Origin of the sequence: Microbacterium sp. RU33B (assembly GCF_900155915.1) — a bacterium.
In the GTDB taxonomy this organism is placed as follows: domain Bacteria; phylum Actinomycetota; class Actinomycetes; order Actinomycetales; family Microbacteriaceae; genus Microbacterium.
Genome location: NZ_FTPO01000001.1, coordinates 1,927,750 through 1,982,317 on the forward strand (window position 1 = coordinate 1,927,750; position 54,568 = coordinate 1,982,317).

The 54,568-nt window shown below is 69.5% G+C and carries 59 protein-coding genes (1 of these 59 cut by a window edge); 21 read left to right on the forward strand and 38 right to left on the reverse strand.

The genetic code is table 11. The annotated features are described in order from the left end of the window. From atpD to prmC, 11 genes are all read right to left on the reverse strand, one after another. Positions 1 to 263, reverse strand: the 5' end (the start) of a protein-coding gene (atpD, locus tag B0B14_RS09335) for a F0F1 ATP synthase subunit beta (protein ID WP_076681117.1). 1,189 nt of this gene lie to the left of the window's left edge; 263 of the gene's 1,452 nt are visible here — the first part of the coding sequence; the start codon lies at positions 261 to 263; its stop codon lies beyond the left edge, outside the window. A 22-nt stretch (positions 264 to 285) separates the two neighbouring features. After that, positions 286 to 1,182 carry a F0F1 ATP synthase subunit gamma gene (locus tag B0B14_RS09340; protein ID WP_076681118.1) on the reverse strand — a complete coding sequence of 299 codons (897 nt, stop codon included), beginning with the start codon at positions 1,180 to 1,182 and terminating at the stop codon, positions 286 to 288. A 26-nt stretch (positions 1,183 to 1,208) separates the two neighbouring features. Continuing rightward, the gene (gene atpA / locus B0B14_RS09345; RefSeq protein WP_076681119.1) at positions 1,209 to 2,846 is read right to left on the reverse strand and encodes a F0F1 ATP synthase subunit alpha; all 1,638 of its coding nucleotides are present in this window, start codon (positions 2,844 to 2,846) and stop codon (positions 1,209 to 1,211) included. Positions 2,847 to 2,910: 64 nt separating this feature from the next. Then, positions 2,911 to 3,699: a F0F1 ATP synthase subunit delta gene (locus tag B0B14_RS09350; protein WP_076681120.1), complete on the reverse strand. Its 789-nt coding sequence runs from the start codon at positions 3,697 to 3,699 to the stop codon at positions 2,911 to 2,913. Beyond that, positions 3,699 to 4,250: a F0F1 ATP synthase subunit B gene (locus B0B14_RS09355; RefSeq protein ID WP_076681121.1), complete on the reverse strand. Its 552-nt coding sequence runs from the start codon at positions 4,248 to 4,250 to the stop codon at positions 3,699 to 3,701. The genes B0B14_RS09350 and B0B14_RS09355 overlap by 1 nt, the downstream gene beginning before the upstream one ends. Positions 4,251 to 4,279: 29 nt before the next feature. Next, positions 4,280 to 4,513 (reverse strand): ATP synthase F0 subunit C, encoded by a 234-nt coding sequence (atpE, locus tag B0B14_RS09360; protein ID WP_060958893.1) that lies wholly within the window; start codon positions 4,511 to 4,513, stop codon positions 4,280 to 4,282. Between the two features lie 43 nt (positions 4,514 to 4,556). Beyond that, a complete protein-coding gene (gene atpB / locus B0B14_RS09365; RefSeq protein ID WP_256714344.1) occupies positions 4,557 to 5,378 on the reverse strand; it encodes a F0F1 ATP synthase subunit A in 822 nt (273 codons plus the stop codon). A 143-nt stretch (positions 5,379 to 5,521) separates the two neighbouring features. Then, positions 5,522 to 6,052: a Cg1360 family ATP-synthase-associated protein gene (locus B0B14_RS09370; protein WP_076681122.1), complete on the reverse strand. Its 531-nt coding sequence runs from the start codon at positions 6,050 to 6,052 to the stop codon at positions 5,522 to 5,524. Then, a complete protein-coding gene (locus B0B14_RS09375; RefSeq protein WP_076681123.1) occupies positions 6,049 to 7,209 on the reverse strand; it encodes an MraY family glycosyltransferase in 1,161 nt (386 codons plus the stop codon). The genes B0B14_RS09370 and B0B14_RS09375 overlap by 4 nt, the downstream gene beginning before the upstream one ends. Next, a complete protein-coding gene (locus B0B14_RS09380; protein ID WP_076681124.1) occupies positions 7,206 to 7,958 on the reverse strand; it encodes an L-threonylcarbamoyladenylate synthase in 753 nt (250 codons plus the stop codon). The genes B0B14_RS09375 and B0B14_RS09380 overlap by 4 nt, the downstream gene beginning before the upstream one ends. A gap of 48 nt (positions 7,959 to 8,006) precedes the next feature. Beyond that, positions 8,007 to 8,909: a peptide chain release factor N(5)-glutamine methyltransferase gene (prmC, locus tag B0B14_RS09385; RefSeq protein ID WP_076681125.1), complete on the reverse strand. Its 903-nt coding sequence runs from the start codon at positions 8,907 to 8,909 to the stop codon at positions 8,007 to 8,009. 117 nt (positions 8,910 to 9,026) lie between these two features. On the opposite strand from prmC, the gene cysK (B0B14_RS09390) reads away from it, so the two are divergent. The 3 genes from cysK (B0B14_RS09390) to epsC are packed head-to-tail and all read left to right on the forward strand — an operon-like array spanning position 9,027 to position 11,541. Beyond that, positions 9,027 to 9,962 (forward strand): cysteine synthase A, encoded by a 936-nt coding sequence (gene cysK, locus B0B14_RS09390; protein WP_076681126.1) that lies wholly within the window; start codon positions 9,027 to 9,029, stop codon positions 9,960 to 9,962. 50 nt (positions 9,963 to 10,012) lie between these two features. Further along, positions 10,013 to 10,972 (forward strand): cysteine synthase A, encoded by a 960-nt coding sequence (cysK, locus tag B0B14_RS09395; protein ID WP_076681127.1) that lies wholly within the window; start codon positions 10,013 to 10,015, stop codon positions 10,970 to 10,972. Further along, entirely contained in the window at positions 10,969 to 11,541 is a 573-nt protein-coding gene (gene epsC, locus B0B14_RS09400; RefSeq protein WP_076681128.1) for a serine O-acetyltransferase EpsC, read from the forward strand. The genes cysK (B0B14_RS09395) and epsC overlap by 4 nt, the downstream gene beginning before the upstream one ends. Before the next feature lie 34 nt (positions 11,542 to 11,575). Here the strand turns inward: epsC and B0B14_RS09405 are convergent, their stop codons facing one another. The 3 genes from B0B14_RS09405 to B0B14_RS09415 all read right to left on the reverse strand — a co-directional run bounded on the left by B0B14_RS09405 (position 11,576) and on the right by B0B14_RS09415 (position 13,467). Beyond that, positions 11,576 to 11,977, reverse strand: coding sequence for a hypothetical protein (locus B0B14_RS09405; protein WP_076681129.1), 402 nt, complete (start codon positions 11,975 to 11,977; stop codon positions 11,576 to 11,578). Positions 11,978 to 11,986: 9 nt separating this feature from the next. Beyond that, complete coding sequence (locus B0B14_RS09410; RefSeq protein ID WP_076681375.1) at positions 11,987 to 12,847, reverse strand: M23 family metallopeptidase; 861 nt, start codon at positions 12,845 to 12,847, stop codon at positions 11,987 to 11,989. A gap of 116 nt (positions 12,848 to 12,963) precedes the next feature. Continuing rightward, positions 12,964 to 13,467 carry a helix-turn-helix transcriptional regulator gene (locus tag B0B14_RS09415; protein WP_076681130.1) on the reverse strand — a complete coding sequence of 168 codons (504 nt, stop codon included), beginning with the start codon at positions 13,465 to 13,467 and terminating at the stop codon, positions 12,964 to 12,966. Positions 13,468 to 13,744: 277 nt separating this feature from the next. On the opposite strand from B0B14_RS09415, the gene B0B14_RS09420 reads away from it, so the two are divergent. From B0B14_RS09420 to B0B14_RS09435, 4 genes are all read left to right on the forward strand, one after another. Then, entirely contained in the window at positions 13,745 to 14,089 is a 345-nt protein-coding gene (locus B0B14_RS09420) for a hypothetical protein (RefSeq protein ID WP_076681131.1), read from the forward strand. 91 nt (positions 14,090 to 14,180) lie between these two features. Continuing rightward, positions 14,181 to 14,927, forward strand: a complete 747-nt coding sequence (locus tag B0B14_RS09425; protein ID WP_076681132.1) for a DUF5819 family protein — start codon at positions 14,181 to 14,183, stop codon at positions 14,925 to 14,927. After that, entirely contained in the window at positions 14,924 to 15,991 is a 1,068-nt protein-coding gene (locus B0B14_RS09430; RefSeq protein WP_076681133.1) for an HTTM domain-containing protein, read from the forward strand. The genes B0B14_RS09425 and B0B14_RS09430 overlap by 4 nt, the downstream gene beginning before the upstream one ends. Then, a complete protein-coding gene (locus B0B14_RS09435) occupies positions 15,988 to 17,439 on the forward strand; it encodes a phytoene desaturase family protein (protein WP_076681134.1) in 1,452 nt (483 codons plus the stop codon). Before B0B14_RS09430 ends, B0B14_RS09435 begins: the two co-directional genes overlap by 4 nt. 14 nt (positions 17,440 to 17,453) lie before the next feature. Here the strand turns inward: B0B14_RS09435 and prfA are convergent, their stop codons facing one another. The 9 genes from prfA to B0B14_RS09480 all read right to left on the reverse strand — a co-directional run bounded on the left by prfA (position 17,454) and on the right by B0B14_RS09480 (position 29,207). Then, positions 17,454 to 18,533 carry a peptide chain release factor 1 gene (gene prfA, locus B0B14_RS09440; RefSeq protein ID WP_076681135.1) on the reverse strand — a complete coding sequence of 360 codons (1,080 nt, stop codon included), beginning with the start codon at positions 18,531 to 18,533 and terminating at the stop codon, positions 17,454 to 17,456. Positions 18,534 to 18,556: 23 nt separating this feature from the next. Next, a complete protein-coding gene (gene rho, locus B0B14_RS09445) occupies positions 18,557 to 20,686 on the reverse strand; it encodes a transcription termination factor Rho (protein ID WP_179085282.1) in 2,130 nt (709 codons plus the stop codon). A gap of 177 nt (positions 20,687 to 20,863) precedes the next feature. After that, positions 20,864 to 21,802, reverse strand: a complete 939-nt coding sequence (gene thrB / locus B0B14_RS09450; RefSeq protein WP_076681136.1) for a homoserine kinase — start codon at positions 21,800 to 21,802, stop codon at positions 20,864 to 20,866. Then, positions 21,799 to 22,887 carry a threonine synthase gene (thrC, locus tag B0B14_RS09455; RefSeq protein WP_076681137.1) on the reverse strand — a complete coding sequence of 363 codons (1,089 nt, stop codon included), beginning with the start codon at positions 22,885 to 22,887 and terminating at the stop codon, positions 21,799 to 21,801. Before thrC ends, thrB begins: the two co-directional genes overlap by 4 nt. 2 nt (positions 22,888 to 22,889) lie before the next feature. Then, positions 22,890 to 24,212: a homoserine dehydrogenase gene (locus B0B14_RS09460; RefSeq protein ID WP_076681138.1), complete on the reverse strand. Its 1,323-nt coding sequence runs from the start codon at positions 24,210 to 24,212 to the stop codon at positions 22,890 to 22,892. Beyond that, positions 24,209 to 25,624, reverse strand: coding sequence for a diaminopimelate decarboxylase (gene lysA, locus B0B14_RS09465; RefSeq protein ID WP_076681139.1), 1,416 nt, complete (start codon positions 25,622 to 25,624; stop codon positions 24,209 to 24,211). Before lysA ends, B0B14_RS09460 begins: the two co-directional genes overlap by 4 nt. Positions 25,625 to 25,792: 168 nt before the next feature. Then, on the reverse strand, positions 25,793 to 26,626 hold the full coding sequence (locus B0B14_RS09470; RefSeq protein ID WP_076681140.1) for an LmeA family phospholipid-binding protein: 834 nt from the start codon (positions 26,624 to 26,626) through the stop codon (positions 25,793 to 25,795). 4 nt (positions 26,627 to 26,630) lie between these two features. Then, positions 26,631 to 28,295: an arginine--tRNA ligase gene (argS, locus tag B0B14_RS09475; protein WP_076681141.1), complete on the reverse strand. Its 1,665-nt coding sequence runs from the start codon at positions 28,293 to 28,295 to the stop codon at positions 26,631 to 26,633. Positions 28,296 to 28,367: 72 nt separating this feature from the next. Then, entirely contained in the window at positions 28,368 to 29,207 is an 840-nt protein-coding gene (locus tag B0B14_RS09480; RefSeq protein ID WP_076681142.1) for a transglutaminase-like domain-containing protein, read from the reverse strand. Between the two features lie 138 nt (positions 29,208 to 29,345). Between B0B14_RS09480 and B0B14_RS09485 the strand changes: the two genes are divergently transcribed. Further along, positions 29,346 to 30,158: an SGNH/GDSL hydrolase family protein gene (locus tag B0B14_RS09485; RefSeq protein WP_083710426.1), complete on the forward strand. Its 813-nt coding sequence runs from the start codon at positions 29,346 to 29,348 to the stop codon at positions 30,156 to 30,158. Positions 30,159 to 30,388: 230 nt separating this feature from the next. Here B0B14_RS09485 and B0B14_RS09490 read toward each other — a convergent pair whose 3' ends face one another. Beyond that, positions 30,389 to 32,920: a helix-turn-helix domain-containing protein gene (locus B0B14_RS09490; RefSeq protein WP_076681143.1), complete on the reverse strand. Its 2,532-nt coding sequence runs from the start codon at positions 32,918 to 32,920 to the stop codon at positions 30,389 to 30,391. Between the two features lie 196 nt (positions 32,921 to 33,116). Beyond that, positions 33,117 to 33,653, reverse strand: coding sequence for a MarR family transcriptional regulator (locus tag B0B14_RS09495; protein ID WP_076681144.1), 537 nt, complete (start codon positions 33,651 to 33,653; stop codon positions 33,117 to 33,119). Positions 33,654 to 33,735: 82 nt separating this feature from the next. Between B0B14_RS09495 and B0B14_RS09500 the strand changes: the two genes are divergently transcribed. Beyond that, positions 33,736 to 35,310 carry an MFS transporter gene (locus tag B0B14_RS09500; protein ID WP_076681145.1) on the forward strand — a complete coding sequence of 525 codons (1,575 nt, stop codon included), beginning with the start codon at positions 33,736 to 33,738 and terminating at the stop codon, positions 35,308 to 35,310. Here B0B14_RS09500 and B0B14_RS09505 read toward each other — a convergent pair. The 8 genes from B0B14_RS09505 to B0B14_RS09540 form a co-directional block, all read right to left on the reverse strand. Continuing rightward, a complete protein-coding gene (locus B0B14_RS09505; protein WP_076681146.1) occupies positions 35,291 to 36,511 on the reverse strand; it encodes an RNA polymerase sigma factor in 1,221 nt (406 codons plus the stop codon). The two genes, B0B14_RS09500 and B0B14_RS09505, sit on opposite strands and share 20 nt — an antisense overlap. Before the next feature lie 10 nt (positions 36,512 to 36,521). Beyond that, positions 36,522 to 36,878: a YciI family protein gene (locus B0B14_RS09510; protein WP_076681147.1), complete on the reverse strand. Its 357-nt coding sequence runs from the start codon at positions 36,876 to 36,878 to the stop codon at positions 36,522 to 36,524. A 49-nt stretch (positions 36,879 to 36,927) separates the two neighbouring features. Further along, positions 36,928 to 37,794, reverse strand: a complete 867-nt coding sequence (locus tag B0B14_RS09515; RefSeq protein WP_083710430.1) for an FAD:protein FMN transferase — start codon at positions 37,792 to 37,794, stop codon at positions 36,928 to 36,930. Further along, positions 37,791 to 38,318, reverse strand: a complete 528-nt coding sequence (locus tag B0B14_RS09520; protein ID WP_076681149.1) for an FMN-binding protein — start codon at positions 38,316 to 38,318, stop codon at positions 37,791 to 37,793. Before B0B14_RS09520 ends, B0B14_RS09515 begins: the two co-directional genes overlap by 4 nt. A 21-nt stretch (positions 38,319 to 38,339) precedes the next feature. After that, positions 38,340 to 39,827, reverse strand: coding sequence for a ferredoxin reductase family protein (locus B0B14_RS09525; protein ID WP_083710432.1), 1,488 nt, complete (start codon positions 39,825 to 39,827; stop codon positions 38,340 to 38,342). Between the two features lie 58 nt (positions 39,828 to 39,885). Then, positions 39,886 to 40,374, reverse strand: coding sequence for a hypothetical protein (locus tag B0B14_RS09530; RefSeq protein WP_076681150.1), 489 nt, complete (start codon positions 40,372 to 40,374; stop codon positions 39,886 to 39,888). Positions 40,375 to 40,470: 96 nt separating this feature from the next. Next, the gene (locus B0B14_RS09535) at positions 40,471 to 41,496 is read right to left on the reverse strand and encodes a sensor histidine kinase (RefSeq protein WP_076681151.1); all 1,026 of its coding nucleotides are present in this window, start codon (positions 41,494 to 41,496) and stop codon (positions 40,471 to 40,473) included. Beyond that, entirely contained in the window at positions 41,493 to 42,179 is a 687-nt protein-coding gene (locus B0B14_RS09540) for a response regulator transcription factor (protein ID WP_076681152.1), read from the reverse strand. The genes B0B14_RS09535 and B0B14_RS09540 overlap by 4 nt, the downstream gene beginning before the upstream one ends. 95 nt (positions 42,180 to 42,274) lie before the next feature. Here B0B14_RS09540 and B0B14_RS09545 point away from each other — a divergent pair, with 95 nt between their 5' ends. From B0B14_RS09545 to B0B14_RS09555, 3 genes are all read left to right on the forward strand, one after another. After that, on the forward strand, positions 42,275 to 43,006 hold the full coding sequence (locus B0B14_RS09545) for a VIT1/CCC1 transporter family protein (RefSeq protein WP_256714320.1): 732 nt from the start codon (positions 42,275 to 42,277) through the stop codon (positions 43,004 to 43,006). Between the two features lie 311 nt (positions 43,007 to 43,317). Beyond that, positions 43,318 to 43,827: a DUF4265 domain-containing protein gene (locus tag B0B14_RS09550; RefSeq protein ID WP_076681154.1), complete on the forward strand. Its 510-nt coding sequence runs from the start codon at positions 43,318 to 43,320 to the stop codon at positions 43,825 to 43,827. Positions 43,828 to 43,907: 80 nt separating this feature from the next. Further along, positions 43,908 to 44,282, forward strand: coding sequence for a hypothetical protein (locus B0B14_RS09555; protein ID WP_076681155.1), 375 nt, complete (start codon positions 43,908 to 43,910; stop codon positions 44,280 to 44,282). A 167-nt stretch (positions 44,283 to 44,449) separates the two neighbouring features. On the opposite strand, the gene B0B14_RS09560 is transcribed toward B0B14_RS09555, so the two are convergent. Next, positions 44,450 to 44,902, reverse strand: a complete 453-nt coding sequence (locus B0B14_RS09560; protein WP_143733659.1) for a hypothetical protein — start codon at positions 44,900 to 44,902, stop codon at positions 44,450 to 44,452. A 111-nt stretch (positions 44,903 to 45,013) separates the two neighbouring features. Continuing rightward, on the reverse strand, positions 45,014 to 45,541 hold the full coding sequence (locus B0B14_RS09565) for a hypothetical protein (RefSeq protein ID WP_143733660.1): 528 nt from the start codon (positions 45,539 to 45,541) through the stop codon (positions 45,014 to 45,016). 178 nt (positions 45,542 to 45,719) lie between these two features. Between B0B14_RS09565 and B0B14_RS16780 the strand changes: the two genes are divergently transcribed. Beyond that, positions 45,720 to 45,797, forward strand: coding sequence for a DUF1653 domain-containing protein (locus B0B14_RS16780; RefSeq protein ID WP_256714345.1), 78 nt, complete (start codon positions 45,720 to 45,722; stop codon positions 45,795 to 45,797). 144 nt (positions 45,798 to 45,941) lie between these two features. After that, complete coding sequence (locus B0B14_RS09575) at positions 45,942 to 46,574, forward strand: class I SAM-dependent methyltransferase (protein ID WP_076681158.1); 633 nt, start codon at positions 45,942 to 45,944, stop codon at positions 46,572 to 46,574. A gap of 502 nt (positions 46,575 to 47,076) precedes the next feature. On the opposite strand, the gene B0B14_RS09580 is transcribed toward B0B14_RS09575, so the two are convergent. Next, entirely contained in the window at positions 47,077 to 48,828 is a 1,752-nt protein-coding gene (locus B0B14_RS09580; protein WP_143733661.1) for a CocE/NonD family hydrolase, read from the reverse strand. A 175-nt stretch (positions 48,829 to 49,003) separates the two neighbouring features. On the opposite strand from B0B14_RS09580, the gene B0B14_RS09585 reads away from it, so the two are divergent. Genes B0B14_RS09585 through B0B14_RS09595 form a run of 3 tightly spaced genes read left to right on the forward strand, consistent with a single transcriptional unit; the run spans position 49,004 to position 50,764 of the window. Continuing rightward, positions 49,004 to 49,777, forward strand: coding sequence for a MerR family DNA-binding transcriptional regulator (locus B0B14_RS09585; protein WP_076681159.1), 774 nt, complete (start codon positions 49,004 to 49,006; stop codon positions 49,775 to 49,777). Further along, a complete protein-coding gene (locus B0B14_RS09590) occupies positions 49,774 to 50,460 on the forward strand; it encodes a GOLPH3/VPS74 family protein (protein ID WP_076681160.1) in 687 nt (228 codons plus the stop codon). Before B0B14_RS09585 ends, B0B14_RS09590 begins: the two co-directional genes overlap by 4 nt. 55 nt (positions 50,461 to 50,515) lie before the next feature. Continuing rightward, on the forward strand, positions 50,516 to 50,764 hold the full coding sequence (locus tag B0B14_RS09595; protein ID WP_083710435.1) for a Rid family hydrolase: 249 nt from the start codon (positions 50,516 to 50,518) through the stop codon (positions 50,762 to 50,764). Between the two features lie 110 nt (positions 50,765 to 50,874). Here the strand turns inward: B0B14_RS09595 and B0B14_RS09600 are convergent, their stop codons facing one another. Together B0B14_RS09600 and B0B14_RS09605 are read right to left on the reverse strand one after the other, a co-directional pair. After that, positions 50,875 to 51,324 carry a hypothetical protein gene (locus B0B14_RS09600; protein ID WP_218642064.1) on the reverse strand — a complete coding sequence of 150 codons (450 nt, stop codon included), beginning with the start codon at positions 51,322 to 51,324 and terminating at the stop codon, positions 50,875 to 50,877. A gap of 259 nt (positions 51,325 to 51,583) precedes the next feature. Further along, complete coding sequence (locus B0B14_RS09605) at positions 51,584 to 52,132, reverse strand: hypothetical protein (protein WP_256714321.1); 549 nt, start codon at positions 52,130 to 52,132, stop codon at positions 51,584 to 51,586. Between the two features lie 195 nt (positions 52,133 to 52,327). On the opposite strand from B0B14_RS09605, the gene B0B14_RS09610 reads away from it, so the two are divergent. The 4 genes from B0B14_RS09610 to B0B14_RS09620 all read left to right on the forward strand — a co-directional run bounded on the left by B0B14_RS09610 (position 52,328) and on the right by B0B14_RS09620 (position 54,269). After that, positions 52,328 to 52,975 carry a TetR/AcrR family transcriptional regulator gene (locus B0B14_RS09610; RefSeq protein ID WP_076681164.1) on the forward strand — a complete coding sequence of 216 codons (648 nt, stop codon included), beginning with the start codon at positions 52,328 to 52,330 and terminating at the stop codon, positions 52,973 to 52,975. Between the two features lie 151 nt (positions 52,976 to 53,126). Continuing rightward, complete coding sequence (locus B0B14_RS16785) at positions 53,127 to 53,258, forward strand: hypothetical protein (protein WP_256714322.1); 132 nt, start codon at positions 53,127 to 53,129, stop codon at positions 53,256 to 53,258. A 109-nt stretch (positions 53,259 to 53,367) separates the two neighbouring features. After that, complete coding sequence (locus B0B14_RS09615; RefSeq protein ID WP_076681165.1) at positions 53,368 to 53,757, forward strand: ArsR/SmtB family transcription factor; 390 nt, start codon at positions 53,368 to 53,370, stop codon at positions 53,755 to 53,757. Then, entirely contained in the window at positions 53,754 to 54,269 is a 516-nt protein-coding gene (locus B0B14_RS09620; protein WP_083710437.1) for an SRPBCC family protein, read from the forward strand. The genes B0B14_RS09615 and B0B14_RS09620 overlap by 4 nt, the downstream gene beginning before the upstream one ends. Positions 54,270 to 54,568 lie beyond the last annotated feature (299 nt).

A 54,568-nucleotide genomic window follows, 5' to 3' on the forward strand; every position in this document is an offset into this window, starting at 1 on the left:
CCCGTGTTGCGCACTTCCTGACCGCGGACCATGCCGTCGGTGGGCTTGAGCGAGATGGCGCGGACGAGGTCGTCGCCGAGGTGCTGTGCGACCTCGAGGGTGATCTCGGTCGACTCGCCGTCGATGGTGATCGTCGTCTTCAGCGCGTTGTACATCTCGGGGATCGAGTCGTGCGGGAACTCGATGTCGACGACGGGGCCGGTGACGCGCGCGACGCGGCCGACGGCGGCGGTGGCCGTGCCTGCGGGTGCGGTGAGAGTCATTGTCTTCTCTTTCGGTGGGATGTTACTTGCCGGATGCCAGGGCGTCGGCGCCGCCGACGATCTCGGCGATCTGCTGCGTGATCTCGGCCTGGCGCGCGTTGTTGCGCAGGCGCGTGTAGTCGGTGATGAGCTTGTCGGCGTTGTCGCTGGCCGACTTCATCGCCTTCTGCGTGGCGGCGTGCTTGGCAGCCGACGACTGCAGGAGTGCGTTGAAGACGCGGCTCTGGATGTACACCGGCAGGAGCGCGTCCAGGACGACGCCCGCGTCGGGCTCGAACTCGTAGAGCGGGTAGACCTGGGCCGACGCCTTCTCCTCCGCCTCGACGATCGCGAGGGGAAGCAGACGCACCGACTCGGGCGACTGCGTCATCATGCTGACGAAGCGGTTGTACACGAGGTGGATCTCGTCGACGCCGCCCTGCTCGCCGCCGCGCTCGTACGCCTCGATGAGCGTCCCCGCGATCTGCTCGGCCGTCGTGAAGTGCGGCGTGTCGGTGTCGCCCGTCCACTCCGCTGCACCCTGGATGCCGCGGAACTGGAAGTACCCCACGGCCTTGCGGCCGATGAGGTAGAACACCGGCTCCTTGCCCTGCGAGCGCAGCAGCTCTGCGACCTGCAGACCTTCGCGCAGGATCTGGGAGTTGAACGCGCCCGCGAGGCCACGGTCGGAGGCGAAGATCACGACGGCGGACCGACGGATGTTCTCGCGCTCCGACGTGAGCGGGTGGTCGATGTTGGAGTGCGTGGCAACGGCGGAGACGGCACGCGTCACGGCACGCGCGAAGGGCGCGGCGGCGCGGACGCGCGCCATCGCCTTCTGGATGCGCGAAGCCGCGATGAGTTCCATCGCCTTCGTGATCTTCTTGGTGGTCTGAGCAGAAGAGATCTTCTGCTTGTAGACCCTCAGCTGTGCGCCCATGGTGTCCGGTTCTCGTCGGCGCCGCTTTAGCGGCGGCCCTTGACGATCTGCTCCTGGTTCACGTCGTCGACGCCCGCCGCAGCGTGCTCCTCATGACCCGGGTTGTCGATCGCCTGGCCCTTGCCGGACTGGAACTCGAGCACGAACGAGTCGGTGACCTTCTCCAGCTCGGCGAGCGTGGTGTCGTCGAGGACGTTGGTGTCGCGCAGCGTGTCGAGGATCGACGTGTTGCGACGGATGTAGTCGAGCAGCTCGCGCTCGAACGACAGCACGTCTTCGACCGCGATCGTGTCGAGCTTGCCGTTGGTGCCGGCCCAGATCGAGACGACCTGCTCCTCGACGGGGTACGGGTCGTACTGGGGCTGCTTGAGCAGCTCCGTCAGACGCGCACCGCGGTCGAGCTGGCGCCGCGAGGCGGCATCCAGGTCGCTCGCGAACATCGCGAACGCCTCGAGCGAGCGGTACTGGGCGAGCTCGAGCTTGAGCGTGCCGGAGACCTTCTTGATCGACTTGACCTGTGCGTCACCGCCGACTCGCGAGACCGAGATGCCCACGTCGACCGCGGGACGCTGGTTGGCGTTGAACAGGTCGGACTGCAGGAAGATCTGGCCGTCGGTGATCGAGATCACGTTGGTCGGGATGTACGCCGAGACGTCGTTGGCCTTCGTCTCGATGATCGGCAGACCCGTCATCGAGCCCGCACCGAGGTCGTCCGAGAGCTTCGCGCAGCGCTCGAGCAGACGGGAGTGCAGGTAGAAGACGTCACCGGGGTACGCCTCGCGGCCCGGCGGACGACGCAGGAGGAGCGAGACGGCACGGTAGGCCTCGGCCTGCTTCGACAGGTCGTCGAAGATGATCAGGACGTGCTTGCCCTCGTACATCCAGTGCTGGCCGATGGCCGAACCGGTGTACGGCGCGAGGTACTTGAAGCCCGCGGGGTCGGATGCCGGAGCGGCGACGATCGTCGTGTACTCCATGGCGCCGGCGTCTTCGAGCGCGCCCTTGACGGAGGCGATCGTCGAGCCTTTCTGGCCGATGGCGACGTAGATGCAGCGGACCTGCTTGTTGACGTCGCCCGACGCCCAGTTGTCCTTCTGGTTGATGATCGTGTCGATCGCGATCGCGGTCTTGCCCGTCTGGCGGTCGCCGATGATGAGCTGACGCTGGCCGCGGCCGACGGGGATCATGGCGTCGATCGCCTTGATGCCGGTCTGCATCGGCTCGTGCACGCTCTTGCGCTGCATGACGCCGGGCGCCTGCAGCTCGAGGGCGCGACGACCCGTCGTGGCGACCTCGCCGAGGCCGTCGATCGGGTTGCCGAGCGGGTCGACGACGCGACCGAGGTAGCCGTCGCCGACGGCGACCGACAGGACCTCACCCGTGCGCGTGACCTGCTGGCCGGCCTCGATGCCGGAGAAGTCGCCCAGGACGACGACACCGATCTGGTGCTCGTCGAGGTTGAGGGCCAGACCCTCGATGCCGTTCGCGAAGCGCACGAGCTCGTTGGCCATGACACCGGGCAGGCCCTCGACGTGGGCGATTCCATCGCCGGCATCGATGACGGTGCCGACCTCGGTCGCCGCAGCTCCCGAGGGCTCGTAGGCTGCGACGAAGTCCTTCAGCGCGTCACGGATGACGTCGGGGCTGATAGAGAGTTCTGCCATTGTCTTCCTTCGTTCGTGGGGCCTCGGCCCCGAAGTGTCGCCGCCCGTGCAGGGCGGGAAAGTCTTAGCCCGCCAGGCGCTGGCGGAGGTCGTGCAGGCGCGTCGAGACGCTCGCGTCGATGACGTCGTCGCCGATCTGCACGCGCAGACCGCCCACGACCGTCGGGTCGACGAGGGTGTTGATCGACACCTGGGCGCCGTAGCGCTTCGACAGTGCCGTCGTGAGGCGTTCGAGCTGGGTGTCGCTGAGCGGCGCGGCCGAGACGACGGTGGCGACGGAGCGCCCCCGCTGGTCGGACACGACCGCCATGGCGCGGTCGAGCACCTGGCGGACCCGCCGCTCGCGCGGCTGCTGCACCAGGGACGACACGATGAGCGTCGTCGGCGCACTCGCCCGACCCGCGAGGAGCGTCTCGACGAGCGCGCCCTTCGCGGAGTCGTCGCCGAGACGGCTGCCGAGTGCGAGCTCGAGCTCGGGGTTCTCGGCCACCGTCCGCGAGAAGCGGAACAGTTCGCCCTCGACGTCGACCGCAGCATCGGAGATGCTCGCGGCGCGGACCGCGAGCTCCTCGATGCCGGTCACGAGGTCGGCGGAAGAGGACCAGCGCTGGGCCACAGCCGTCGTCAGCAGCGACACGGTCGTCGGCTGGAAGCCGCCGAACACGTCGGTGACGACCTTGGTGCGGGCAGCGGGCGACGCGGCGGAGTCGGCGAGCGCGCCGCTCAGCTGCGACGACTCGCCCAGGGCGCGTGCCGCGGCGAAGAGCTCGCGGGCCACACCGAGGTCGATGCCCGACGCGGCGCGCAGCGCCGTCTCGGTCGCCGCGAGCGCCTGAGTGGTCGCGCTGCCCATTACGCCTTCGCCTTCTCGGATGCCTCGAGATCGGCGAGGAAGCGGTCGACGACGGCCTGAGCCTTCTTGTCGTCGGACAGCGACTCCCCGATGACCCCGCCGGCCAGGTCGATCGCCAGCGTGCCGACCTCGCTGCGCAGCGACACGAACGCCGACTGGCGCTCCGCCTCGATCTGCGTGTGCGCGGCGGCCGTCAGGCGCGCGGCCTCGGCCGATGCCGAGTCCCGGGCCTCGGCGACGATCTTCTTGCCGTCCTCACGGGCGGCGTCGCGGATCTCGCCGGCTTCCTTGCGGGCGTCGGCCAGCTGCGCCGTGTACTCCACGAGGGCGGCTTCGGCCTTGCGCTGGGCCTCGTCGGCCTTGGCGATGTTGCCTTCGATCGCCGCGGAGCGCTCGTCGAGCAGCGCGGTGAGTCGGGGAAGCGCGACCTTGATCACGACGAACAGGATGACGAGGAAGCAGACCCCCGACCAGATGATGTCGTACCAGGCGGGGATGAGGGGGTTCTTGGGCCCCTCTTCCGCGGCGTACGCGACAAGAGCGTTCAGCATCCTGTCTCCTTAAGACTGGAAGGTGAAGATCAGACGAAGATGAAGCCGGCAGCGATGCCGATGAAGGCCAGCGCCTCGGTGAAGGCGATACCGATCCACATCAGGACCTGCAGGCGACCTGCGAGCTCGGGCTGACGGGCAACGCCCTCGATCGTCTTTCCGACGACGATGCCGACGCCGATCGCGGGGCCGATGGCGGCGAGGCCGTAGCCCATCGTCGCGACGTTGCCGCTGAGCTCTGCGAGAACCGTAGTTGCGTCCACGGGGTATTTCCTTTCGGTTGTGGGCGGCAGTCAGCCGACCCGCTTAGTGCTCTTCCGCGACTGCGAGCTGGATGTAGACCGCGGTCAGGAGGGCGAAGACGTAGGCCTGGAGGACGGCCACGAGGATTTCGAAGAGTGTGAAGACGAAGCCGAACGCGAGGCTGCCGGCCGCGAGCGCCGACCACCATCCGCCCAGGTCGAGGAGGAAGAACTGGGTCGCCGCGAAGAACAGCACCAGGAGCAGGTGTCCGACCATCATGTTCATGAGGAGTCGGAGGGTCAGCGTGACGGGGCGGATGATGAACGTCGAGATGAGCTCGATCGGCGTGACGATGATGTAGATCGGCCACGGCACGCCGGAGGGGAACAGCGAGTTCTTGAAGAAGTTCTTGGGGCTCTTCTTGATGCCGGCGTAGATGAACGTGCCGTAGCTGATCAGGGCGAGCAGGAGCGGGACGCCGATCACCGAGGTGCCGGCGATGTTCATGAACGGGATGATGCCCGTGATGTTCATGAACAGGACCATGAAGAAGATGGTCGTGAGGATCGGCAGGAAGCGGTCGCCGTCCTTCTTGCCGAGCAGGTCGTGCGCGATGTTGGTGCGGACGAATCCGAGGCCCATCTCGGCGAGGCTCTGGAACCGACCCGGAACGACCCGCATGTTGCGCGTGCCGAGCCACAGGAACAGCACGACGGCGATCGTCGCGATGAACTGGATCAGGTTGATGCGCGTGATCGACAGCCATTCGAGGCCGAACAGCTCGACGATCGCCGGAGGGAAGAACTCGGAGATGGACGGCCCGTGGAAGACGGGGGGCTCGTCAGTGGCGAGAGGGGCGATCAGGGTCGCAGCTTGAGAGAACAGCGCTGGCTCCAGCTTCGGGGCACCGGCGTATGCCGAGGCGACGATGGTCGGTGAGCTGCACTCCGCAAAAGGCTCGCAAGCGAGTGGCGGGCGCGAACTCAACCCTACCAAACTCACGGGGCTTCCCGGACACCCGGGTCCCCCTAACGGTCGACATTGGGGGTTTCGGGGGCGGCTGCGGGCGAGGTCCCATCGATCGGGTCGACGATGTCGGCGGCGGTCGGGAGCGTCACGTCGCTGACGTGCGGAACCCGCATCCGCATCAGCACCACGACATCGACCGCCAGCGAGGCGAGGACGCTCAGGACCACCGCGAGGAAGAACACCGTCTGGTTGACCCACGGCTGGCCGCGCAGCGTGAGCAGCACGACGATGAAGACGACGAACTTGAGGATCCAGCCGCCCAGCACGATGCCGAAGAACAGCGGCACGTACAGGTCGTCTCCGTACCAGCGGTTGGCGATCAGGATGCTGATGCTCGTGATGGCCAGGAACACCGCGGCGATCAGGACGCCCGCCAGAGCGCTCCACAGCCCGTCGGAGCCGTCGACGAGCCATCCGACGATCGCTCCCACGACGGCGAGGATCGCGGCGACCGCAGAAGACCACACCAGGGTCGTCCGCAGGATCGGGGTGCTGGAGACGGGATTGGGGGTCGCGGCACGGGTGTTCACAGTGCGGCCTCCTCGGGGAGCGGGCGCCGGACGGCGCGGCGGGCGGGCAGGAAGGTCACGAAGAGGCAGGCGGCCGCCCCGACGACGCCGAACGCGACGCCCAGGAGGTACTCCCCCGGCCAGTCGGCGGTCGTGCCGATGTACATGAGCAGCACGGACAGGCTCACGATCGAGGTCCACGCGTAGAAGATCAGCACGGCGTCGCGGTCGGAGTGGCCCATGTCGAGCATGCGGTGGTGGAGGTGCTTGCGATCGGGCGAGAACGGCGACTTTCCGGCGCCCATGCGGCGGACGACCGCCATCCCGAAGTCGAGGAGCGGCAGCAGCACGACGACGATCGGCAGCAGGATCGGGATGAACGCACCGAGGATCTGGGAGCGTCCGAACTCGTCGGGACCGGCGAACGTGGCCGGCGTGAGGGAGTTGGTGATCGCCACGGCGGATGTCGCCATGAGCAGGCCGAGCATGAGCGCGCCGGCGTCGCCCATGAACATCTTCGCCGGACTCCAGTTGAACGGGAGGAATCCGACGCAGGCTCCGATGAGGACGACGGCGATGAACGGAGCGAGATCGGAGTACGTGCTGGAGCCGAAGTCGCGCAGCAGCAGGTAGGAGTAGGCGAAGAACACGACGTTGGCGATCAGCACGACGCCGGCGACGAGGCCGTCGAGCCCGTCGATGAAGTTCACGGCGTTCATGACGATCACGATCGCGAACACCGTGAGGGTGAAGCTCACCCAGCTCGACCACACCGTGATGCCGCCGATCGGCAGCGCGACGATCTGCAGCTTGCCGAACCACGCGATGATGCCGGCGGCGAGGAACTGCGCGCCGAGCTTGAGGAACCAGTCGAGGTCCCACAGATCGTCGGCGACGCCGACGAGGACGATGAGCAGCGTCGCGCCCAGGATCGCGAGCATGGGACCGGGGTCGGCCCAGAAGATCGCGAAGTACGGATGCTGCGACGACACGGCGAAGGCGGCGACGACGCCGAGGAACATCGCGATGCCGCCCAGGCGGGGCGTCGGATTGGTGTGGACGTCCCGCTCGCGGATGCCGGGGTACAGCTTGTAGCGCAGGCTCAGGCGCCACACCCCCCACGACAGGCAGAAGGTGAGCGCCGCCGTCAGGATGACCGTGAAGACGTAGTGCTTCACGCGGAGCCGTTCGAGGTGTCGGGCGCGTCCGCAGCCCCCGCCTCACCCTCGGATGCGGGCCGGTCCTCCCACGTCGGGGGCACCGGATCGGGTTCGAGGAGATCGCCGAGCACGCTCCGCAGCCGGCCGCGGTCGATCGCACCCTCGCGGAGAACGCGCACCACCCGCTCGGATCCGCCGACGAGCGCCGTCGCATCGATGATCGTGGAGGCGATTCCGCCTTCGCTCGCGCCGGCGTCGAGATAGACGTCGACGCGGTCGCCGAGCATCTCGAGCGCGCCTTCGGCCGTCGTCGCGGCGGGCATCCCGGTCAGGTTGGCGCTCGAGACGGCGAGCGGCCCCGTCTCCTCGAGCAGCTCCAGGGCCACGCGCTGCGCCGGCATCCGGACTGCGACCGTTCCGCGCGTCTCGCCGAGGTCCCACGTGAGCGAGGGCTGAGCCGGCAGCACGATGGTCAGCCCTCCGGGCCAGAACGCCTCGACGAGCTGCTCCACGGCGGTGGGCACCTCGGCGGTCAGGGCGCGCAGCGTCGGGACGCCGGAGACGAGCACAGGCGGCGGCGACTGGCGGCCCCGGCCCTTCGCATCCAGCAGCGCCTGCACGGCGCGCGCGTCGAAGGCGTTCGCCGCGATGCCGTAGACCGTGTCGGTGGGGATGACGACGAGTCGGCCGCGGCCGACGGCCTGGCGCGCGTGTCGCATGCCGGCGAGCAGCTGCGCCTCGTCACGGCAGTCGTAGAGGGGAGACATGTCGCCCGTCAGTCTAGTTGCGCGCGCTCCACGGTCCCTGAGACACGGTCACGGACGGATGGCGGTGGTCGCCCGATCCCTCATCGTGAGATCGGGATGCGTCGCCGCGGCGCGCCAGCCGTCAGCGCTCAGGATGCCGCGGATGGCCTCCCCCTGCCATTCGCCGTGTTCGATGACGATGACGCCGCCCGGGTGGGCGAGCCGGAGGCCGACCCCGCTGAGGACGCGGACGACGTCGAGGCCGTCCTCTCCCCCGTACAGGGCGGCGGGCGGATCGAAGAACCGCACTTCCGGATCGCGCGGGATCGCGGCATCCGGCACGTACGGGGGGTTCGATGCGACCACGGACACCGTGCCGTCGAGCTCTGGGAACGCCCGCTCGAGATCGATGAAGGCCAGGCGGGCGTTCTCGGCGCCGACGAGGGCGAAGTTCTCCTTCGTCCAGATGAACGCGTCGACGGAGTTCTCGGCGGCGTGCACGCGGGCGTGCGGCACCTCGGTCGCCATGGCCAGCGCGATCGCGCCGGAGCCCGTACCGAGGTCGACCGCGACGGGAGCGGGCGATGCCGCCGCGCGCAGCGCGTCGATCGCCAACTGGGCGACCATCTCGGTCTCGGGTCGCGGCACGAAGACGCCGGGGCCGACGCGCAGCTCGAGGTGTCGGAACGGCGCGGTGCCCGTCAGATGCTGCAGCGGTTCACGGGTGGCGCGGCGCGCGACGAGCTCGTCGAACGCGGCGGCCGCGGCATCCGGGATCGCGTCGCCACGGAAGGCGGACGCCTGCACGGCGCCGCGGCTCGTGCCCAGGACGTGGGCGGCGAGGAGCTCGGCGTCGACGACGGCATCGGCGATGCCGGCGCCGCTCAGGCGTTCCGCGGCGGCGCGGACGACGTCGGCGAGGCCAAGCGGATCGGCGGGCGCGGGCGGAATGACGGGGGCGGAGGACTCCATGGGCGTCGACCAGCCTAACCGCGAGCGCAGCCGAGACGAATTGTCACAAACAGGCCGGGAACACCACAGGCCCGTAGGCTTGTTGCGCTACGAGACTCCTCCCGAAAGGCCATCGTCATGCCCGGCATCTACTCCGACATCACCGCCGCTTTCGGCGACACCCCGCTCGTCAAGCTCAACCGCGTCGCGGAGGGTCTTCCCGGCACCATCCTCGCGAAGCTCGAGTTCTACAACCCCGCGTCGAGCGTCAAGGACCGTCTGGGCATCGCGATCGTGGATGCAGCGGAGGCGGCCGGCGCGCTGAAGCCCGGCGGCACGATCGTCGAGGCCACCAGCGGCAACACCGGCATCGCGCTTGCGATGGTGGGCGCGGCCCGCGGCTACCGCGTCGTGCTCGCGATGCCGTCGTCGATGTCGGTCGAGCGCCGACTGCTGCTCAAGGCCTACGGCGCCGAGCTCATCCTCACCGATCCCGCGGGCGGCATGAAGGGCGCGGTCGCGAAGGCCGAGGAGATCGCCGCCGACATTCCCGGGGCGATCCTCGCCCGCCAGTTCGAGAATGAGGCGAACCCTGCGATCCACCGCCGCACGACGGCCGAGGAGATCATCCGCGACACCGAGGGCAAGGTCGACTACTTCGTCGCCGGCATCGGCACCGGCGGCACCATCACGGGCGTCGGCCAGGTGCTCAAGGAGCGGGTGCCCGGCGCGAAGGTCGTCGCCGTGGAGCCCGCGGACTCGCCGCTGCTGACCAAGGGCACGCCCGGTCCCCACAAGATCCAGGGCATCGGACCCAACTTCATCCCCGCGATCCTCGATCAGGGCGTCATCGACGAGGTCGTCGACGTCGAGTTCCCCGACGCGATCTCGACCGCGCGGGCCGTCGGGAGCCAGGACGGCATCCTGGTGGGCATCTCGTCGGGCGCGGCCATCTGGGCCGCTCTCCAGATCGCCGCGCGGCCCGAGGCCGAGGGCAAGAACATCGTCGTGATCGTGCCCTCGTACGGCGAGCGCTACCTCTCCACGGCGCTGTACGAAGACCTCCGCGACTGATCTCTCCCGCTCCCGGGCGGCCGACATCGCCCGCCCAAGGAAGGAACGCCGTGCCCGGCATCCACTCCGACATCACGACGGCCTTCGGGGATACGCCCCTCGTGCGCCTCAACGCGCTCACCGCCGGACTTCCGGGAGAGGTCCTGGCGAAGCTGGAGTTCTACAACCCCGGCTCCAGCGTCAAATGCCGCCTCGGGTATGCACTCGTCGAGGCGGCGGAGGCGGCCGGCGAATTGAAGCCCGGCGGCACGATCGTCGAGTCGACGAGCGGCAACACCGGCATCGCGCTCGCCCTGATCGGTGCCGCGCGCGGCTACCGCGTGATCCTGACGATGCCCGCATCGATGTCGAAGGAGCGCCGTACGCTCCTGAAGGCATACGGGGCCGAGCTCGTGCTCACCGACCCGTACAAAGGCATGACCGAGGCTGTCGCGGTCGCTCAGCGGATCGCCGCGGAGACGCCCGGCGCCATCCTGTCGCGCCAGTTCGAGCACGAGGCCAACGCCGCCATCCACCGCCGGACGACGGCCGAGGAGATCTGGCGAGACACCGACGGGATCGTCGACTGGTTCGTCGCCGGATCCGGCACCGGCGGCACCGTCACCGGCGTCGGGCAGGTGCTGAAGCAGCGCAATCCCGACGTGCGCGTCGCTCTCGTCGAGCCCGCCGACTCCCCCGTGCTGACCGAAGGCCGCGCCGGCGGGCACCGCATCCAGGGCATCGGGCCGAACTTCGTGCCCGACGTGCTCGACAGGTCGGTCGTGGATGAGATCTTCGACGTGCAGTTCGACGACGCGATCCGCGTCGCCCGTGAGCTCGCGACGCGCGAGGGCATCCTGGCCGGGATGTCGGCCGGCGCAGCCGTGTGGGCCGCCCTCGAGATCGCCGCACGACCGGAGTCCGAAGGTCGGCGCATCGTCGTGATCGTCCCGGATTCGGGCGAGCGCTACCTCTCGACGGCACTGTACGAGCACCTCCGCGACGAGCAGCCTCAGGAGGCGCGGCGATGAAGTCGACGATCGAGCGTCTGCGAGAAGACCTCGACGCCGCGAAGCTGCGCGATCCCGCAGCCCGATCGTCGCTCGAGATCGCGATGCTCTACCCCGGCCTGCACGCCGTGTGGGCGCACCGCGCCTGGCACGCCCTGTGGGTGCGGGGCTTCCGCTTCGTCGCCCGCGCCGGCTCGCAGGTCACGCGGTGGCTCACCGGTGTCGAGATCCACCCGGGCGCGACGATCGGCCGCCGCTTCTTCATCGATCACGGCATGGGAGTCGTGATCGGCGAGACCGCCGAAGTCGGCGACGACGTGATGCTGTACCACGGGGTCACCCTGGGCGGCCGCCAGCGCGAAGGCGGCAAGCGCCACCCCACGCTCGGCGACGGTGTCGCCGTGGGCGCCGGCGCGAAGGTGCTGGGTCCGATCACGATCGGTGCGGGCTCCGTCATCGGCGCCAACGCCGTCGTGACGCGCGATGCGCCGGAGGACAGCATCCTGGTCGGCGTGCCCGCCAAGCCGCGCGCACGCCGCGAGGGACCGGACAGCCGCGCGGTGCTGACGGCCCCCGAGTACTTCATCTGACGCGTGCGGGGATGCCTCTCGTCGAGGCATCCGGTCAGGCGTCGCGGCGGTCGCCGACCTTCTTCTTGATGAACAGAGGCGGCAGCAGCCAGGTCGCCAGCGCCGTCACGAGCCACACGACGAGCGTGCCGATGATCCATGAGACGGGCCCGTCGATGCCGATGCCGGCCGCCGGGACGACCACGGCGATGAGCAGCGCGACGAACGTCGAGACAAGACCTATACCGCCCACCAGCGCGGGTGCGTGACGGCGCGCGATCTTGAAGATCCACGGCGCCAGGATCGACTGGAGCACCGCGAAGATGACGACGGCCAGCACGATGCCCCACCAGTCGTTCCAGTGCAGGAAGAACCCGGGGAGGAGGAGGTCGGCCGCGAGGAGACCGAGGAACGCCGACACGACGAAGATCGCCGCACGGATGAAGAACGTGATCACACGGTGATCCTAGTTGTCCGCACCGGGGCGCACAGGCCAGTGCACGCTCTGGTCGCGCTCGGGAACCGGGGAGTCCACGAAGGCCAGCGGCAGACCGACCGCGATCCCCGGACGCGGACGATGCATGAGCTGCACGTGCAGGTGCGGCTCGGTCGAGTTGCCGGAGTTGCCGCACTCGGCGATCAGCTCACCCGCCGACACGCGGTCGCCGACGGCCACCCGCACAGAGCCCTTCCGCAGATGCGCGATCGCCTGGTACCCGCCGCCGTCGAGCGCGATCACGATGACGTTGCCGAAGACGAATCGCCAGCCCAGGATGCCGCGGACGAAGGACTCCACGAAGAAGAGGGGAAGCAGGGACCAGCTGTTTCGACTGCGCCGATCGGCCGCGCGGTCGCGGACGACGACGACCTCGCCGTCTGCGCCCGCATGGACCGGCATCCCGAACGAGGGGAACTCCTCTGGCGCCATCGAGGCCCGTGCACCGCCGAAGCTCGGTCGCGGACGGTCAGCCGGCGTGTGGATCAGATCGATCGCCCAGGTCTGGGCGTACTGGTGCGTGCCGTGGCTCGGGATGCGGGTCGCAGGTGAGCTGAGCGCCGTCCACTCCCCCGCGGACGGCGCGACGATCGGCGCGACCGCACCGGGGCGTCCGAGGCCGAATCGGGCGAGGAGCAGGGCTGCGACGATGAGGAGGAGTCCGAGCAGCGATGCGAGAGCACGCACACGCTCCTCCACGATTCCGCTCGACGGCACCACACGCCACAGAGTGGCCGCCACGAGGAACGGCACGGCGATCGCGACGAGCGGCCCACGGATGCGCGCAAGCACACGGGCGCCACGTCCTGGGGCCCGATACGTCGTCGTCATGCTCTGCTCCTCCAGGTGTTGCGTGTTCGACTCCCGCACGAGGTCGCCTCTCATCTCGTCTCGCATCTTCCGCTCTTCCCTCTCGCCTGTGTCATCGGGCGCCGTGGCCTGGCCTGCTACGGCAACGCCGCGGCGAGCATCACGAGAACGGGCACGACACGCGACGCGGGCACTTCGTAGTGTCCGCGGCCCGCACTCTGCAGCCACCCGGCGCTCAGCATGAGACGCAGATGGTGATGGAGCTGGCCCGTCGTACCGAGGCTCGGCAGATGGGCGAGTTCCGCGGTGGAGTTCGTTCCCATCAGAACGGCGTGCGCTATCGCGAGGCGCACGGGATGCGCCAGTGCGCTGATCCGCTCGGCCGCGTCGCTCCAGTCCCTTTCGAGCAGCGACGAGACCGGCGCGGCCTGCTGCCAGTCGAACGTCGCGCCTGTCGGCAGAGCCACGGCGCCCAGGAGCATCACATCGCCCGCGTCATCCTCGATGCGTTCACGGAGACCTTCGAGTGCCCAGAACTTCGCCCGAGATCGGGCGCCGGCTTCACTCTGGCGGGCATCGAGGATCTCGAGGACGCGATCGAGCTTCTCGGAGACTCCCTCTAGGTCGTTCGTACTCGTCATGACGGAGATACTACGTGGAATCGAGCCGCAGTCAAAGATCTGGTGGTGATTATCTACGCTTTATCGAACTTCTCCGCACGATCCTTATTGACCATGTTTTATCCGTTTGACAAGGGATTTGTCGCCTCTCACAGCAATCCCATCGGAGAGAACAATCTTTTCTTCTCCGGATTTGCTTGACTTCTGCTGGCGCATGCTTCTAATTTTCGTACGACGAATTCCCGTACTTCGGAATTCCGAACCCTCACCGGCACGTCAACCGATCAGGAGATCCATCATGAAGCGTTCCATCGCATCCATCACGGGCGGCGCCCTCGTCGCCCTCAGCCTGACCATCGCCTCCACGACGGGTGCGGTCGCCGCATCCGTGCCCGCCTCGACGACGGCAGCACCCGCGGTGAGCTCGATCGCCGCAGGGCAGGCGTTCGCCGTCGCTGCCGCCGCCACCGACGAGAAGGGGAGCGCCGCCACTCCTCAGGCCGTCCCCGCTGTGGTCGCCACGGCGTTCCTCACGGGAGCGGCGAGCGCCGCAGGCGCCGCCGTCGGAGCCTGGGTCGCCGGCAAGGTCATCGGCATCTGGGCCGTCCAGGACGTCTCGGTCGACGTCACCGCATTCGACTGAGCGCGAGGGGTGGACGCGGCACCGCCGCGTCCACCCCTTCTCCCGGCGCCTTCCCCACCACCGACACCCCTCTGTCCGCATCGGAGTCACCATGACCCAGCTCGCCGCTCCCCCCGACGTCGTCGCTGGCTCGCTCTCCGCAGCCGCGACACCTCGGTCCGGCCCTGCCCGCCGGCGCATCGCGCCCCGCGTCGTCGTCGCCGGCGCGTGCGGAGTGCTCGCCCTGCACTTCGGGATCACCTTCCTGCATGTGGCCCCGCTCAATCCGCTCTCTCAGCAGTTCAGCGCCCTGGTGTCGACGTGGACTTCGCCGTTCTTCACCCAGAACTGGGAGCTTTTCGCACCCGACCCGGTGTCGCGCGACACCGGCGTCCTGGTGACCGGCTCGATCGGGGGCGAGGAGATCGGTCGCTATCTCGACCTCAGCACGCCGATGCTCGAACGCAAGCTCCACAATCCGGTGCCCGACAACCTCCACTACACGGTCTCGAGTGTGGGCCACAACATGCTCAGCGCTCGTCAGGATGTGATCCAGGACCCCACGGTGCTCGCCGAGCACCCGGATGCCGGTGACCAAGGTCTTGTGATCGACCCGGACGTTCTCGCCGATGCCCCGCAGGGGATCCAGGACGACTACGAGCGCACACTCGCGTCAGCCGTCGATCTGGCTGCGAATGCCCTGATGCGCGAGTACGGCGCGCAGCCCGACGCGGTCCAGATCCGCATCGTGACGCACGAATTCCCCCGTTGGTCGCAACGCGCCGACGCAGGTCTCGGCAGCGTCGTCTACAGCGACACCCCCTGGTTGGACATGAACGGAAGAGAGGTGTCCCGATGATCACCCCGACGCGCCGCCCCCGGCGATCCGGCCTTCGCACGTCCGCGAACGCGTTCGTGGACTGGATGAGCGCCACGCGACACGGCACCCGCACGATGTCGATCGTCCGCATCGGCTTCGGCGCCATCACCACGCTGTTCCTGCTGGTCAACATGCCCGTTCGGGACCGTATCTGGGGGCCGGACGCGTCCTATACCTGGGACCTGTTCGCTCAGACCTCCCTCGAGGCCGGTCAGCCGTCGCTGTTCCTCCTCTCGGCCGGTTCGCTGTGGTCTGATGCGCTCTACCTCGCTCTCCTCGCGGTATCCATCCTGTTCACGCTCGGCTGGGGAGGGCGGGCCACGACCATCGCGTTCTACGTGCTCCTCTGGTCGCTCCAGGTGCGCAATCCCCTGGCCACCAACGGCGGCGACAACCTCCTGCGCATCCTTCTCGTCTACATGATGTTCGCCCAGGTCACCGCCCACTACTCCCTCGATGCGCTCCGCGCTCGTCGTCGCAGCGAACGGGGCACGCCTCCGCGGAGAAAGTCGATGTCGGGCACCGTCCTGCACAACGCGGCGCTGATCGCCTGCGTCGCGCAGGTGTGCGTGCTCTACTTCACGTCGGGCATGTACAAGATCCAGGGCGAGATGTGGCAGAACGGCACCGCGCTGTACTACATCCTCCGCACGGCCGAGTACAACTCGTGGCCCGAGATCACGGCGATGATCTATCAGTGGCCCGCCGTCGTCGTCGGCGCGACCTATGCCGCAGTCCTGGTGCAGATGTTCCTGCCGTTCGTCCTCCTGAATCGCACTCTCAAAGCGTTCCTCCTGCCGGCGGTCATGGGGATGCACATCGCGATCGGCGTGCTCATGGGACTCCCCTTCTTCTCTGCGACCATGCTCATCGCCGATCTCTTCCTCGTCGGCGATCGCGATCTCCGTGCGCTCCGGGTGCGGCTGCGTGTGCTTCGCATGGCGGTTCGACGCCGGCTGAGTGATCGAACGATCCCTGCGGTGCGGGCGCCGCAGCCGCAGCCGCAGCCCGTCCATGAATCTCACGCCGGGGCACGGCCGTGACCGGCGCGCCCGACGCCATCGTCGTAGGCAGTGGCCCGAACGGGCTCGCGGCCGCGGTGACACTCGCTCACGCCGGTCTCGCCGTCACGGTCATCGAAGCCGCGGATCGAATCGGGGGCGGTCTTCGTTCCATCGAGGCGACGCTGCCCGGTGTCCGACACGACGAGTTCGCCGCAGTCCACCCCCTCGCCCTCGCGTCGCCCTTCTTCCGGGAATGGGGAGTGACGGATCGCGTTCCGTTCGTCGTGCCGGAGGTGTCCTTCGCTCATGCGCTCGACGATCGATCGCTGATCGCCTACCGGGACCTCGAGCGCACCGTCCGGCGGCTCGGAACCAGCGGCCGGGGGTGGCGGCGCGCCCTCTCGCCCTTGGTGGAGCGGATCGATGCGCTGACGGCCCTTTCGCTCGGCTCGCTGCTCACCATCCCCGCATCGCCGTCGATGGCTGCCCGGCTCGCCCTGACATCTCTGGACTCTGCGGAAGTGTTCGGCCGGGGCGCCCTCCGCGGCGACGCCCGGACCCTGTTCTCCGGTGTCGCGGCCCATGCCGTCGGGATCGTGCCGTCGCTCGCAACGGCCGGAGCCGGCCTCGTCTTGGCAGCGCACGCGCACGCCGCGGGGTGGGGCATCCCGATCGGAGGATCGAGCGCGATCGCGGACGGCCTGGCTGCGGACCTGCTCGCTCACGGCGGGCGGATCGAGGTCGGGCACACCGTGCAGGATCTCCGTGACGTCCGCGCTGACGCCGTGCTCCTCGACGTCGCTCCCGCCGCACTCGCCGACATCGCGGGGGACGAGCTCCCCTGGCGGTACACCCAGGAGCTGCGACGCTTCGCGCACGGGGACGGCGCGGCGCGCATCGATCTGGTGCTCGACGGCCCGATCCCGTGGCGCGATCCCGAAGTGGGCGATGCCGCCGCCGTTCACCTGGGCGGAGACGCCCGAACGATCAGCGCCGGCGAGCGTGCCGTGGCTCACGGCCGTGATGCCGACATCCCCTACGTTCTGCTCTCGCAGCCGAGTCGATTCGATCCGAGCCGGGCTCCCGGGGGCCATCACGTCGTGTGGGCCTACACGCACGTCCCGCATGGCTCGTCGAGCGATCGCACCGAGGCGGTGCTCACCGTGCTCGAACGAGCCGCGCCCGGCATCCGGGACCGGATCATCGCGACGGCGCACCGAAGCGCCCGGCAGTTGGAGGCCGCGAACCACAATCTCGTCGGCGGGGACATCGCCGGAGGAGCGATCACCGTGTCGCAGCTGCTGCGCCGGCCCACTCTGTCGTCAGAGCCCTGGCGGACCCCCACGCCGGGCCTCTATCTCTGCTCGGCATCGACGGCGCCGGGACCAGGGGTCCACGGGATGTCGGGGTGGCACGCGGCGCGCACCGCGCTGCGCGAGCGATTCGGGCTCGCGGCACCGTTCTCGCCCGAGAGTCGGGCAGCCTGAGCGAGCGGTGCGCGTCAGCCGTCCGAGCCGAGTGAGGCGAGACGCTCTTCTTCATCGGCGGCGACGCAGGACTCGATGAGGGGCTCGAGAGCACCATCCATCACCTGATCGAGGTTGTACGCCTTGTAGCCCGTGCGGTGGTCGGCGATGCGGTTCTCGGGGAAGTTGTACGTGCGGATGCGCTCCGAGCGGTCCATGCCCCGGATCTGCGACCGACGGGCGTCGGAGGCGGCGGCATCCCGTTCCTCCTGCTGCTTCGCGAGCAGGCGCGCGCGCAGCACGCGCATGCCGGCCTCGCGGTTCTGCAGCTGCGACTTCTCGTTCTGCATCGAGACGACGATGCCCGTGGGCAGGTGGGTGATGCGCACGGCGGAGTCGGTCGTGTTGACGGACTGGCCGCCGGGCCCCGACGAGCGGAAGACGTCGATCTTGAGGTCGTTCTGATCGATCTGGACCTCCTCCGGCTCGTCGACCTCGGGGAAGACGAGCACGCCGGTCGTGGAGGTGTGGATGCGGCCCTGCGACTCGGTCGCCGGAACGCGCTGCACGCGATGCACGCCGCCCTCGTACTTCAGGTGCGCCCAGACGCCCTGCGCGGGGTCGGTCGATGAGCCCTTGATCGCGACCTGCACGTCTTTGTAGCCGCCGAGGTCGGATTCGTTGCGCTCCAGGAGCTCGGTCTTCCAGCCCTTCGAGGCGGCGTACTGCAGGTACATGCGCAGCAGGTCGGCGGCGAACAGCGCCGACTCGGCGCCGCCCTCCCCCGCCTTGACCTCGAGGATCACGTCGCGCGCATCGTCGGGGTCGCGCGGGATGAGCAGTCGCCGCAGACGCTCCTGCGTCAGGACGACCTGCTCCTCCAGCGCCGGCACCTCTTCGGCGAACGCCTCGTCCTCGCGGGCGAGCTCGCGCGCGGCTTCCAGATCATCGGATGCCGCGACCCAGTCCTCGTTCGCCTTGACGATGCGGCTGAGCTCGGCGTACCGCCGATTGACGCGTTTGGCGCGCGCCGCATCGGCGTGCACGGCCGGATCGGAGAGCTCTTCCTGGACGGCCTTGTGCTCGTCGATCAGTGCCCTGACCGACTCGATCATGCCGGTCTCCTGCGTGGACAAGCTCAGCGGATGCTGTTGTCGTGCGCGTGGCTGCTGCCGCCCGCGTGGGTCGGAGCCGGGATCGACTTCTGCATCTGCACGAGGAACTCGACGTTGGACTGCGTCTCCTTGAGCTTTCCGAGCACGACCTCGAGCGCCTGCTGCGGGTCGAGACCGGCGAGGGCGCGACGGAGCTTCCAGGTGATCTTGACCTCGTCGGCCGAGAGCAGCATCTCTTCACGACGCGTGCTCGAGGCGTTGATGTCGACGGCCGGGAAGATGCGCTTGTCGGCGAGCTGACGCGAGAGGCGCAGCTCGCTGTTGCCGGTGCCCTTGAACTCCTCGAAGATGACCTCGTCCATCTTGGAGCCGGTCTCCACGAGCGCGGTCGCGAGGATCGTCAGCGAGCCGCCGTTCTCGATGTTGCGCGCGGCGCCGAAGAATCGCTTGGGCGGGTACAGCGCCGATGCGTCGACGCCGCCCGTGAGGACGCGGCCCGACGTGGGGGCGGAGATGTTGTAGGCGCGGCCCAGACGTGTGATCGAGTCGAGGAGCACGACGACGTCGCGACCCAGCTCGACGAGACGCTTGGCGCGCTCGATGGCGAGCTCGGCGACCGTGGTGTGGTCTTCGGCCGGACGGTCGAACGTCGAGGCGATGACCTCGCCCTTGACCGTGCGCTGCATGTCGGTGACCTCTTCGGGGCGCTCGTCGACGAGCACGACCATGAGGTGGACCTCGGGGTTGTTGATCGCGATGGCGTTGGCGATCTGCTGCAGCACGATCGTCTTGCCGGCCTTGGGCGGCGCGACGATGAGGCCGCGCTGGCCCTTCCCGATCGGGGCGACGAGGTCGATGATGCGCTGCGTCAGCTTCTCGGGCGCCGTCTCGAGGCGCAGGCGCTCCTGCGGGTAGAGCGGCGTCAGCTTGCCGAACTCGACACGGGTCGCGGCATCCTCGACGGACAGGCCGTTGACCGAATCGACCTTGACGAGCGCGTTGTACTTCTGACGGCTCGACTGCTCGCCTTCGCGCGGCTGCTTGATGGCGCCGACGACGGCGTCGCCCTTGCGGAGGTTGTACTTCTTGACCTGTCCGAGCGACACGTAGACGTCGCTCGTGCCGGGAAGGTATCCGGACGTGCGCACGAAGGCGTAGTTGTCGAGCACGTCGAGGATGCCGGCGATCGGGATCAGGACGTCGTCCTCGCCGATCTCGGTGTCGAACTCGTCGGCGGGGGCGCCGCCGGTCTGACCGCGGCGCTTGTTGCGCTGGCGGCCGCGACCCTGGCCCTGGCCCTGCTCGTCGTCCTGCTCCGCCGCCTGCGGGGCGCTCTGCGTGCGCGGGTTGCCCTGCGCCTGCTGGCCGCCGTTCTGCTGGCCGCCGTTCTGCTGGCCGCCGTTCTGCTGGCCGCCGTTCTGGGCCTGCTCGCCGTTGTTCTGCGCGGCCTGGCCGCGGTTGCGGCTGCGGCTGCGTGAGCGGCCGCGACCCCGCGACGTGGTCTCGCCCTCGGCGGTGGCATCGGATGCCTCGCCCTGCGCGTCGTCGGACTGCGCGGCGTCCGTCTGCTCGCCCTCGGCGGGCGTCTCGGCGGCGGTCTCGTCGGCGGGGGGAACCGGAGCATCCGTCGTCTCGGCGGGTGCCTCAGCGGCGCTCTCGGCGGGCTGGTCGGCGGCGGCGTCGGCGGGCTGCTCGGTGTTCTGGTCGGCGGCAGGAGCCTCGGCGGGAACGTCGGTGCTCTTGGCACGACGCGGCGCGCGCTTGCGGGGCGCCTTCACCGGCGGGGCCTCCACGGGTGCGGGGTCCTCTGCGGGGGCCTCGGCGGCGGCGGGGACCTCGTCGATGGTCTCGGGTGCCACCTCGGCGCGCTCCTCGAGGGGCGCGGCTTCGGCGGACGCATCGACGGCGGCGGCCTCGGCGGGCTGCTCGGCGGCGTCGGACGCGGCATCCGGAGCCTGCTCCTCGGCGGGCTCTTCGGCCGCGACGGGTTCTTCGGCCGCGGCGTTCTCTTCGACCGCGACGGACTCGGAAGCCTCGGTGTCTTCGGTGGTGGCGACGTCGTCGCCGGTGGAGGTCGTGGCGCCTTCGAGAGGCGCGTCGGTGCGCTCCTCGGCGTCGTTGTCGACCGTGTGGATCTCGGAGATGGACTCCACGAGTACTCCCTTGTGAAACGGATTGGATGTGACGATCCGCACGCGGCTGAGCCGGGCAGGAGACTGCCCGAGCCCGAGGTTCGAGGCCGGGAGACCGACAGGTCTGCTCAGCTTCGGATGACGGGGGGCGTGTGCGGTGGTGTTCGCAGATTTGCGACGGAGGCCAGATTCACGTGGTTACGTGGAACCCTCCGCGTACTCCTTCACTGTACCACCCTTGAAGTCGACGGCGAGCATGAGCGGCTCCCAGTGGACGGTCGTGGCGCGCTCCGCGAGCTCGGCCGCCTCGAGGCGCTTGCCCGGTCCGTCGGCGAGGACGAGGACGCTCGGCCCCGCCCCCGACACGACCGCGGCGAAGCCCGCCGCACGGAGGGCGCGCACCAGCTTGTCGGTCTCGGGCATCGCCTGCGCGCGGTAGTCCTGGTGCAGCCTGTCGCCGGTCGCGGCGAGGAGCAGCTCGGGACTCTGCATCAGAGCAGCGATCAGAAGCGCGGATCGCGACACGTTGAACACGGCGTCCTCGCGCGGAACCTGCAGCGGCTGGAGGCTCCGTGCGACGCTCGTCGACATGGTGAAGTCGGGCACGAACACCAGCGGCGAGACGCCGCGGTGCACGAGCAGCTTCTTGTGCTGCGGACCGTCCTCGTCCATCCACGCGATCGTCAGGCCGCCGAAGAGCGCCGGCGCGACGTTGTCGGGATGCCCCTCGAGCTCCGTCGCGAGGCGCAGGAGCGTCTCGGGGCCGAGCTCGACGTCGCCTTCGAGGAGCCCCTTGGCGGCGAGCAGGCCCGACACGACGGCCGCCCCGGACGAGCCGAGTCCCCGGCCGTGCGGGATGACGTTGCGGGCACGGAGGCGGAGCCCCGGCATCCGGCGCCCCACCGCCTCGAACGCGTACGCGATCGAGCGGACGACGAGGTGCGAGGCGTCGCGGGGGACGTCGGCGGATCCTTCGCCCTCCAGTTCGATCTCGAGCCCCCCCTCGGGAAGTGCCGTGACGACGAGCTCGTCGTACACGCTCAGCGCGAGGCCGAGCGTGTCGAACCCCGGACCGAGGTTGGCGCTCGTGGCGGGGACGCGGACGACGACCGTGCGCCCCACAGGGGCTGTGGTCACGCCTGGGCCCCCACGGGCTGCAGGTCCAGGACCGAGGCCACCTCGGAGGTGGTCGCGTCGACGACCGTGGGCTCGACCTGCGAGCCGTCGGCGTTGCGCAGGGCCCACTGCGGGTCCTTCAGGCCGTGACCCGTCACCGTCAGCACGACGCGGGCGCCGGCGGGCACGAAGCCGGCCTCTGCGCGGTCGAGGAGCCCCGCGACGCTGATCGCCGAGGCGGGCTCGACGAAGATGCCGACCTCGCCCGAGAGGAGCTTCTGCGCCGCGAGGATGCGCTCGTCGTCGATCGCGCCGAACCACCCGTCGGTCGCGTCGCGCGCCTCGAGGGCGAGCTCCCACGATGCGGGGTTGCCGATGCGGATCGCCGACGCCACCGTCTCGGGGTTCTTCACGACCTCGCCGCGCACGAGGGGCGCCGAGCCCTCGGCCTGGAAGCCGAACATGCGGGGGACGCGCGTGGCGGCGCCGCGCTCGGCCTCTTCGCGGTAGCCGCGCGAGTACGCCGTGTAGTTGCCGGCGTTGCCGACCGGGATGAAGTGGAAGTCCGGCGCGTCGCCGAGCACCTCGACGACCTCGTAGGCGGCGGTCTTCTGCCCCTCGATGCGGTCGGGGTTGACCGAGTTCACGAGGTGCACCGGGTAGTGGTCGGCGAGCTCGCGCGCGATCTCGAGGCAGTCGTCGAAATTGCCGCGCACCTGGATGAGGCGCCCGTTGTGGGCGACGGCCTGGCTGAGCTTGCCCATCGCGATCTTGCCCTCGGGCACGAGCACCGCGGCGGTGATGCCGGCGTGGGCCGCGTAGGCGGCCGCCGAGGCAGATGTGTTGCCGGTCGACGCGCAGATGACGGCCTTCGCGCCGTGCTCGACGGCGCGCGAGAGCGCCACCGTCATGCCGCGGTCCTTGAACGACCCCGTCGGGTTCATGCCCTCGAACTTGATCCACACGTCGGCGCCCGTGCGCTTCGACAGCGCGGGGGCGGGGAGCAGCGGCGTGCCGCCCTCACCGAGCGTCACGACGGTCGATGCGTCGGTGACGCCCAGCCGGTCGGCGTATTCGCGGAGGACTCCGCGCCAAAGATGTGCCATTTTCAGTCTCCTTCCACCCGCAGGACCGAGACGACGCGTTCGACGACGCCGCTCGCGGCGAGCCGATCGACGGTCTCGCTCAGGTCCTGCTCACGTGCCTTGTGTGTTCCGATGACGAGGCGGGCGACGCCGCCCTCGCCGTTCGCCTCATGGACGACGGTCTGCTCGACGGTCGCGATCGAGACGCGGCCGTCGCTGAGGATGCCGGCGACCGTGGCGAGCACGCCCGGCTGGTCGTCGACCTCGAGCGTGATCTGGTACCGGGTCGTGACGCGGCCGATCTCGACGATGGGCAGGTTCGCGCGCGTCGACTCACCGACGCCCACTCCCCCGGCGATGTGGCGGCGCGCCGCCGAGACGACGTCCCCGAGAACGGCCGAGGCCGTCTGCACGCCGCCCGCACCCGCGCCGTAGAACATGAGGTTGCCCGCAGCCTCGGCCTGCACGAAGACCGCGTTGTTCGCGCCGTGCACGCTCGCCAGCGGGTGCTCGCGGTTGATCAGGGCCGGATAGACGCGCACCGAGATGGCGTCGCGTCCGCGCGCGGACTCGCCCTCGAGCCGCTCGCACACGGCGAGGAGCTTGATCACGTAGCCGGCGTGGCGCGCGGCATCCATCATCGCCTTGTCGACCGACGTGATGCCCTCGCGGTGCACGGCCTCCAGCGGCACGGTGGTGTGGAACGCGAGGGATGCGAGGATCGCGGCCTTCTGCGCCGCGTCGTAGCCCTCGATGTCGGCGGTGGGGTCGGCTTCGGCGTAGCCGAGGCGCTGGGCATCGGCGAGCACGTCGTCGAAGTCGGCCCCCTCGGCGTCCATGCGGTCGAGGATGTAGTTGGTCGTGCCGTTGACGATCCCCATGATGCGCTGCACCCGGTCGCCGGCGAGCGAGTCGCGCAGCGGACGGATGATCGGGATCGCCCCGGCGGCGGCGGCCTCGTAGTAGACGGAGGCGCCGACCTGGTCGGCGGCGTCGAAGATCTCGGGGCCGTGGGTGGCCAGGAGGGCCTTGTTTGCCGTCACGACGTCGGCGCCCGAGTTGATGGCCTGCAGGATGTGCGTGCGCGCCGGCTCGATGCCGCCCATGAGCTCGATGACGATGTCGGCGCCGATGATGAGCGGGTCGGCGTCCGTCGTGAGCAGTTCGCGGGGCAGGTCGACCTCGCGGGGCGCGTCGACGTCGCGCACGGCGATGCCGACGAGTTCGAGGTGGGCCCCTGCACGGTCGGCCAGTTCGTCACCGTGCTTGCGGAGCAGATCGGCGACCTGCGATCCCACGGCGCCGGCGCCGAGCAGCGCGACGCGCAGGCGGCGGTAGTCGGTCATGCGTTTCCTTCCGAGTCGGCCTCGACGCCCGCGTCGCGGGAGAGGAGGTCGCTGATCGTTTCGCCGCGCACGATGACGCGGGCCGTCCCTCCGCGCACCGCGACGACCGGCGGGCGGGGCACCCAGTTGTAGTTGCTCGCGAGCGAGAAGCAGTAGGCCCCTGTCGCCGGCACGGCGAGGAGGTCGCCGGGGGCGACATCCCCCGGCAGGTACTCGGCGTCGACGACGATGTCGCCGGACTCGCAGTGCAGGCCGACGACGCGGGCCAGAGCAGGCTCCGCATCCGACGTGCGCGAGGCGAGGCGCGCGGAGTACTGCGCGCCGTAGAGCGCCGGGCGGGCGTTGTCGCTCATGCCGCCGTCGACGCTGACGTAGAGGCGGGTGAGGTCGTGGTCGAGGTGCACCGACTTCGTCGTGCCGACTTCGTACAGCGTGATGCCCGCCGGGCCGACGATCGCGCGGCCGGGCTCGAAGGCGAGGTTCGGCATGGGGATGCCGCGCACGTCGCACTCCTGTGCGACGGCGTCGGCGATGCCCTGCGCGAGCTCCTCGATCGGGGTCGGGTCGTCGACCGACGTGTAGGCGATGCCGAAGCCGCCCCCGAGGTTCAGGACCGGGATCTCGCCGCCTGCGAGGAGGTCGGCGTGCAGCTCGACGACGCGCGCCGCCGACTCGCGGAAGCCCGCCGTTCCGAAGATCTGCGAGCCGATGTGGCAGTGCAGGCCCACGAAGTCGAGCCCGTCGAGCTCGCGGATGCGCGCGACGGCGGCCGGGGCGTCTTCGAGCGTGAAGCCGAACTTCTGGTCTTCGTGCGCCGTCGCCAGGAAGTCGTGCGTCTCGGCGTGGACTCCGCTGTTCACCCGCAGCAGCACGGCCTGCGTGGCATCGAGCCGTTCCACGATCGCGGAGAGCCGTTCGAGCTCGATCCAGCTGTCGATCACGATCGAGCCGATGCCCGCCGAGACCGCCTGCTCGAGCTCGCGGACGCTCTTGTTGTTGCCGTGGAATCCCAGCCGCGCGGGATCTGCTCCCGCCGCGAGCGCGACGGCCAGCTCCCCGCTCGTGCACACGTCGACGGCGAGGCCCTCGTCCATCACCCAGCGCACGACCTCTGTCGCCAGGAAGGCCTTGCCGGCGTAGTAGACGCGGGCGGCGACGCCGTGCGACGCCGCGGCCGCGCGGAAGGCCGCGAGCGTGCGGGCGGCGCGTGCGCGCACCTCGTCCTCGTCGAGGACGTACAGCGGAGTTCCGAATCCCTCGCGCAGCGCCGTGGCGGCGACACCGCCGACTTCGAGGACGCCGTGCTCGTCGCGCACCGCGCTCACGGGCCAGACGGCCTCGGCGAGAGCGTTCGCATCGTCGGGCCGGACGAGCCACGACGGGACGGTGCTGCTGTGCGGGGCGGCGGACACGGGTGGAACCAATCGGTGGGATGCTTCGGTGCCCTGTCGGGCTGCCCCCGGCACTCCATCGGATGAGGGAGTCGCGGCGACGGATGCCGCGGCCGGTCGACTCACACGCCGGGCAGTGGGCCAAGTCTAGGGCACTCGGCATCCCCGCCCCGGAATGCGCGCGTCACACTATGTCGACGCGCACGTGCCGTTCTGCTGCAAGGCGGGGTCGCTCGCGATCCGCCCGTCGATGTCGAGTCCCGCGACGAGCGCGTCACCCTCGACGGTCGCCGAGGTCAGCGTGATCCCGGCCGGGATGTACTGCGCGATGCACACCGACCAGTCGCGCAGGACGGCATTGGAGAGGATGCCGAACTGTCGCTTGAGCTCGTCGGAGGTGACGTCTGCGCCGGCGAGCTGGAGCGACGCGGGGGTCAGGACGAGCGATCCCTCTTCGGATGCGCTCGGAGTGAGGCTCACCCCGATGGGGAACGTGGCACCGAAGATCGTCAGCTCGATCGACATCGTCACGTCGGGCTCGTCCAGGCCGAGCGACTCCGCCGGGAATCCCTCGACGGTCGCCATCAGCCCGCGCAGCTCCGCCTCGTCGAGGGTGACGGTGGCGGATGCCGCATCCGCCTCCACACCGTCGCGGAAGCCGATGCCCTGCGCCGAGACGGCGATGTCGCCCACGAGGGAGCCGAAGGCGACGTCGTCGGAGGCGATCGCGATCTCGTCGAACCGCCCGCCGATCAGCTGGGGGATGACGGCGCCGTCGATGTCGACCTGCACGACCTGGTCGCTCGGGAGGGCGAGCTGGGTCACGACCTGATCGCGGATCGTCTTCTCCACGATCCCGCGGGCGATCCACTCCCCCAGGAACCACGCGCCCACCGCGAGCGCCACGACGACGACGGCCGCGACGATCCACGGCCACGGGCTCCGCCGCCGGGGCTCCGCCGCCGACTCGGTGAGCATCCAGTCCGGCAGCGGCGTCGTCGGCTGCGTGTCGCCCGCGCTCATGCGCCTACATCCGCTCCGGCGCGGAGACGCCGAGGAGTCCGAGGCCGTTGCGCAGCACCTGTCCCGTGGCGGTGTTGAGCCACAGCCGCGTGCGATGCAGCGCCTCGACGGGCTCGTCGCCGAGCGGGATCACCCGGCAGTTGTCGTACCAGCGGTGGTAGAGCCCGGCGAGCTCCTCGAGGTAGCGGGCGACGCGGTGCGGCTCGCGCACCTCGGCGGCGTGCGCCACGATCCGCGGGAACTCCTGGAGCGCGCCCAGCAGAGCGGACTCGGTCTCGTGCACGAGCAGCTCGGGGGCGAACTCCGAACGGTCGACTCCGGACGCCGCGGCGTTGCGCCCCACGTTGTGGGTGCGCGCGTGGGCGTACTGCACGTAGAAGACCGGGTTGTCGTTCGTGCGCTTTTGCAGCACGTCGAGGTCGACGTCGAGGTTGGAGTCGGTCGAGCTGCGGACGAGGGCGTAGCGCGCGGCATCCACTCCGACGATCTCGACGAGGTCTTCCAGGGTCACGACCGTGCCCGCGCGCTTGGACATGCGCACCGGCTGCCCGTCCTTGACGAGGTTGACCATCTGGCCGATGAGGATCTGCAGATTGACGCCCGGCTCGTCGCCGAACGCCGCCGTCATCGCCATCAGTCGCCGCACGTAGCCGTGGTGATCCGCCCCCAGCATGATGATGCAGCGGTTGAACCCGCGCTCGCGCTTGTCGAGGTAGTAGGCGAGGTCGCCCGAGATGTAGGCGGCTTCGCCGTCGGATTTGATGACGACGCGGTCCTTGTCGTCGCCGAACTCGGTGGTGCGCAGCCAGGTCGCGCCGTCGGCCTCGAAGATGTGGCCGAGTTCGCGCAGGCGCGCGACGGCGTGGTCCACGGCGCCGGAGTCGTGCAGGTGGTTCTCGTGGAAGTACACGTCGAAGTCGACGCCGAACTCGTGGAGGCTCGCCTTGATCTCCTCGAACATGAAGTTCACGCCCAGCTCGCGGAAGGCCTCCTGCTGTGCCGCAGGATCGAGCGCGTCGATGTCGCCGTCGTAGGCGAGAGCGACCCGGCGGGCGATGTCGACGATGTAGCCGCCGCCGTAGCCGTCTTCGGGGGTCGGGTCGCCCCGGTGGGCGGCCACGAGGCTACGGGCGAAGCGGTCGATCTGCGCACCGTGGTCGTTGAAGTAGTACTCCTTCGTGACCGATGCGCCCTGCGAGACGAAGATCCGCGCCAGCGAGTCGCCGACGGCCGCCCAGCGGGTGCCGCCGAGATGGATCGGTCCGGTGGGGTTCGCGGAGACGAACTCGAGATTGATGACCTCGTCCGCCCGGGCGGTGCCGGTGCCGAACGCGGCACCGGCGTCCACGATCTGCTTCGCCAGGGCACCGGCGGCGGCCGCGTCGAGGCGGATGTTGATGAACCCGGGGCCTGCCACCTCGACGCTCGCGACACCAGGAGTGGCGGCGAGCTGGGTGGCGATCTCGCCCGCGAGCTCGCGCGGGTTCGTGCCGAGGTTCTTGGCGAGCTTCATGGCGGCGTTGGAGGCCCAGTCGCCGTGATCGCGGTTCTTGGGGCGCTCCAGCGGGAAGTCGGCGGCGCTCAGCCCTTCGGACGCGCCGGGTCGACGCGCCTCGGCGAGCGGGGCGATGACGGCGAGCAGGGCTTCAGCGAGGGCATCCGGGTTCATGGCCCGTCAAGTCTACGGGCGCGCATCCGCGCATTCCGTGCGAGCCCCTCGGTCGCGGAGCTCGTGAAGGGGTCAGGCGATCTGGACGAGCTCGAACGAGTCGTCGGCAGCGGGATCGTCGAACAGCGACGTCTCGAAGCCCTCGTCGGCGGTGGAGTCGGGGATGACGGCCGCATCGACGTGCATGCGCTGCAGGCCGACGTAGCCGCCGTGGTAGCTGAGGAACGCGCAGTCGGCGGCGTCGCGGCCCGTCGCGATGCGCACGAGGGAGCGGCGGTTGGAGAGGCGGGTGGCGTCGATGACGTACCAGCTGCCGTCGAAGTACGCCTCGGCGACGGCGTGGAAGTCCATGGGGCGCAGGCCCGGGGCGAAGCAGGCCGCGTAGCGGGCGGGCATGTCCATCGCCCGCAGCAGCGCGATCACGACGTGCGCGTAGTCGCGGCAGACGCCCTGGCCCGTCATGAGGGTCGTGACGGCGCTGTCGGTGCCGTGGCTGAGGCCGGGCGTGTAGGTCGTGCTCGAGGCGACGAAGTCCGACACGGCGGCGATGAGCTCGTAGCCGTGCAGGCCCTTGAACTGACGACGCGCCTGCGGGAAGACCTCGTCGGACTGGCTGTAGCGGCTCGGACGCAGATAGGTGATGGCCTCGAGGTCGCTCGTGCGGCTGAGGGATGTCTGGCCCTCGACCGTCGCCTCGTACCGCACGTGCAGGAGACCCGCCTCGCCCTGGAGACGGTGCAGGCGGCTGCCGGACTGGTCGACGATCTCGGTCGGGGTGTAGACCCGCTCGCCCTGCGTGAACGTCAGCTCCTCGCTCACGACCGGCACGTGCTGGGCCGCCGTGATCTGGAAGATGAGGTCGATCGACGCCCCCAGTTCGAGGTCGAGTTCGGCGGTCACGAGGCGTTGCACCGAAGTATCCTCGCACGCCGGACGCCGTGCTCGGAACGGCCTGTCGACAACCGTGAGAAAGCGGGCCGGAACGGGCCCGCGACCTGTCCGGAACCGCAGGATGACGGCATCCGGACCGACGTGATCTACCCTCTATCCATGCATGCGCACGGACGCCTCCGCGCACGGCGTCCGTGGCTCGTCCTCGCGGGTGCCGTGCTGGTCGTGGCTGCCGTCGCGACCGTCGGATTCCTCCGGCCCTGGAGCGCGCCCGCGGCGACCACCGCGCCGGCAGCGGTGGCGCAGTCGGCGCCCCTCGCCCCGGCCGCCCTCGCCCTTCCCGAGAGCCCCCGCGTGCTCGTCTTCGGCGACTCGTGGGTGTACGGCTCGGCGGCGATCGAACCGACGCTCGGCTTCGCGTACGTCGCGGGCGCCGACCTCGGGTGGGATGTCGTCGTCGACGGCGTCCGCGGAAGCGGCTACCTCAAGCCGGGTCTCGACGGCCCCGCCTACGGCGAGCGCATCGCCGCCCTCGACCCGACCCTCGATCCCGACCTCGTCATCATCGAGGGATCGATCAACGACCGCCGCCTCTACCCCGCCGGCTACCGCGAGGCCGTGACGGCCGCCTGGGACGCGCTGGCGGCGACCTACCCCGACGCGGCGATCGTCGTGCTCGGCCCGTCGCCGCAGGTGCTGCCCGTGCAGAAGGCGACGGCGCGCATCGACCGCGACCTCGCCGAGCTCGCGGGCGACCGCGGCTGGTGGTACATCTCCCCTGTCACCGACGGATGGATCACCGACGCGAACTACGCGACGGTCATCGACACGTCCGAGCTCGGCCGGAACCACCCCTCGACAGAGGGACACGCGTACCTGGCGGAACGTCTCGGCAAGGCGCTGGCGGCGATCTCCGGAGAGACCGGCATCGTGGCCGACGCGCCGCTCGGGGGAGATCCGCTGCTGCCCTGATCGCGCGTGCCCGTGCGGATGTGCCGACAGGCGGAGACATCCCCATGAACCCGCCTGTCGACGCCTTCGACGCTACGAAGGAATTCCGGACGAGGTGGGCGCCGGGGCGCGGATGCCGTAGCCGGAGGGCGAAGTGCCGTGCGCGCGGGATCTCGCGGCATCCGTCCTCCCCGCCTTCTGCGTAGTCGGACCATCCGGACTGCGTAGCGGTCGATCGGACCGCCGCCCCGTCAGGCGACAGCGTCCTGGGCGAGGAGGAACGCCTTGACATCTGCTCGGCGATGCAGGCCCGCTTTGCGCAGCAGACGGTTGATGTGGGACTCGACCGTGCGCACCGACAGCACGAGCGCCTCGGCGATCACGGCGTTGGTCAGACCCGCCGCGACGAGCTCGGCTACCTCGCGTTCGCGGGGCGTCAGCGTGACGCGCGGCTCCGAGGTGTCGACCGCCACGGTCTCCAGGCGCCGTCGCAGCTCGGCGAGGCGCACCCCGGCGCCGGCCGATGCGGCGGGCGTCTCGTCGCTGTCGAGCATGCGGAGCGCGATCCCGCTGAGCGCGAGCGCCTCCCGACCGCGGCCGCGCTCCTCGAGCACCGCGATGTGGTCTACGACGGCCTCGCCGTCGCGGGAGACGAGCGCGTCGACGAAAGCCGCCTGCCGTACCACTCCCGGCGCTGCGATCTGGGAGATCCGGGGCTTCAGCCGCTCCCACTCCGCGGGGTCGGGCAGGTACAGCATGCCCTCGAGGTACGCATAGGCGGCCGAGAGCAGCGCTCCCCGATCCCATAGCGCGTCGCCGCTCTCGATGCTGCGGGATGCCGCAGCCTCCGGTCCGTCTTCGACGAAGGCGAGCCGCGCGTACGCCATCCCGCTGTTCTGACCGAGGAAGGGTCCGTCCGACAGGCCCGCCGCGTCGATCTCGGCGAGCAGCTGCTCCATGAGACCGCGCTGCCCGCGCCGGGCCGCCGACTCTGCGGCGAGGATCTTCAGACCCGTGTACGACAGGGCCGGGAACGGCGCGGGAAGCCCCAGGAACGAGGACTCGCTGACGAGCCGCTCGGCGTCGTCGTGTCGACGGTCCATCGTGGCCGTGAGAGCCGCGAGGAAGGCGTAGACCCGGATGAGCGGGGCATCGAACGCCTTCTGCGCGTCGGCCAGGCCTTCGCCGGCGATGCGGGCGGCGACCGACATCCGCTCCCCTACGACGTGCGCGAGCACCGCCACCGCGTCGGCGAGCGGATCGGGACCGCCCTCCAGCCGACGAAGCTCTGCGAGCACGCCGTCGGCCTCCTCGTGGGCGCCGCGCGCGAGCAGCCAGAACCCCCGACCCCGCAGGACGAGGGCGCGCGCCCGGCGGGACATTCCGGATGTGTCGAGATCGGCGAGAGGGTCTGCGTCGGGCACGGTGAGGAACGACACCTCGAGCTCCGCCGCTCGTGCGAGCAGGATGCCTCCCTCTCGAGGCATCCCCGCGGCGCGCTCGCGCAGCTCGGCGACGGCCGCGGCCGGCTCGCGCCCGCGGATGGCGCGCCGGGCGAGACGTGCGACGTCCCACTCGGCCCGTTCGCGTTCGGTGCCCACCAGGCCGTGGGCGGCGGCCACGAGCGCGGTCGCCTCGTCGTCGTCATGGGCGCCGTCGACCTCCAGCGCGGTGAGCAGATCGGTCGCCGTGCGCAGGCTCGGTGCGGCCTGCCAGGCCTCGCGGGCCTGCAGGGTGCGCCGGCGGGTGTGCTCGTGCACGAGGCGCACGAACGCCGCCGAGTCGTGCGCCGTCGTGCCGCTCCCGTCGCCGGGCGCAGGGCCTGTGGAGAGCAGGTCGTCGATGCGGGCGAGGAGCTGCGCGTGCCGGCCGGGAAGGGAGTCGTGGCGGAAGTGCTCGACCAGCAGAGGCGGGTGGATCGAGACGGTCCGACTGCCTCCGACCTCGACGACGCTCAGGAACGAGCGCTCCTCGAGTTCGCCGATGCGGTCGAGACCGACCGCCTTGGCCGCGGTGGAGAGCTCGGCCGGTCCGAGGAGCGCGAGCACTTCGAGCGCCTCGACGGCCTCACGCGACAGCGGCGCCAGGACGACCTCGGTGAGGTGGCGCAGCGCAGGGCTCCACAGCGACCCTGCGGCCGTGCCGACCCCGTCCACCACGACGAGGTGACCTGCGCGCTGCGCGGAGTCCACCACCGCGCCGGCCAGGCCGATGTTGCCGCCGGATTTCGCGAAGACACGACTGAGCGTTCCCGGCTCGATCCGGAATCCGACGTGGGACTGCAGGGCGGCCTCGAGCTCTCCGTACGCCATCGGAGGCAGGCGCATCGCGTACGTGGTCGTGAATCCGCCGGCTGACACCGCGTCGGACTTGCGGGTACGGTGCACCAGGCGCGACGACAGCACGGGCGTCATCGCGGAAGTCTGGACGGTGCGGATCACGCCGGCGGAGAAGTCGTCGAGGTCGTCCGCGTCGTCGACGACGATCAGCGTGCGTCCCGGGGTGATCGCGTCGCGCAGACTGCGGACGGATGCGGCGATCGACGTCGGGCGACTGTCGTGGAGTTCTCCCACCCCCGCTACCGCAAGGGCGACCATCGGCGTCTGTGCGAAGGCGGGGAGCCCGGTGACGGTGATCGTGCGCCACCCGATGCCGATGAAGTGGTCGCCCACCCGCCGCAGGAAGTGGGTGCGGCCGCTTCCGTGCTCCCCCACGATGTCGAGGCTGCGGCCGCTGTGGAGCACATCGACGGCCGACAGGAACAGCTCCTGCCGAGTACCCATCCGCAGAACCCTTCTCGCCCCGGCCGACCCGCCGGCGCGCTCCGGAGGAGGGTCAGCGGTACGGCACGGCATCCTCGACTCGCGGCATCTGCGTAGTCGTACGCACCGTACACCCGTCAGTGGGGCGGAATCGAGGGGTCTGCCCGCGATCGCGCGGTCCGTGGCCGAGGACGCGGAGGTCGGCCACGACGCCGAATCACGACGGCGCGTGCTTCGCGGCGACGTTCCCGAGCTCTTCCGCGCGCGTCTCCAGCCGCTGCGCCGCCTCTCGCAGATAGCGCTCGATGACGTCGCGCTCCTGGTCGCTGAAGTCCGTCGCAAGGTCGTCGAGCGCCGTGAACAGGGGCTCGAGCTCGCCGAGGATCCGCCCGACCGTCTCGCTCTGGGGCACGAGCGAGACTCGTCGACGGTCCGCCTCGTCGCGCGCGCGCAGGATGTGACCGGCCCGCTCGAGCCGATCTGCGAGCTCCGTGGCCGAGCCCGTGCTCATCCCGAGACGCTGACCCAGTTCGACCGGACCGAGGTGCGAGCCCTCGCTGTCCATGATGTGACCCATCGCCTCGTAGTCGGTCGGACGCAGACCCATGCGAGCCGCCAGCGCATGATCGAGCTGCGCCGCAGCGCGGTTCACGGCGCGCAGCGCCCACGACAGTTCGTCGGCTCTCATGCGCCCGCGCTCGATCGCCTCGGCGGAGCGCGCGTCGGACTCTCGCCGCCCGCTGATCCCATCCATGCGGACATCCTACTTGACATTTAGCTCCGTAAACTAAACACTCGGAAACGGAACTAATAATCCGATCTGGAAGGGTCCCCCGATGTCCTCCTTCTCCGGCTCCACGCCCGACCTCTCGCCGAGCCGGCTGCGCGCGCTCTTGATCGTGCTCTGCGCGGCGCTCGCCCTGGTCGTCGCGGGCAACTCGGCGCTCGCGATCGCCCTGCCCGACATCGCCGCAGACCTCCGTGCCGACCAGTCGCAGCTCACCTGGATCATCGACGCCTACGCGCTGACGTTCGCTGCACTGCTTCTGACCGCCGGCCTGGCTGCCGACCGCGTCGGCCGACGCACGATCCTGGTCATCGGCCTCGTCGTCTTCGGCGGGGCGAGCGTCGCGTCGGCGTTCTCGCCCGATCCGGAGTGGTTCATCGCCCTCCGGGCGCTGTCGGGTGTCGGAGCGGCCGCGGTCTTCCCGGTGACCCTGTCCGCGCTCGTCGACGCCTATCCGGAAGAGCGCCGAACCTTCGCGATCGGAGTGTGGTCGGGGGTGAGCTCAGCAGGTGCCGTCGCGGGCACGATCATCTCGGGGGGTCTGCTCGAGGTCTTCTGGTGGGGAAGCGTGCAGCTGCTCTTCGGTGGCGTCGCGCTCGCGCTCATCGTGCCGGTGCTCTCCCTCGTCGCACAGAACCGCAACCCCGCCCTCTCGCTCGATGTCGTCGGCGCCGTGTGGTCGGTCATTGCACTGGGCGGGCTCGTCTTCGGCATCGTCGAGGGTCCGCAGCGCGGATGGCTGGATGCGCTGACACTGTCGGCACTCGCCGTGGGATCGGCGGGCTTCGTGGCATTCGTGGTCCACCAGCTGCGCGCCCGAGTGCCGTCACTCGATGTACGGCTCTTCAAGAATCGAGGGCTGGCCGCCGGTGCGACCATCGTCACGATCCAGTTCTTCGCATCGCTCGGTTTCTTCGTGCTCTCGCCGCAGTACCTGCAGATCGTGCTCGACTACAGCCCGTTGGGAGCCTCCCTCGCGCTGCTGGTCGTACCCCTCGGCGTCGGGGCTGGAATCGGCGCCTCGGCGGCCCTCGCGAAGCGATTCGGGGCGCGTGTCCCCGGCTCCCTCGGTCTCCTTCTGATGGGTGTCGGGTTCGCCGTGTTCGGCCAGGGGCTCCTCGGAGGGTTGGAACCCTCGCTCTGGGTGCTCGCCGGAGGCGTGCTCGTGTTCGGCGTCGGCTTCGGCATGGGCATCACCCCCGGAACCGAGCTGATCATCGAGGGCCTCCCGGCCGAACGACGCTCCGTCGCGAGCGCCGTGAACGACATCACCCGGGAGGTCGGCGGCGTGCTCGGCATCGCCGTGCTCTCGAGCATTCTGGTCGCCTTCTACCGGGACGAGATCGCACCGGCGCTGGAAGGGCTTCCGACCGAGGTGCGGGATGCGGCCGACAGCGGTGCGGGTGCCGCGTTGGGCATCGCGGAGGCGTTCGGACCGCAGGGCGATGCGCTCGCCCTCGCCGCCCGAGAAGCCTTCGCGGTCGGACTCAGCGCGTCGATGTTCGTCGGAGCGGTGGTCCTGGCCGTCGCGGCCGCGATCGTCGTCATCGTCGCCCCGGGCCGCCGGGCAGCGGTCGGAGCTCCCGCCGGTCGGGATGCCGCCATCAGGACCGCAGAGAAGTGAGCAGATAGCTCCGCACGGCGGGGTTCGCGGTCAGCCCGATCGCACGCTCCGCCGCCGCCCTGGCCACCGGTCGGTCGCCCTCCGCCAGAGCGAGTCGTGCTCGGCACACCCAGTAGGGCTGATGCGACCGGACCGTCTCCGCGGGCAGGGAGTCGAGAAGCGTGCGCGCCTGGGCCGTCTCGCCGGCCGCGAGAAAGGCGGCCGCGGCTCCGATCGTCGCCCCCGGTGACGGGGCGATCTGCAGCAGCCCGCGGTAGAGCGCGAGGAGGGCCGAGGCATCCGGTTCGCGATCGTCGGCGCGCGACGAGTGCAGCGCACTGATCGCCGCCTCCAGCTGGAACCGTCCGATGCGCCCCATGGTCGCGGCGCGCCGCAAGTGCGCGTCGGCAGACGCACGGATGGTGCGCGACCACCGCGACGTGTCCTGCTCGGCGAGCGGCACGAACGCGCCGTCCACGATCCGTCCACCCCGCCGGCTCTCGGTGTGCAGCATCAGCGCCAGCAGGCCCCACACCTCAGGCTCGGTGGGCAGGAGCTCGGCGAGGACCTCGGCGAGCCGGATGGCCTCCGCCCGCAGGGCGGCGTCCCGCTCGTCCTCGACGTCGGCGATCGGGTCGGCCAGCCCGTATGCGCCGTAGACGGCCTGCAGCACGGCGTCCAGCCGCGGCGCGAATGCCTCCGGCTCGGGCACATCGAAGCGGAGGCCGGCGTCGCGGATCTTCGCCTTGCTGCGGCTGAGGCGCTGACCCATGGTCGCGGGGGGAATCAGGTAGACGGATGCGATGCGCGCGGCGTCGACCCCGAGCACCGCCTGCAGCATCAGGGGCGCGTGCATGCGCGGATCGATGGCGGGATGGGCGCACACCATGAGCAGGACGAGCCGATCGTCGACCGCTGCGGCGTCGGAGGACGGCGCCGGCGCGACGCGATCCTCGAGGTCTTCGGGAGCGACCGAGACGGTTCGCGCCCCGGATCTCAGCGCGCTCATCGCCTGGTTGCGCGATGCGACGCGCAGCCATGCCTCGGGCGACTCAGGGACGCCGCCCGCACGCCAGGCCGTCACGGCGGATGCGAACGCGGCCGCCACCGCATCCTCCGCGAGCTGCAGGTCGCCGGTGCGCCGGAACAGCCATCCCACGAGGCGCCCGAAGGATGCGCGATGCGCATCCTCGAGCGCCTCGTCGGCGGCCAGGTCGGTCACGGTGACGGAGTCACCCCATCGGAGGGAGGATCGGCCGCACCTCGACACTGCCGTTGACCGCCGCCGGGCACCGCGCAGCCCATTCCATGGCGGCGTCGAGGTCGGGGACATCGATGAGGAAGATCCCTCCGAGATGCTCCTTCGCGTCGGCGAAGGGTCCGTCCTGCACGCTCGTCGCGCCGCCTCGCGTGCGCAGCGTGGTCGCCGTCTGCGGCGGCTGGAGACCTGCCGCCGCGGTCATGACTCCGCTCTGCCCCAAGGCGGCGACGTAGCTCGCCCACGAGGCCCAATACGAATCGGCGAGCGCGGGATCGGTGCGGGCCTCGTAGTCGGCGTCTGCTTCGACGGCCAGGATCGCGTACTGCATGATGTCTCCTCCTTGTGATGATCATGTCTGCTCGCGCCGGGGTGGCGCATCAGGGAGACGCACAGGAAGCCTCCATTTCGACAAAGTCGCCGAAAGGCCGCTCGGGGCGCTGCTGTCGCACCGACACCGAGACCTCCGTGGCGTCGATCCACCGGCGCACGCGTCCGTCGTCGGCCACCGAGATGCCCGTGTGCGACGGTGCACGCGAGGTCCAGGAGAGGTCGTCGAACCCCGCGACGAGGCCGACGGTCGCCCAGAGATCGGCGTCGGCCAGACGGTCGGCGATCACCGTCATCGACGCGACGCCGCGCGCGGGAGACCCGGTGCGGGGGTCGATGACGTGCGCGCCCCGCTCTGCGGATCCGGATGTCGCGACCGCGCCGTTGCGCACCGGAACGGTGGCCACCAGCCGTGTCCGATCGCGCGGATCGGCGATGCCCACCCTCCAGGTCCCCTCCGCCGCGTCGGCCGTGAACAGCTGCAGATCACCGCCGGCGCCGATCCCGGCGGCGCGCACCCCGGCGCGTCCGCACAGCGGCTCGAGGTACCGTCGCGCGGCGCGCTCCACAGCCCATCCCTTCACATAGCCGGTGGGATCGAATCCGCCCGCCCAGTGCGCGCTGAAGAGACCCCGCGACTCCGACTCGGCACGCTCGCAGGCATCCGCTACCTCTCGCACGGAAGGATCGGCGTCGTCGATCCCGATCTCGCCGCGGTTCATGCGGGTGATGTCGGAGTCCGACCGATACGTCGAGAAGATCCGCTCGACGTGCCGCAGCTCGTCGAAGCACGACTCCGCAGCGCGGTCGAACGTGAGCTCGTCGGTGTCGCCGACGACGTGGATGCTGACGACGGTTCCCATGGTCGTCGCGGTCCGCACCCGACGGCTCTCGGGCCGCCTGGCAGCGGCGCTCATGCGCTCGCCTGATCGAGGGCGCTCTGCAGCGACTGGACGTAGCCTTCGCTCGTGAACGTCGCGCCCGAGACCATGTCGATGTCGGCGCTCTGCGCATCGGTGGTCTCGCTGATGAGCGTCGGCAGCGCGCGCTCGTTGATCTGCCGGTCCCTCGAGTTGCTGCTCGGGTACTCCGGCACCTGTACGTCGGCGATGCGGCCTCCGGAGACGGTGATCTGCACCTGCACGGGACCGTACCGCGTGTTCACCGCGCTGCCGGTGTAGCTGCCGTTGACGAGACCGCCGGTCGCCGTCGCGGTGCTGTCGGTCGTCGTGGCGGCGTCCGTGCTGGTCGCCGCATCCGGCGCGGAGCTTGCGCTGGAGTTCGGTGTCGCAGAGCCCGCCGCGGCGCCGGTCGCGGCGTTCGAGGACGCGGACGCATCGATGAGAGCGGTCGCGGAGACCGCCTCGTGCGACGTGCGGTAGCCGAACAGCAGCACGATCCCGCTGAGGGTCGCGAGGAGCGAGTAGAGGATCTTCTTCACGGTGGACTCCTTCCGAGGCACCTAGAGCGAGAACGCTTCGGTGTGGATGCGGGCCGACGGGATGCCTGCTGCCCGCAGGTCGGCGCGGACGGCCCGCATCCAGACGTCGGGCCCGCACACGTACACGTCGACGTCGGTCGCGTCGCCGAGCAGATGCCGGAACACGTCCGGACCGCGCCACGCGCTGTGCGAGGCCGGAAGCCAGGCCGCGCCCGTGCCCGCCGCGGCGCGGTGTCCGTCCAGCGCGACGTGGCGGAGGCCGCGGGTGCGGACGAGGTCGGCGATCGCCTCCCGTCGGATGCCGTCCGCGGAGACGCCGTCACGGGTGAGCAGGACGGCCGCACCGGGATCGTACGACTCCCCCTCGAGCAGGGAGACCAGGGGCGCGACACCGGCGCCCGCGCCGATCATCAGCAGTCGTCTGCCGCCGCGGGCCGCGCCGGTCATGAGGCCGTACGGGCCCTCGACGAGCACGCGCGTTCCCGGCTTCATCCCCGCCAGGCGCGCCGTGCCGTCACCCGCGAGACGCGCCGAGACGACGAGCTCGCCCCGCGCGGGATCGGCGGACAGCGAGAACGGATGCCCGCGCGACCACCCGGGACCGTCGAGGAAGCGCCACACGAAGAACTGTCCGGGCTGAGCGCCGAGGCGCTCGAGACGGCGGCCGCGCATACGCACCGTCACCCCTCGATCGCCGTCGCGTTCGACGGAGGCGACGCGGATGCCGTGCCGGACCGACCGCAGGATCGGGAGAAGGATGCGGAACACGATCACCGCCGCGGCTGCGGCCCCCCACAGCCCCCACCAGTACGCCGTCGCGGCGGGCGAGGAGAGGAAGTCCGCGCCGGTCCACAGCTGGTGCGGAAGAGCCACCCCCACGCCGAGGTAGGCGTAGAGGTGCAGAAGGTGCCAGGACTCGTAGCGGAGCTTCCGCCGCGCGCGGCGGATCGACGTGGCGGCGACGCCGATGACGAGCACGGTTCCCGCGGTCGCCAGCAGCATCCCTGGGTAGTCCCAGACGAACTCCCACAGCTGCACGAGAGGCGCGATCCCGGCGTCGGCGGCGTAGCCGAAGACGAGCAGGACGATGTGCGCGAGCATGAGCCACACCGACCAGAATCCGACGAGGCGATGCATCCGCGTGAGCGCATCGCGGCCGAAGCCGCGTTCGAACAGGGGCACGCGCGCCATCAGCAGCACCTGGTACAGCAGAAGGTTGGAGGCGACGAGCCCCGTCAGCCGTCCGAGCGCATCCAGAGACGAGGCGTCGAAGGCGAGGAGCGCATCGACTCCCCCGCCGATCACCCAGAGCCACGCGACGAACACGCTCGTGACCCAGATCGTGAGCGTCGCTGCGAGGTTCCACGCGGTCGCCCGGCGACGGCGCGAGGCCTGTGTCCGGCTCCGCGACGCGGGTTGCGCACCCACCGTACGGCCGAGTGCCCCCGACGCGAGCGTCCCGGCGTCGCCGAAGGAGCTCGTGGGATGCGGTGCGATGAGCGAGTTCATCCTCGTGGTCTCCGATTCATTGCTCGCCTCCGGCGGCAGCCGCCGCCGGAGGGCACGGTCAGGGTGTCGCGCCGGGCGACGGGAGGAGGTCGGTGTCGGTGTCGCCGTCGTCGTCGGAGTCGCCGTCGGAGTCGGAGTGATCGAGCGAGCCGCCGGGTCCGGGGCGGTGTCCGCGCAGCTCGTCGCCCCCACGCGCGCCGCCGTCGGGCCGCCCGAACCCGTCCTGATCACCGTCGTCGGAGAAGAATCCGCTGTCGCGCTGCGCGGGCGAATCGACAGCGGCGTGCGTCGCCGCGACGCCGACGCCGACTCCGACGCCGAGGAGTGCGACGGCTCCGACGGCGGCGCCGGCGATCCTCACTCCGGTGCGCTGCAGGAACGGCCGACGCGCAGACGACTGCGGCGCGACGCCGGGTCCCTGCGCGTCCGCCGTGGGGGCGTCGGGGGTGAGCGGCAGAGTCTCGGCGGCCTTCTCGTCGGCGCCGGCAGAGGAGACGGGGTCCACGAATGCGGGCTGGTCGGGGGTGTTGCGGGTGTCTTTTGTCATGCCCTCACTGTCGAGGGCCGGTTCCAAGACGGCGCAAAGAATCCGCTGCGTTCAGCAGATTCATCACCAGCTCATCGGAAGACGCTCGATGAAGGCTCAGGGCGTTCCCGCGGTGCCGCCGCGAGCTGCGGGGAGCGAAAGGACGAACGTCGTCCCTTCCGGGGTCGAGGACTCCACCCGGACGGTCCCCCCGAAGCGTGTCGCGACATCGCGCACGAGAGGAAGCCCGAGCCCGAATCCGCGGTGGGCCGTCGACGCGTCGGCGCGCGCGAAGCGCTCGAAGAGCCGCTCCGGATCGCCCGGGATGCCGGAGCCTTCGTCCACCACGCGGATCCGCACGTCCGTGCCCGCGGCCGTCGCGATCACGGAGATCGTGCCGCCGCGCGGCGAGAAGCGCACGGCGTTGTCGAGCAGGGCGATGAGGGCGCGCATGAGCGCCGTCTCCTCCGCGGAGACGTTCAGCGCGGGCGGCACGTCCGATGCGATCCGGACGCCGGCCGCCTCCGCCCGCGGTCCGATCACCTCGATCGCGCCGCGGGTCGCCGCCTCGACGGCGGTCACGGCCTCGGCGTCGCCTCGGCGACCGCCCGCGGTCTCCGCGGTCAGGAGAAGATCGGTGAGGACATCGTCCATCACCGACGCATCCCGACGGAGATCGGCGAGGACCGATCCGACGTCGCCGCCGCGTTCGAGACGGTGCTGGGCGAGCTGGATCCGGCTCGTCAGGGTCGTGAGCGGCGTGCGCAGCTCGTGACTCGCATCGGCGACGAACGCGCGCTGCACCTGAAGGGCCTCGGCCAGCGGTCGGGAGGCGCGCCCGGCCATGTACCAGGCGAGGACGCCGAGGGCGAGGACGCCGATGATCCCCAGCACGATGGCGACCGGCACGACGTCGTCGAGGTCGATGACGCGGTCATCCCACCGCTCGCCGCCCCCGCCACCCTCCCCCCGCCCGGGTCGGGCGTCCGGTCGCGAGGTGGCGAACATGACGGCGACCGTCACCGCGGTGATGGCTCCGACGACGGCCGCCGAGGCCAGCCCGACCGTGAGCCCCACCCGAACGGCGGAGCGCTGCACACGCTGCCGATCAGCTGCGACCGCCGGGGTCTCCTGCCCGGTCACGACGGGTCCCCGCTCCGGTAGCCGCGAGAGCGCACGGTGTCGATGATCTCGGGTGTCGCCTTCCGCCGGATGTAGTGCACATACGTGTCGACCGTGGCGGGCGACCCGCCCGGGAAGACCGCATCGACGACTTCCTCTCGCGTGAACACATGCTCCGGCGACGAGGTCAGCAGCTCGAGGAGCTCGGTCTCCGCCGTCGTCAGCGACACCCGGCGTTCCGTCGGCGAGTACAGCGCCTGGGTGCGCGGAGTGAAGATCCACGAGCCGATCTCCCGCCGGTCGCCGATCGCGCGGCTGCCTCTGCGCAGCGCGCGCAGACGCGCCAGCAGCTCGGCGAAGTCGAACGGCTTGACCAGGTAGTCGTCGGCCCCGCCATCCAGACCGCTCACCCGGTCGTCGATCGAGCCGAGCGCGGTGAGCATGAGCGCCGGAGTCGCGATCCGCGCCGTGCGGATCGCGACGAGGAGTTCCACTCCCGACATCACGGGCAGCCGACGGTCCACGACCATGACGTCGTAGCGTCGGCGGAGCGCCAGCGTCAGCGCGTCTTCGCCGGATGCCGCGTGGTCGACGTCGTAGTCCTCGGAGAGCACCTCGACGACGATCTGCGCGATCTCCCCTTCGTCCTCGACGTACAGCAGGCGCGGTCGCGCCTCGCCGCGGAGGTCGGTGGGCTCGGACACGCGCCCAGTCTGCCAGTCGCCCGCGCAGCGACGGCATCATCCTCCGTCGGGAGGGCCGATTGCCGCGGATGCCGGGCAGGTGCTTGAGTGAGCGCATGACGACCGACTCCACGCCGATCCCCCCGCACGCCGATGAGCCCCATCGCGGCGGGGTGGCGCAGCGTCTCAACTGGCTGCGGGCCGGAGTGCTCGGAGCCAACGACGGCATCGTCTCCGTCGCCGCGGTCGTGGTCGGCGTCGCCAGCGCCACCGGTGACGCCGGACCCATCCTGACCGCGGGACTGGCCGCGCTCGTCGGAGGCGCCATCTCGATGGCGCTCGGCGAATACGTCAGCGTCAGCAGCCAGAGCGACAGCGAGCACGCGCTCATCGCGAAGGAGCGGCAAGAGCTGCGCGACATGCCCGAAGAGGAGCTCGAGGAGCTGGCGGCGCTGTATCGCGCACAGGGCCTGAGCGAGGCGACCGCCCACCAGGTCGCGGTCGAGCTGACCGCGCACGACGCCCTGTCCGCGCACCTGTCGGCGGAGCTCCACATCGACCAGGACGACGTCGTCAGCGCGTGGCACGCGGCCGGCGCATCGGCGGCCGCCTTCACGATCGGCGCGATCCTGCCGATGCTCGCGATCCTGCTGCCTCCCGCGGACTGGCGCATCCCCGTGACGTTCGTCGCGGTGCTCGTCGCCCTCGCCCTCACCGGCGCGCTCTCCGCGCACATCGGCGGCAGCTCTCGGCTGCGTGCGACCGTGCGCGTCGTCGTCGGCGGTGCCCTCGCCCTCGCGGCCACCTACGGCGTCGGAGCGCTCCTCGGAGCATCCGGGATCGTGTGACGGGCCGCGCCCGAGTCGCCGCGCTCTGCGGCGGCCTGCGGCGCGAAGTCACGCGACTCGCTGGACCCATGACTCCGATGCGGTCGCTTCGGGTGCCTCAGCGCATGGGGTCGGTGTTCGCCGCGTGTGTGATCAGGGAGATCCGAGGGGCTGTCGCATTCCCCGAGGCTTGTCTGGGCCTTCGCACGGGCGGGGTATTCGGGCACGGTCGGGCCGGGGATATCGGGCATCTGGTCGGTGGATCTCCTGCGCGGTGCAGGACCCTCAATCGAGCCGATTGTCTAGGCGTCCCCGCTGGATATCGTTGGCGCATGGACCGGCATTTTCGCCATAGCAGTCGCCCCGCGCGATGGAACGGCACCGACCTGGAGTCGGTCGACCGAGGGGGCCCGGCCGAAGTCGAGGTCTGGGCGGGGTGGACTGAGGATGACACCCAACTTTGGGAGGCATTCACCGCGATCCAGACTGCGGGCGGGGACGCGGTCCAACTACGCACAGTCCCGGCGTACGCGTACGGCCTGAACTATGGAGACATCGTCGAGTACGCCGTATCGGCAGAGGGGCCGCTGGTCATCAGCCGCGTCAGGAGCCCCGGTGGCCAAGCGACCTTCCGGGTATGGCTGGGCGCGGAGCCGCATGTTGATGCCTGGCGACACATCGCCGAGACTTACGCAAAACGCGGTTGCGTCGTCGATGTGCTGACCGTAAGCCTCGTCGCTTTGTCGTGTGCGGTCGAGGATTCCTGCACCATCGAGGCGATGCTCAAGGAAGATGCGGGCCGCACTGGTCTCGTATGGGAGCACGGCACGCCGATCGACTGATCGATTCTGTCGTAGCCCACCGGCGCTCCGGGTGCATTCGCTTCATCGTCGCCTCCGGTAGCCTTTGATATCTTCAGCCCATGGCATGGTTTCGTCGAACGCCTCTACAGCCGACGTCGCGATCACGGCTAAGAGCGACCACTGACGCCGGCGAGAGCTACGAGGATCCCTCCGAGGACGTGCTGTTTGAGATCGTTCATGACGTCGAAGTCGGCAACTCGGAATGGGTCATCGTCGAGCGGGTCGCTGATGCGTCACGTCAGACCTACATTCAGACCATTCGGAACCGCGACGGCTCGTACGCGGTCGAGTACCGAGAGGGCGACCCGAAGGACCATTTCGTAGCCCAAGCCGAAAGCTTTCGAGATGCACACGCGTTGCTGGCGGGGTGGGCTTTCGACACTCCAGGGTGGGCCGAAGGTCGGGAGTGGAGCAGGCTGACATTCATGGTGTGACTCAGAGCGACCACCGACCCGCGCGCGGGAAGTGCCAGCGGCCACCCAAAGTCTCGGCCGACTCGCGGTGCTCGTTCGTGGGTTCGATCAAGCACAGGGTGTGAGACGACCAGCCGCGCGCGCTGATCGGCCGAACTTGGGTCGAGCAGGGCCGCCATTAGAGGGCCTCAGCCGCGGAACTCGATGACCGTCGGTTCAGCGGACTCACCCGGAGGCCACAGCTCCACCCGCGACAGCGGGATTGGAGCGTCGCGCATGATTGGCTCGAGCACCTGCCACACGTCCTCGCGGTCAGTGCCATAGAAATACAAGGCGTACTCGGACGCACCGATTTCGTTGCCGTCGATGTAGCCCGACCCCGAAGTCTCAAGAGCAGCGGCAGCACGGTCCTCGACCGCCCACATTTGCTCGAGCGTGCTGTCGTCGCCGAATTCAGTGTCGAGGGCGAACACGACCAGCACCAGGTCTTCGAGGTACGGAGACGTCTCCACGACGGCGTTGTCGCTTTGGGAAGGTGCCGCCTCAAGAACTGCAGAGGAAGTGCACCCGCTCAGGAAGCCGGCAAGGCTACCCAGGAGGAGAATAGCGCCCACATCACGAGCACGAAGGGCGAGGCGCATTGGTCAAATCTATGAAGCGGTCGAAGCTGAGTGCGCGGATCTGAAGTGCGGACGGTCGCAAGTGGACCGGCTTGCGACTCAACGACTGTGTTCGGTGTACGCCGTCTCCGACTACTCCGGCTTCTCGAAAGTAATCTCGTCGATGCGGTACGGACCCGAGCCGACCTCAAGGTCGACTTGGATAACGAAGTCGGCTAGCGCCGAGTCCGAAGGATTGCCACCCGTGCCGATCGCGCCGGGCTCTTCATCCCAAGCGACGAGTGTGGTCCGTACTACGTACCGCCCGTCACCCAACCGAAGGCGTAACGGTGCTCCAGCGACATCACCGACGCCTTCGATCCCACTCACAAGCGCTTCCCCACCGGACACTACGAGCAGATACGGTTCGCTCGTAACAACTTCGTAGGTCCGCTCACGACTCGAGAGACCCTCACCTGGTGGGGAAAGGCGGACTCCCCACGTGCCGTCCGACTCGATGTTGACAGGGACGAGATCTCCTGACGCGATCGCGTCGTGCAGGCGATCGTTGACGTGTTCCTCCCAGGAGTCGTAGTCACGGACCGCGCCGAACGCGTGCGGCGACCACACGCACAACATCCCGGCATCGGTTCGCACAGGCATGATCGCGGCAGAGTCCACGGCCGCAGTCTAGGACTGCCGCATTCGGCGCGCTAAGCCACCGGCTTGGGCTTCAGAGAAGAAGTCGCCGCCTGTCGTCGTCCTGGGACCACGATCACGGAATGATGTCACCGACGCCCGCCACGGTCGAGCCCGGCATCTACCAGCACTTCAAGGCGCGCGCTACGAGGTGATCGGTGTGGGGCGGCACAGCGAAACCGATGAGCAGCTCGTTTTCTACCGCAAGCTTTACGACGACTACAGCTTCTGGGTGTGACCCCTCGGCATGTTCCAGGAGCCCGTGAGTCGCGACGGTTACGAAGGACCCCGGTTCATCCGCATCGCCTGACGACAAGACCGGACGCCGATGGCCCGCGGGCACCACTCGTAGCCCCGATTCGGCATGTTCTAGGCTTCGCTCATGCCCTCGATCGTCGGAGATGCCTACTCGGCTCGGGCCGCTGAGTATGTGGACAAGCTTGGTTCTATCGCGGCGATGCACTCATCCGACGTCGCCTTGATCACATCATGGGCCGCACATGTGGATGGCCCGATACTTGACGCCGGGTGCGGCCCGGGGCACTGGACCGCCTGGCTCAGCGATCACGGCAACGACGTGCGAGGAATCGATCAGGTGCCCGAGTTCGTGAAGTACGCTCGCGAGAGCTACCCCGGTGTCTCGTTCACGTTGGGACGCTTCGACACCCTGCCCGACGCTTCCGGCACGGTCGGCGGAATCCTGGCGTGGTACTCCCTGATCCACCACGAACCGAGCGCGGTACGCGCCTCACTCGACGAGTTCGCCCGGATCCTGCGACCAGGCGGCGCACTCCTGATGGGCTTCTTCATAGGCCCCGTCATCGAGCCGTTCGACCACACCGTCGCCACCGCCTACCGCTGGCCGTCCGACGCCCTTTCGGGCGAGCTGCGCGCCGCCGGCTTCGAAGTCATTGAGACTCACACCCGCACCGGACAGAACCCGAAGCCCCGACCGCACGGCGCGATCATTGCGCAACGCGCCCAGCTAGACAGTGGTCACCCCGACCGACCTTGAATGATCTGACGGCCTTGAGAAGAGGCCGTCTTCGAGCTGACATCAGCCTGCTCGGTCAGTCTTGCGACACGAAGCTGGAACGTCGAGCGGCCATAGCGCTCTTCTCGAAGGTGATAGCACACCGGGCACCCTGAGCCGCTCTCGGCGCGGAGTCCAAGGCGGGCCGGCCCGGCGTGCCCACAGCTGGGCTGCCACCACGCGCGATCGGCTTTCGGTCGGCGCGTTGCGGACAGGAAATGGCCCGCAGCCGTTCTCGATTCCGCGGCGCGCCGCTCGCGGAGATTTCGATACGGCGGCATTCGCCGAGATGAAGGCGGTCGAGGTCGAGGTTCGCACCCTCAGTGGCCCCCGGACAGCCTCGTCGGAGTCAAGCTCATGCAAGTTGCGCTTAACGCGGACGGGCCCCTCACGGACCAGGCGGCAGAAGGTGGTGAACGCGAAGCCACGATGAAACTCTTCGCTGGCGCCATCGGCGCCTTCGCACGCTCCGGGATGGCGGTGCTCATTGCGCTCCTGAAGATGGGTCGCCTTTGGCGCCGTTGACGGTGAACGTGGTCGGCGCCGTCGGCAGGGTGGTGGTCGTGAGAGCTAGGTAACTGTCGAGGTACAGCGCCCGCTCGCCAGGGATGTCGACGTCAGCGACGGGGTCCTGCAGCGCGAGCTGCAGCTGCACGTCTGAGACAGCGATGCGCTCGTACGACGGGGTGTCGATCCAGTCGCTCAGCGGACCGGCTTCGATGGTACCGATCTGCACGGCTAGCGCGTGCCCGGCGAGCAGGCGCCAGTCGCCGGCCTTCATCTCCAGCGTCACCTCGCCCGGGGTCACCGCGGCGACCTGCTCGTTGATCAGCACGGCCGTGCCATCGGACGCGACGTCGTACAGCTTCACCATCAGGTTGCCGTGTCCGGCCGACATGAGCGTCATCGAGGGTGTGCCCGTGATCCGGGTGTCTGCGGCCACCGGCTGGGACGTCTGCACGAAACGGTTTTCGCTGACGACGGTCGGGTCGCCCTCCGCGCCGTCATCGAGGTACTCGCCCCCTTCCAGGGCGAGGTCCGCGACGGTGTCGACCACGGGCCAGCTGTCCTGCGCCCGCCACGAACCCGCATTGTCCTGGATCACGAAGGCGGGGTACTCCTCGGTCGGCGCGATGCCCTTCAGGTGCTCGTCGTAGAACGCCATGACCTCGTCGAACCACCCCTCGCGACCGGTCTTCAAGGCGCCGTCGCCATCCACGTCATTGCCGCGGATGTGATCCCACGGTCCGAACCAGCCCCGAACCGGACCCTCGTGGTTCGCGAGGAACTCCTCCATTGCCTCCGACTCGGTGTTCCACTCCGCCCACCCCTGCGTGAACAGCAGCGGGGTCGTCGACTCGTCGACGCGCGCGGCGAAGTCGCGGCTCGTCCAATACGGCGATGTCGGGTCGGCCGTCTGCGCGCTGAGCGTGTTGATCGCGACGCACTCGGGATGCGCCTGCTCATACGCGGCGTTCTCCCGGTACCGCTCGGCGTCGTCGGGCAACTGTTCCAGCGCGGCGATCTCGTTGTAGGTCTGCACGGCAACAGTCAGCGGCAACCTGGGGACACCGCCGGACCGACTGTTGCGGTACATGTCCCAGATAGGCGCCTGGGCCACGACCGCTCGGAGCCCTGCCGGCTCGAGCACGGTGCCGACCAGCCCGGTGATGGCGTCGTACGACTTGCCGTACATGCCCACGTCACCCGTCGACCATGGCTGTGTCGCCGCCCACTCGATCGCGGCGGCGACGTCTGCCTGTTCCCCGTCGCCCATGAAGTCCAGGCATCCCGTTGATCCGCCGAAGCCACGAAGGTCGACCATGACGAACGCATAGCCTTCGTCGAACAGGCTGCCACCGTCGACAAGGTCGGCGAATCGGTCAGACGGGCCGGAGTGGGTCCGCCTCTCGTCCGTCGTCTGGCCGGAATGGCCGAAGTAGGACCCGACCGAGAGGATGACCGGCACGGTCTCGCCCTCGGCAAGGTCTTCGGGAAGCAGGACGTCGGCGTGGAGTTCGACCTCTTCTCCATCGAGGCCCGGCACGGACGGGAAGTAATGCTGGGTCCAGGCCGCGCCCTCGGGGACGCGGTCGTTCTCGTCGTGGGTGACGGCCTCGGTGTCACCGGCGACTCTGGCCGCGGGGGCTCCGGTACAGGCTGCGAGACCGATCGCGAGCGGGATCGCCGCTGCGATTGCGATGAAGATGCGGCGTCGCCGCAGGTGTGTGAGCATGATGGACTCCTCGGGGGTCATCCGTGCCAGGCGCGGGCGCGGAGAGTTGAGACCAGCCGCATCCACTCCAGACCGTGCCCCCGGGGCACGGTCAAGTCGGGTGGCGGTGTTGACCCTGCCCCTGGGGCATGGATTGGAATGGATGCAACCCATAACCCATCACGAAGGATCGGCCATGGCTTGGAGCACACGACAGCTCGCGGACTTGGCCGGCACCACGGTGAAGGCCGTCCGGCACTATCACAAGGTCGGACTGCTCGAGGAGCCTGAGCGCCTGTCGAACGGGTACAAGCAGTACCAGGTGTCGCACCTCATCCGGCTGCTGCAGATCGTGCGGTTGGCCGGGCTCGGGGTTCCGCTCGCCAAGATCACGACGCTGGATCAGTCCGAGGAGCGTCCCGACGACGCCATCGCGGTGCTCGATGCCGAGCTGGCGGATACCATCGATCGGCTGCAACGGGTGCGGGAGGAACTCGCCGTCATCCTGCAGCACCGATCTTCTGCATCGCTGCCTCCCCGCTTTGCGCCGCTGGCCGAGCGGCTCACCGAGCCCGATCAGTCGCTGGTCATGATCTATTCGCGCGTCTTCGACGACCACGCCATCGGCGAGCTTGAGCAGATGATCCGCGACACGCCCGTGTCAGCGGCAGAGACCGCGCTCGCAGCGTTGCCGGCCGACGCAGATCGCGCCTTGCGGCGCCGGCTCGGCGAGGAATTGGCGCCGGATCTGATCGAGGCGCACGAAGCTTACCCGTGGCTTCGCGACCCCGGTGCCTACGCTCGCCGCGGGGCGGCTCACGCCGAGGCGACCATCGGCCAAGCAGTCGGCCAGCTCTACAACGTGGCGCAGCTCGAGGTGCTCCACCGGGCGAATCTGATTGCCACGGGGCGACTCGAGCAGCTCGAAGATCTCGAGCGGGCCTTGGCGGGAAAGAACGACAAAGGATGACCAACACCCCCACCCTCGCATCGCCGACGCTGGCGGAAGACCTGCTGCTCGTCCTCTTCCAGCCCGATTCGGGCACCATCGCGGGCGAGAACACGCTGTTCTACGTGCTCGGTGGGGCCGTTCTCGCGCAGCTCGGCCTTGAGAAGCGCGTGAGGACCGGGAAGACACGGACCAGCACCGTCACTATGTCTGCGGTCGCTGACGAGGCACCGTCCGATGAGATCCTCCGTGCCGCGTGGGTGTCTGTGAAAGGCAAGCCGCGCGGGGTGCAGACGGTCCTTCCGGCGATCGGCCCGACGCTCCGTCAGCCGCTGATCGACCGCCTCGTCGCGCGCGGCGAGCTACGGGAGGAGAGGACCAAGACCCTGGGCCTCTTTCCGACGACCGTGCTGAAGGACGGCGGTACCGGGCGTCGTGATCGACTGCTCACCGACATTCGAGGCGTCCTCGTCGACGGGGTATCCCCCGCTCCGCGGCTGGCTGCTTTGACGGGGTTGCTGTCGGCGAGCGGTACCCTTCCCCAGTTCGACCCCGTGATCCCCTGGAACTCTGCGGTGTACACGCGTGCGGAGGAGCTCGAACGCGGCGACTGGGGTGCCGCCGGTGCCGGCGAGGCGATCGAGGGCGTGATGATGGCCATGATCGTCAACAGCGTGATGAGCGCCACTATCGCTCTCCGGTAGGTGCGTCGAAGCGAGCGTCGTATCGGTCGCGCGCGGCGTCGACACCGGCCATCGACTGTGTCGCCCACGTCGGCCGGGTCGCGACGGGCTCGCCAGCGTCGGTGCGTCCTTCACCCTTGTCGTGCGCCTGACCGTCCATGTCGTCGACTGGGACGCCGCGAAGTATCCCGCCTGTGCTGAAGGCGTCGCGCGCGTGGCCGAAGAGATCGGCTTCACCGCACCACCAGCATCGCTGGTCGGGGTCCGTGCGCTGTCCCATCCGGACACCCTCCTCGAAGTGGACGCGACGGCCGTCGTGTCATGACCGGGCGGGTCGCGGGCCACCAGAGGTGACGCACGTGGCCTCAGACCGGTCCGCGACCCCCAGAGGGGGAATAGCCGTGGGCATTCGCGTCGAACGCCGGCGGCCGCCGATCACAGCAACCACTGCTGCAGCGGGTACACGAGATAGACCAAGGAGAGCGACTCCCAGATCGCGCCGATCACCAGCAGGACGAACGCCGGGATCGCGAGCCACCCCAGCTCCTGCAGTCCGCGGAGGTATCCGCCCCGGTGGGTCGCCTGACCGATCGATCCGGGTCGGAGCCAGCGTTTGCCGATCAGGAAGGCGCCCAGGAGGACGAGTACGTAGGCCTGCAGTTCGATCACGAGGGTGACCGAGTGCGGGATCATCGCCACCCAGCCGGCCTCGTCGGCCGGGACGATCGTGACGCCGGTGATGAGCGCCCAGATCGAGAACGCCAGGATGCCACCGAAAGGCACGATCACGGATGGCAGGACGATGGTCACCAGGCTCAGCTGGCCGACGTTCACCGCCAGAATGAGCGCGGCGAACAACCACGGGTTGCTGACGAGGGACCGCACCAGGTCCCCGGTCCCATCGGTCTCGAGAGTCTCCGCTCTCGCGGCTGAGAGTTCGGGGAAGAGTATCCCGACAACCATTCCGATCGCGACGAGCCCGTATGCGAGGACGCTCAGAAGAATGTACGCCCGCACGTTCGCACGGACAAGGTCGAGCGGCCTGCGGAGGAAAGAGACGCTGCCGCGCGGGCCTGTCCGTTTGTGGTCATGTGCGGGGGGAGCGGTGTGGGACATGGGCTTCCTTTCGTGAAGTCTTGGGGGCTCAGCTGGCGAGGTGGTCGATCCAGCCGGATCGCATGCGGAGGGCGCGCTCGGTGCTTCCGAGCACGGCTGCGGCGCCGATGAGCAGATTCATTCCAAGGGGCAGCTGGACCGGCGACTGGAAGACGCCGATCGATGCGGCGACCGGCGGGATGCGGGTGATCGTTTCGGCGAGTTGCGGAACGGTGATGCACAATCCGGCGAAGACGAAGAGGAACGACATCGTGCCCAGCATCGCGCTCACCCGTGGATGCCGCCGGCGAAGGTCCGCGCGTCGCCCCTCGGCTGAGGCCGGATCAGGCGTCAAGGGCGACGTACTGCCGTCGGTGCGGACATAGTGGCACCGACGGAGGCCGAACCCGCCAACAGCGACCTCGATGTGACCGCCCGGCACGGCGAAGCGCGCAGGCAGCGTTGAGAGCGCGACGAGGCTGCCATCTCGGTAGAGGCGCGCACGCACGCGCCCGTCATGACCGTCGCCTGCTTTGCGCACGTCCACCGCGTAAACGGATGTCGCTCCTCGCGTGTCAACGACGGTGAGTCGCAGCAACGATCGACTGAAGATCTGCCACCACCGGAACCGCGTGAGCGGCTCACCGGCCCCCAATCGCACACGCCGCGCGGAGCGGTCCGCTCGCCATTCTTCAAGCCCCATGCCTGCCTCTCGCCACACCACTATCACGGTGTACTAGTTCAGGTGATCGAGGCTAGCACACCGTGATAGTCTCCATCTCGAGGAGAGCAGATGAACCAACCGACGCAGCAGCCGGGGACGCGCGCGAAGATCCTGATCGCTGCAGCGACGATGCTGGGCGAAAACCCGACAGCTCGGCTCAGCGTTCGGGCGGTCGCCGCGCGCGCGCAGGTCAGCACGGGTTCACTGCGTCACTTCTTCCCAACCCAACGCGCCCTGATCGACACTGTCGTGGCAGGGCTCTACGACCTCGACATCCCGAACGATCCAATCAACGACCACACCCTGAGTCCCGAGGAGCGACTACTCGCGGCCCTTCGGCTGATGATGGCCGAGATCGGCGTCGGCGAACGCGCGCGCCAGCAATGGGCGGCGCTCTACGAGGCGTACGTCGCATCAGTTCCCGCCGATGACGAGGCGGCGACGTACCTTGCGCTCGAACGATTCGGACGCCACCGCATCGAGCGATGGTTGTCCGTTCTGATTGACGAGGGCGTGATCCCACCCGGCGGAGTCGAGACGCGAGCGCGCTTCCTCATGACCGTGACCAACGGCCTGATGACCGAACGAGCCCTCCCCTCCAATGGCGGCCTCGTCCGCGCCGAGGCCGAAACTCTTCGCGTCGCTGTCCACGCCGTCACCGGCGCATGGGATGACCCCGCCTCGCGCCCGCTCGCCGATCTCCCCGGCGTGTCATAGCCGCAGCCATGCCTTCACCAGCGCGGTTCCGGCCTCAGCCGCGACAGCGTCAGCGACCGGTGCTGCGCTAGAGCACGACGTAGACCGCGCGCTGGCCCTTTACGGCAACGTCTTCGGTTTCACCTTCGAGCGCTGGGGCGGCGGCAACATCATGCTCCGCACCGGATGCGACGCCGGCATCGACGGCGACATCCACCAACGCGGCCCGGTGCCGCACCCGACCGTCGTGATCTCGGTCGATGACCTCGAGCAGACCATCGCAGCCGCCGCCGACGCCTCGTAGCGCGCTGCCCGCTTTCCCAGGCGGAGATTAGAACCGGGCCGGCGCATCGAGATGACCGACGTGACGACGACCACGTGATTATATGTAACCCGCATGTTACACTTCCGCGGTGGACGTATTCGAGGCACTCGCCGACGCTACGAGAAGGCGCCTCCTGCTGACTCTCGCGGAGCGGCCCCGCACCGCCGGCGAGCTCGCTGCGAACGAGGCGCACAGTCGGCCGGCAGTGAGTCGCCATCTGAGAGTCCTGCGAGAGTCGGCGCTCGTGCGAGCGGAGGAGGCGGGTCGGACACGGGTCTACTCGCTCGACCCGTCCGCACTCGGTCCCGTGCGCGAATTGCTGGAGCACCTCGGAGCAGGGCCGTCCACCGCCGTCCGCTCCCCGCGCTCGTCGCGCGGATTCGCGCCCATCAGGCCTGGACACTTCGACGCGCTCGAGCTAGAGGTGCGCCGCGCAGCCCGAGAACCTGGCGAAACGCAACGAGAGGGAATCGCATGACAAGCGGCGAACGGACCACCGAACCCGTCCCGACCGGCACAGTCGCTGCCGGCCCGCTGGGGCGAGAGATCCAGCTGACAAGAAAGTTCACAGCCCCGATCGACGCAGTCTGGGCGTCGATGACGGAATCCGAGCGTCTCGAGCGTTGGATCGGCCGCTGGGAGGGAGACCACCGCACCGGGAGGGTTTCTTTCTTCATGACGGCGGAGGGAGAGCACACGCCCGCCGAGGAGTACCACATTGAGGTGTGCGAGCCGCCGCACCGTTTCGCAGCCACGACCGCGGTCGGCGACAACCGATGGCAACTCAGGTTCGAGTTGAGCGAGCACGCCGGAATCACGACGCTCCTGTTCGCACAGGCGATGGTGGACGATGTCGGCGACGTCGGCCCTGGATGGGAGTACTACCTCGATCGTCTGGGGGCAGCGCTCGCGGGCGGCGACGTGGCTGGGGTGCAGTGGGACGCCTACTATCCATCGATGAAGGCCTACTACGCCGCGCTTGCGAGTTGATGCCCGGCCTGCAGCTCCGGCGCTGCCACCGGCGCAGAGCGCGACGGAGACCGCCGTGCCCGTGAGGCGAACAGGCATGGGTCGCACGGCGGTGTTCTGGGGTGTCGTCTAAGGCCGGATCGCTGTTCGGACCGTGTCGATGAGGTGTTGTTGCGCGTCCCGTCCGGTGCGCGTAGGGACGAGCGGATAGACGTGCACCTGGCTGGCGGCCTCGCGCAGCTCGAAGGGCACGCCGGCTACACGGGCCTTCTCCGCGAGAAGGTGCGCGTCGGGGTTGAGAACGTCACGTGTCCCGGTGT

Bases quoted from the DNA above. Each gene is read 5' to 3' on its own strand.
- B0B14_RS09425 (WP_076681132.1), top strand. From the start codon at position 14,181: ATGACCCAGCTCGCCGCTCCCCCCGACGTCGTCGCTGGCTCGCTCTCC.
- cysK (WP_076681126.1), top strand. From the start codon at position 9,027: ATGCCCGGCATCTACTCCGACATCACCGCCGCTTTCGGCGACACCCCG.
- B0B14_RS09380 (WP_076681124.1), bottom strand. From the start codon at position 7,958: ATGTCTCCCCTCTACGACTGCCGTGACGAGGCGCAGCTGCTCGCCGGC.
- B0B14_RS09415 (WP_076681130.1), bottom strand. From the start codon at position 13,467: ATGACGAGTACGAACGACCTAGAGGGAGTCTCCGAGAAGCTCGATCGC.
- B0B14_RS09575 (WP_076681158.1), top strand. From the start codon at position 45,942: ATGCCCTCGATCGTCGGAGATGCCTACTCGGCTCGGGCCGCTGAGTAT.
- B0B14_RS09590 (WP_076681160.1), top strand. From the start codon at position 49,774: ATGACCAACACCCCCACCCTCGCATCGCCGACGCTGGCGGAAGACCTG.
- B0B14_RS09470 (WP_076681140.1), bottom strand. From the start codon at position 26,626: ATGAGCGCGGGCGACACGCAGCCGACGACGCCGCTGCCGGACTGGATG.
- prmC (WP_076681125.1), bottom strand. From the start codon at position 8,909: ATGGAGTCCTCCGCCCCCGTCATTCCGCCCGCGCCCGCCGATCCGCTT.
- B0B14_RS09550 (WP_076681154.1), top strand. From the start codon at position 43,318: ATGGACCGGCATTTTCGCCATAGCAGTCGCCCCGCGCGATGGAACGGC.
- B0B14_RS09460 (WP_076681138.1), bottom strand. From the start codon at position 24,212: ATGACCGACTACCGCCGCCTGCGCGTCGCGCTGCTCGGCGCCGGCGCC.
- B0B14_RS16785 (WP_256714322.1), top strand. From the start codon at position 53,127: ATGCTCCGCACCGGATGCGACGCCGGCATCGACGGCGACATCCACCAA.
- B0B14_RS09560 (WP_143733659.1), bottom strand. From the start codon at position 44,902: ATGCGCCTCGCCCTTCGTGCTCGTGATGTGGGCGCTATTCTCCTCCTG.
- B0B14_RS09485 (WP_083710426.1), top strand. From the start codon at position 29,346: ATGCATGCGCACGGACGCCTCCGCGCACGGCGTCCGTGGCTCGTCCTC.
- B0B14_RS09500 (WP_076681145.1), top strand. From the start codon at position 33,736: ATGTCCTCCTTCTCCGGCTCCACGCCCGACCTCTCGCCGAGCCGGCTG.
- thrC (WP_076681137.1), bottom strand. From the start codon at position 22,887: ATGGCACATCTTTGGCGCGGAGTCCTCCGCGAATACGCCGACCGGCTG.
- B0B14_RS09555 (WP_076681155.1), top strand. From the start codon at position 43,908: ATGGCATGGTTTCGTCGAACGCCTCTACAGCCGACGTCGCGATCACGG.
- B0B14_RS09530 (WP_076681150.1), bottom strand. From the start codon at position 40,374: ATGACAAAAGACACCCGCAACACCCCCGACCAGCCCGCATTCGTGGAC.
- B0B14_RS09420 (WP_076681131.1), top strand. From the start codon at position 13,745: ATGAAGCGTTCCATCGCATCCATCACGGGCGGCGCCCTCGTCGCCCTC.
- B0B14_RS09585 (WP_076681159.1), top strand. From the start codon at position 49,004: ATGGCTTGGAGCACACGACAGCTCGCGGACTTGGCCGGCACCACGGTG.
- B0B14_RS09490 (WP_076681143.1), bottom strand. From the start codon at position 32,920: ATGGGTACTCGGCAGGAGCTGTTCCTGTCGGCCGTCGATGTGCTCCAC.
- epsC (WP_076681128.1), top strand. From the start codon at position 10,969: ATGAAGTCGACGATCGAGCGTCTGCGAGAAGACCTCGACGCCGCGAAG.
- B0B14_RS09515 (WP_083710430.1), bottom strand. From the start codon at position 37,794: ATGAGCGCCGCTGCCAGGCGGCCCGAGAGCCGTCGGGTGCGGACCGCG.
- B0B14_RS09545 (WP_256714320.1), top strand. From the start codon at position 42,275: ATGACGACCGACTCCACGCCGATCCCCCCGCACGCCGATGAGCCCCAT.
- B0B14_RS09510 (WP_076681147.1), bottom strand. From the start codon at position 36,878: ATGCAGTACGCGATCCTGGCCGTCGAAGCAGACGCCGACTACGAGGCC.
- B0B14_RS09525 (WP_083710432.1), bottom strand. From the start codon at position 39,827: ATGAACTCGCTCATCGCACCGCATCCCACGAGCTCCTTCGGCGACGCC.
- B0B14_RS09350 (WP_076681120.1), bottom strand. From the start codon at position 3,699: ATGGGCAGCGCGACCACTCAGGCGCTCGCGGCGACCGAGACGGCGCTG.
- B0B14_RS09430 (WP_076681133.1), top strand. From the start codon at position 14,924: ATGATCACCCCGACGCGCCGCCCCCGGCGATCCGGCCTTCGCACGTCC.
- B0B14_RS09580 (WP_143733661.1), bottom strand. From the start codon at position 48,828: ATGCTCACACACCTGCGGCGACGCCGCATCTTCATCGCAATCGCAGCG.
- B0B14_RS09620 (WP_083710437.1), top strand. From the start codon at position 53,754: ATGACAAGCGGCGAACGGACCACCGAACCCGTCCCGACCGGCACAGTC.
- argS (WP_076681141.1), bottom strand. From the start codon at position 28,295: ATGAACCCGGATGCCCTCGCTGAAGCCCTGCTCGCCGTCATCGCCCCG.
- B0B14_RS09610 (WP_076681164.1), top strand. From the start codon at position 52,328: ATGAACCAACCGACGCAGCAGCCGGGGACGCGCGCGAAGATCCTGATC.
- B0B14_RS09355 (WP_076681121.1), bottom strand. From the start codon at position 4,250: ATGCTGAACGCTCTTGTCGCGTACGCCGCGGAAGAGGGGCCCAAGAAC.
- atpA (WP_076681119.1), bottom strand. From the start codon at position 2,846: ATGGCAGAACTCTCTATCAGCCCCGACGTCATCCGTGACGCGCTGAAG.
- prfA (WP_076681135.1), bottom strand. From the start codon at position 18,533: ATGATCGAGTCGGTCAGGGCACTGATCGACGAGCACAAGGCCGTCCAG.
- B0B14_RS09340 (WP_076681118.1), bottom strand. From the start codon at position 1,182: ATGGGCGCACAGCTGAGGGTCTACAAGCAGAAGATCTCTTCTGCTCAG.
- B0B14_RS09495 (WP_076681144.1), bottom strand. From the start codon at position 33,653: ATGGATGGGATCAGCGGGCGGCGAGAGTCCGACGCGCGCTCCGCCGAG.
- B0B14_RS09410 (WP_076681375.1), bottom strand. From the start codon at position 12,847: ATGACGACGACGTATCGGGCCCCAGGACGTGGCGCCCGTGTGCTTGCG.